Source organism: Enterobacter cloacae complex sp. SHL009, from assembly GCF_049237205.1.
Classification (GTDB): Bacteria; Pseudomonadota; Gammaproteobacteria; order Enterobacterales; family Enterobacteriaceae; genus Enterobacter; species Enterobacter cloacae_M.
Genome location: NZ_JBMKIW010000010.1, coordinates 1 through 56877, shown reverse-complemented (window position 1 = coordinate 56877; position 56877 = coordinate 1). Strand labels below are relative to the sequence as shown.

56 protein-coding genes (1 of these 56 only partly in view) are annotated in these 56877 nt (G+C 56.4%); 34 read left to right on the top strand and 22 right to left on the bottom strand.

Annotated elements, in window-relative coordinates:
• The 4 genes from feoB to greB all read right to left on the bottom strand — a co-directional run.
• Positions 1–1622, bottom strand: partial view of a Fe(2+) transporter permease subunit FeoB gene (gene feoB, locus ACOTZC_RS19630; protein WP_163354615.1) — the 5' portion only. It extends 697 nt beyond the left edge of the window; 1622 of the gene's 2319 nt are visible here — the first part of the coding sequence; the start codon lies at positions 1620–1622; its stop codon lies off the left edge, out of view.
• A 30-nt stretch (positions 1623–1652) separates the two neighbouring features.
• Complete coding sequence (gene feoA, locus ACOTZC_RS19625; RefSeq protein WP_008503050.1) at positions 1653–1880, bottom strand: ferrous iron transporter A; 228 nt, start codon at positions 1878–1880, stop codon at positions 1653–1655.
• A 337-nt stretch (positions 1881–2217) separates the two neighbouring features.
• The gene (locus tag ACOTZC_RS19620) at positions 2218–4548 is read right to left on the bottom strand and encodes a Tex family protein (protein WP_045403361.1); all 2331 of its coding nucleotides are present in this window, start codon (positions 4546–4548) and stop codon (positions 2218–2220) included.
• An 88-nt stretch (positions 4549–4636) separates the two neighbouring features.
• Positions 4637–5110, bottom strand: coding sequence for a transcription elongation factor GreB (greB, locus tag ACOTZC_RS19615; RefSeq protein ID WP_023309495.1), 474 nt, complete (start codon positions 5108–5110; stop codon positions 4637–4639).
• 232 nt (positions 5111–5342) lie between these two features.
• Here greB and ompR point away from each other — a divergent pair, with 232 nt between their 5' ends.
• Together ompR and envZ are read left to right on the top strand one after the other, a co-directional pair.
• On the top strand, positions 5343–6062 hold the full coding sequence (gene ompR / locus ACOTZC_RS19610; protein WP_001157751.1) for a two-component system response regulator OmpR: 720 nt from the start codon (positions 5343–5345) through the stop codon (positions 6060–6062).
• On the top strand, positions 6059–7405 hold the full coding sequence (gene envZ, locus ACOTZC_RS19605; protein ID WP_023309494.1) for a two-component system sensor histidine kinase EnvZ: 1347 nt from the start codon (positions 6059–6061) through the stop codon (positions 7403–7405). The genes ompR and envZ overlap by 4 nt, the downstream gene beginning before the upstream one ends.
• Before the next feature lie 163 nt (positions 7406–7568).
• On the opposite strand, the gene pckA is transcribed toward envZ, so the two are convergent.
• The 5 genes from pckA to ACOTZC_RS19580 all read right to left on the bottom strand — a co-directional run bounded on the left by pckA (position 7569) and on the right by ACOTZC_RS19580 (position 13732).
• Positions 7569–9188, bottom strand: coding sequence for a phosphoenolpyruvate carboxykinase (ATP) (gene pckA / locus ACOTZC_RS19600; protein ID WP_023309493.1), 1620 nt, complete (start codon positions 9186–9188; stop codon positions 7569–7571).
• Between the two features lie 357 nt (positions 9189–9545).
• Positions 9546–10430, bottom strand: coding sequence for an Hsp33 family molecular chaperone HslO (hslO, locus tag ACOTZC_RS19595; protein ID WP_161495995.1), 885 nt, complete (start codon positions 10428–10430; stop codon positions 9546–9548).
• A gap of 17 nt (positions 10431–10447) precedes the next feature.
• A complete protein-coding gene (gene hslR / locus ACOTZC_RS19590; RefSeq protein ID WP_023309491.1) occupies positions 10448–10849 on the bottom strand; it encodes a ribosome-associated heat shock protein Hsp15 in 402 nt (133 codons plus the stop codon).
• Complete coding sequence (gene yrfG / locus ACOTZC_RS19585) at positions 10846–11529, bottom strand: GMP/IMP nucleotidase (protein WP_421635960.1); 684 nt, start codon at positions 11527–11529, stop codon at positions 10846–10848. Before yrfG ends, hslR begins: the two co-directional genes overlap by 4 nt.
• Positions 11530–11596: 67 nt before the next feature.
• Positions 11597–13732: an intracellular growth attenuator family protein gene (locus tag ACOTZC_RS19580; protein WP_047173946.1), complete on the bottom strand. Its 2136-nt coding sequence runs from the start codon at positions 13730–13732 to the stop codon at positions 11597–11599.
• A 324-nt stretch (positions 13733–14056) separates the two neighbouring features.
• Here ACOTZC_RS19580 and nudE point away from each other — a divergent pair, with 324 nt between their 5' ends.
• A complete protein-coding gene (gene nudE / locus ACOTZC_RS19575) occupies positions 14057–14617 on the top strand; it encodes an ADP compounds hydrolase NudE (RefSeq protein ID WP_008503041.1) in 561 nt (186 codons plus the stop codon).
• 88 nt (positions 14618–14705) lie between these two features.
• On the opposite strand, the gene mrcA is transcribed toward nudE, so the two are convergent.
• The gene (mrcA, locus tag ACOTZC_RS19570; RefSeq protein WP_047173945.1) at positions 14706–17258 is read right to left on the bottom strand and encodes a peptidoglycan glycosyltransferase/peptidoglycan DD-transpeptidase MrcA; all 2553 of its coding nucleotides are present in this window, start codon (positions 17256–17258) and stop codon (positions 14706–14708) included.
• 120 nt (positions 17259–17378) lie between these two features.
• Here mrcA and ACOTZC_RS19565 point away from each other — a divergent pair, with 120 nt between their 5' ends.
• The 12 genes from ACOTZC_RS19565 (at position 17379) to trpS (ending at position 27344) form a co-directional block, all read left to right on the top strand.
• Entirely contained in the window at positions 17379–18155 is a 777-nt protein-coding gene (locus ACOTZC_RS19565) for a hypothetical protein (RefSeq protein WP_047173944.1), read from the top strand.
• On the top strand, positions 18152–18646 hold the full coding sequence (locus ACOTZC_RS19560; protein WP_047173943.1) for a PilN domain-containing protein: 495 nt from the start codon (positions 18152–18154) through the stop codon (positions 18644–18646). Before ACOTZC_RS19565 ends, ACOTZC_RS19560 begins: the two co-directional genes overlap by 4 nt.
• 3 nt (positions 18647–18649) lie before the next feature.
• Positions 18650–19105, top strand: a complete 456-nt coding sequence (locus ACOTZC_RS19555; protein WP_047173942.1) for a hypothetical protein — start codon at positions 18650–18652, stop codon at positions 19103–19105.
• A complete protein-coding gene (locus tag ACOTZC_RS19550; RefSeq protein WP_047173941.1) occupies positions 19095–19499 on the top strand; it encodes a HofP DNA utilization family protein in 405 nt (134 codons plus the stop codon). Before ACOTZC_RS19555 ends, ACOTZC_RS19550 begins: the two co-directional genes overlap by 11 nt.
• Positions 19426–20649 (top strand): DNA uptake porin HofQ, encoded by a 1224-nt coding sequence (hofQ, locus tag ACOTZC_RS19545; RefSeq protein ID WP_233426952.1) that lies wholly within the window; start codon positions 19426–19428, stop codon positions 20647–20649. The genes ACOTZC_RS19550 and hofQ overlap by 74 nt, the downstream gene beginning before the upstream one ends.
• Positions 20650–20935: 286 nt before the next feature.
• Positions 20936–21457, top strand: a complete 522-nt coding sequence (gene aroK, locus ACOTZC_RS19540) for a shikimate kinase AroK (RefSeq protein WP_003861630.1) — start codon at positions 20936–20938, stop codon at positions 21455–21457.
• A gap of 57 nt (positions 21458–21514) precedes the next feature.
• The gene (gene aroB / locus ACOTZC_RS19535) at positions 21515–22603 is read left to right on the top strand and encodes a 3-dehydroquinate synthase (RefSeq protein WP_023309482.1); all 1089 of its coding nucleotides are present in this window, start codon (positions 21515–21517) and stop codon (positions 22601–22603) included.
• Between the two features lie 92 nt (positions 22604–22695).
• Positions 22696–23994 (top strand): cell division protein DamX, encoded by a 1299-nt coding sequence (gene damX, locus ACOTZC_RS19530; RefSeq protein ID WP_421635959.1) that lies wholly within the window; start codon positions 22696–22698, stop codon positions 23992–23994.
• A gap of 67 nt (positions 23995–24061) precedes the next feature.
• Entirely contained in the window at positions 24062–24874 is an 813-nt protein-coding gene (gene dam / locus ACOTZC_RS19525) for an adenine-specific DNA-methyltransferase (RefSeq protein WP_023309480.1), read from the top strand.
• Positions 24875–24915: 41 nt separating this feature from the next.
• Complete coding sequence (rpe, locus tag ACOTZC_RS19520) at positions 24916–25593, top strand: ribulose-phosphate 3-epimerase (RefSeq protein WP_421635958.1); 678 nt, start codon at positions 24916–24918, stop codon at positions 25591–25593.
• The gene (gene gph / locus ACOTZC_RS19515; RefSeq protein WP_033146807.1) at positions 25586–26347 is read left to right on the top strand and encodes a phosphoglycolate phosphatase; all 762 of its coding nucleotides are present in this window, start codon (positions 25586–25588) and stop codon (positions 26345–26347) included. The genes rpe and gph overlap by 8 nt, the downstream gene beginning before the upstream one ends.
• Positions 26340–27344: a tryptophan--tRNA ligase gene (gene trpS / locus ACOTZC_RS19510; protein ID WP_023309477.1), complete on the top strand. Its 1005-nt coding sequence runs from the start codon at positions 26340–26342 to the stop codon at positions 27342–27344. The genes gph and trpS overlap by 8 nt, the downstream gene beginning before the upstream one ends.
• Positions 27345–27487: 143 nt before the next feature.
• On the opposite strand, the gene ACOTZC_RS19505 is transcribed toward trpS, so the two are convergent.
• From ACOTZC_RS19505 to nirB, 4 genes are all read right to left on the bottom strand, one after another.
• A complete protein-coding gene (locus ACOTZC_RS19505; protein WP_008503029.1) occupies positions 27488–27658 on the bottom strand; it encodes a YhfL family protein in 171 nt (56 codons plus the stop codon).
• 143 nt (positions 27659–27801) lie between these two features.
• The gene (gene cysG / locus ACOTZC_RS19500; protein WP_047173937.1) at positions 27802–29175 is read right to left on the bottom strand and encodes a siroheme synthase CysG; all 1374 of its coding nucleotides are present in this window, start codon (positions 29173–29175) and stop codon (positions 27802–27804) included.
• A gap of 135 nt (positions 29176–29310) precedes the next feature.
• On the bottom strand, positions 29311–29637 hold the full coding sequence (gene nirD / locus ACOTZC_RS19495; RefSeq protein WP_023309475.1) for a nitrite reductase small subunit NirD: 327 nt from the start codon (positions 29635–29637) through the stop codon (positions 29311–29313).
• Positions 29634–32177 carry a nitrite reductase large subunit NirB gene (gene nirB, locus ACOTZC_RS19490; RefSeq protein ID WP_248169764.1) on the bottom strand — a complete coding sequence of 848 codons (2544 nt, stop codon included), beginning with the start codon at positions 32175–32177 and terminating at the stop codon, positions 29634–29636. The genes nirD and nirB overlap by 4 nt, the downstream gene beginning before the upstream one ends.
• Positions 32178–32416: 239 nt before the next feature.
• On the opposite strand from nirB, the gene ACOTZC_RS19485 reads away from it, so the two are divergent.
• On the top strand, positions 32417–33733 hold the full coding sequence (locus tag ACOTZC_RS19485; RefSeq protein WP_163354626.1) for a cytosine deaminase: 1317 nt from the start codon (positions 32417–32419) through the stop codon (positions 33731–33733).
• 3 nt (positions 33734–33736) lie between these two features.
• On the opposite strand, the gene tsgA is transcribed toward ACOTZC_RS19485, so the two are convergent.
• Positions 33737–34921, bottom strand: a complete 1185-nt coding sequence (gene tsgA, locus ACOTZC_RS19480) for an MFS transporter TsgA (RefSeq protein WP_045357612.1) — start codon at positions 34919–34921, stop codon at positions 33737–33739.
• A gap of 279 nt (positions 34922–35200) precedes the next feature.
• Between tsgA and ppiA the strand changes: the two genes are divergently transcribed.
• The 4 genes from ppiA (at position 35201) to argD (ending at position 38366) form a co-directional block, all read left to right on the top strand.
• On the top strand, positions 35201–35773 hold the full coding sequence (ppiA, locus tag ACOTZC_RS19475; RefSeq protein ID WP_023309471.1) for a peptidylprolyl isomerase A: 573 nt from the start codon (positions 35201–35203) through the stop codon (positions 35771–35773).
• A gap of 106 nt (positions 35774–35879) precedes the next feature.
• The gene (locus ACOTZC_RS19470) at positions 35880–36464 is read left to right on the top strand and encodes a putative adenosine monophosphate-protein transferase Fic (RefSeq protein WP_023309470.1); all 585 of its coding nucleotides are present in this window, start codon (positions 35880–35882) and stop codon (positions 36462–36464) included.
• A 30-nt stretch (positions 36465–36494) separates the two neighbouring features.
• Positions 36495–37058, top strand: coding sequence for an aminodeoxychorismate synthase component 2 (pabA, locus tag ACOTZC_RS19465; RefSeq protein WP_045403387.1), 564 nt, complete (start codon positions 36495–36497; stop codon positions 37056–37058).
• 87 nt (positions 37059–37145) lie between these two features.
• The gene (gene argD / locus ACOTZC_RS19460) at positions 37146–38366 is read left to right on the top strand and encodes a bifunctional acetylornithine/succinyldiaminopimelate transaminase (RefSeq protein WP_171863420.1); all 1221 of its coding nucleotides are present in this window, start codon (positions 37146–37148) and stop codon (positions 38364–38366) included.
• Here argD and ACOTZC_RS19455 read toward each other — a convergent pair.
• Together ACOTZC_RS19455 and crp are read right to left on the bottom strand one after the other, a co-directional pair.
• A complete protein-coding gene (locus tag ACOTZC_RS19455; RefSeq protein WP_039263093.1) occupies positions 38363–40450 on the bottom strand; it encodes a YccS/YhfK family putative transporter in 2088 nt (695 codons plus the stop codon). The genes argD and ACOTZC_RS19455 overlap by 4 nt on opposite strands.
• 57 nt (positions 40451–40507) lie before the next feature.
• A complete protein-coding gene (gene crp / locus ACOTZC_RS19450) occupies positions 40508–41140 on the bottom strand; it encodes a cAMP-activated global transcriptional regulator CRP (protein WP_000242758.1) in 633 nt (210 codons plus the stop codon).
• Between the two features lie 311 nt (positions 41141–41451).
• Between crp and ACOTZC_RS19445 the strand changes: the two genes are divergently transcribed.
• Entirely contained in the window at positions 41452–41856 is a 405-nt protein-coding gene (locus ACOTZC_RS19445; protein WP_045403391.1) for an OsmC family protein, read from the top strand.
• A 66-nt stretch (positions 41857–41922) separates the two neighbouring features.
• On the opposite strand, the gene ACOTZC_RS19440 is transcribed toward ACOTZC_RS19445, so the two are convergent.
• From ACOTZC_RS19440 to ACOTZC_RS19425, 4 genes are all read right to left on the bottom strand, one after another.
• On the bottom strand, positions 41923–42792 hold the full coding sequence (locus ACOTZC_RS19440) for a phosphoribulokinase (protein ID WP_023309465.1): 870 nt from the start codon (positions 42790–42792) through the stop codon (positions 41923–41925).
• A 30-nt stretch (positions 42793–42822) separates the two neighbouring features.
• Positions 42823–43041 (bottom strand): YheU family protein, encoded by a 219-nt coding sequence (locus ACOTZC_RS19435; protein ID WP_008503016.1) that lies wholly within the window; start codon positions 43039–43041, stop codon positions 42823–42825.
• On the bottom strand, positions 43038–44060 hold the full coding sequence (locus ACOTZC_RS19430; protein ID WP_039263094.1) for a hydrolase: 1023 nt from the start codon (positions 44058–44060) through the stop codon (positions 43038–43040). The genes ACOTZC_RS19435 and ACOTZC_RS19430 overlap by 4 nt, the downstream gene beginning before the upstream one ends.
• A gap of 112 nt (positions 44061–44172) precedes the next feature.
• The gene (locus tag ACOTZC_RS19425; protein WP_248162935.1) at positions 44173–46077 is read right to left on the bottom strand and encodes an ABC transporter ATP-binding protein; all 1905 of its coding nucleotides are present in this window, start codon (positions 46075–46077) and stop codon (positions 44173–44175) included.
• A gap of 135 nt (positions 46078–46212) precedes the next feature.
• Between ACOTZC_RS19425 and kefG the strand changes: the two genes are divergently transcribed.
• The 4 genes from kefG (at position 46213) to slyD (ending at position 49471) form a co-directional block, all read left to right on the top strand.
• Positions 46213–46767 carry a glutathione-regulated potassium-efflux system ancillary protein KefG gene (kefG, locus tag ACOTZC_RS19420; RefSeq protein WP_021242220.1) on the top strand — a complete coding sequence of 185 codons (555 nt, stop codon included), beginning with the start codon at positions 46213–46215 and terminating at the stop codon, positions 46765–46767.
• Positions 46767–48572: a glutathione-regulated potassium-efflux system protein KefB gene (gene kefB, locus ACOTZC_RS19415; protein WP_023309462.1), complete on the top strand. Its 1806-nt coding sequence runs from the start codon at positions 46767–46769 to the stop codon at positions 48570–48572. The genes kefG and kefB overlap by 1 nt, the downstream gene beginning before the upstream one ends.
• 13 nt (positions 48573–48585) lie before the next feature.
• Positions 48586–48786, top strand: coding sequence for a YheV family putative zinc ribbon protein (locus tag ACOTZC_RS19410; protein ID WP_033146793.1), 201 nt, complete (start codon positions 48586–48588; stop codon positions 48784–48786).
• Between the two features lie 94 nt (positions 48787–48880).
• Positions 48881–49471, top strand: coding sequence for a peptidylprolyl isomerase (gene slyD / locus ACOTZC_RS19405; protein ID WP_014833521.1), 591 nt, complete (start codon positions 48881–48883; stop codon positions 49469–49471).
• Between the two features lie 197 nt (positions 49472–49668).
• Here the strand turns inward: slyD and ACOTZC_RS19400 are convergent, their stop codons facing one another.
• Positions 49669–49887, bottom strand: coding sequence for a protein SlyX (locus tag ACOTZC_RS19400; RefSeq protein ID WP_023309461.1), 219 nt, complete (start codon positions 49885–49887; stop codon positions 49669–49671).
• A gap of 238 nt (positions 49888–50125) precedes the next feature.
• Between ACOTZC_RS19400 and fkpA the strand changes: the two genes are divergently transcribed.
• The 9 genes from fkpA to ACOTZC_RS19355 all read left to right on the top strand — a co-directional run.
• The gene (gene fkpA, locus ACOTZC_RS19395; RefSeq protein ID WP_023309460.1) at positions 50126–50944 is read left to right on the top strand and encodes an FKBP-type peptidyl-prolyl cis-trans isomerase; all 819 of its coding nucleotides are present in this window, start codon (positions 50126–50128) and stop codon (positions 50942–50944) included.
• Between the two features lie 168 nt (positions 50945–51112).
• Positions 51113–51835, top strand: a complete 723-nt coding sequence (locus ACOTZC_RS19390; protein WP_003861697.1) for a helix-turn-helix transcriptional regulator — start codon at positions 51113–51115, stop codon at positions 51833–51835.
• Positions 51835–52221 (top strand): sulfurtransferase complex subunit TusD, encoded by a 387-nt coding sequence (gene tusD / locus ACOTZC_RS19385; protein WP_023309459.1) that lies wholly within the window; start codon positions 51835–51837, stop codon positions 52219–52221. Before ACOTZC_RS19390 ends, tusD begins: the two co-directional genes overlap by 1 nt.
• Positions 52221–52580 carry a sulfurtransferase complex subunit TusC gene (gene tusC, locus ACOTZC_RS19380; protein WP_163354630.1) on the top strand — a complete coding sequence of 120 codons (360 nt, stop codon included), beginning with the start codon at positions 52221–52223 and terminating at the stop codon, positions 52578–52580. The genes tusD and tusC overlap by 1 nt, the downstream gene beginning before the upstream one ends.
• Positions 52581–52587: 7 nt before the next feature.
• Complete coding sequence (gene tusB / locus ACOTZC_RS19375) at positions 52588–52875, top strand: sulfurtransferase complex subunit TusB (RefSeq protein WP_023309457.1); 288 nt, start codon at positions 52588–52590, stop codon at positions 52873–52875.
• A gap of 124 nt (positions 52876–52999) precedes the next feature.
• Positions 53000–53374: a 30S ribosomal protein S12 gene (gene rpsL / locus ACOTZC_RS19370; RefSeq protein WP_000246815.1), complete on the top strand. Its 375-nt coding sequence runs from the start codon at positions 53000–53002 to the stop codon at positions 53372–53374.
• Positions 53375–53470: 96 nt separating this feature from the next.
• On the top strand, positions 53471–53941 hold the full coding sequence (rpsG, locus tag ACOTZC_RS19365; protein WP_004106370.1) for a 30S ribosomal protein S7: 471 nt from the start codon (positions 53471–53473) through the stop codon (positions 53939–53941).
• Positions 53942–54037: 96 nt separating this feature from the next.
• A complete protein-coding gene (gene fusA, locus ACOTZC_RS19360; protein WP_008503004.1) occupies positions 54038–56152 on the top strand; it encodes an elongation factor G in 2115 nt (704 codons plus the stop codon).
• 69 nt (positions 56153–56221) lie between these two features.
• On the top strand, positions 56222–56877 hold a 656-nt coding region (locus tag ACOTZC_RS19355), incomplete at its 3' end, for a GTP-binding protein (protein ID WP_421635957.1).

Genomic DNA, 56877 nt, shown 5'->3' with positions numbered 1-56877 from the left:
TTATCCGCTGCCTGTCCGCTGAGGGTAAAGCTGTTCAGGGCGCTCAGGAAAATGCTGACGATGACAATCACCTTACCGGCGCGCAGCACGAAGCCTTTCAGGCGCTGCCAGGTCTGGATCGCCAGGCTTTTCAGATGGGGGACGTGGTACACCGGCAGCTCCATAACGAACGGTGACGCTTCACCGCGCATGATGGTGTGTTTCAGCATTAAACCGGTCAGGATCGCCATCACGATGCCCAGCACGTAGAGCGAGAAGACCGCCAGCGCGCCCTGCTGACCAAAGAAGGCTGCGGCAAAGACCGCAAAAATGGCCAGACGGGCACCGCAGGACATAAATGGCGCCATCATGATGGTCATCAGACGTTCACGCGGCGCATCCAGGGTGCGGGCTCCCATCACCGACGGCACGTTACAGCCGAAGCCGACAATCAGCGGGACGAAGGATTTACCCGGCAGACCCAGCGCCTGCATCAGACGATCCATCACGAACGCGGCGCGCGCCATGTAGCCGGAATCTTCCAGGAACGAGAGGAACAGGTACATCATGCCGATCTGCGGCACCAGCGGCAGAACGGTATTGATACCGCCGCCGATCCCCTGCGCGAGGAAGATGGTCAACCATTCCGGGAAGTGAAGGGTATACCCTACCCACTGAATTCCGTGGACGAAGACCGCGACGGAACCGGCGTCGAAAATGGGCTGGAGGGCGCCGCCGATGTTAATGGCGAGCAGGAACATCACGTACATGACCAGCAGGAAGATGGGCAAACCGAGGAAGCGGTTAAGCACAACCTTGTCCACCGCCGCCGTAAAGCGGCTGGGCTCTGCCGTCAGGGCGTTGCTGACAACGTCGCAAATCGAGGCGATGGCCTGGTAACGTGCATCGGCGATGTGCAGCGCCGGGTCGTCCAGCTCGTCGCTAAGACGGGCCACCGTGGCGTCCAGCTTATCGGCCGCATGCCCGGCGTAAGCGCGGCTGTAGATATCCCCTTCCAGCATCTGCAGGCCAAGCCACAGGCGCTGTTTTGCTGGCATACCGGTGTCCATTTCCTGCGCCAGCACGTTGGCTTCGCGCAGGAGAGGCTGCGCGTAATGCACCAGCTCAATGTCATGATTGCCCTGGTGACGGTCAATGGCCAGCTTCAGCGCATCAATACCGCGAGCGCGCGTCGAGACCAGCGGAACGACCGGGCAACCCAGGCGCGCGGAGAGGGCATCGACGTCGATACGCAGCTTTTGTTTCTCCGCAATGTCGAGCATGTTGAGCGCCACAATGCAGGGGATCCCCAGCTCCAGCAGCTGCAGCGTCAGATAAAGGTTACGCTCGAGATTGGAGGCGTCGACCACGTTGATCAGCAGGTCCGCGTCGCCGCCAAGAATATAGTGGCAGGCAATCTGCTCATCGAGCGAGGTTTGCGACGAAATGGTGGTTAAGGAGTATGTGCCGGGAAGGTCGACCAGCGTCACCTGGTTGTCTGTTGTCGTGAACTGGCCCTCTTTACGCTCAACCGTCACGCCCGCCCAGTTGCCCACGCGCTGGCGTGCGCCGGTCAGCTGGTTAAAAAGGGTGGTCTTGCCGGAATTAGGATTGCCAATTAAGCCAATAGTTAACTTTTTCATTTTTTTAGACTCACTGAAACCGCTGGCTTGTTATCGGGATAAGGCTTCGACTTCTATTAACGCGAGGTCTTTCTTACGCAGCACCAGATTCACGCGGCGGGTTTCGATGTGAACCGGATCGCCCAGCGGCGCCACGCGCACGACCTGGAATGACGAGCCGGGCAGCATGCCCAGCGACAGCAGCTTTTGCCGATAGGCCGGGCTAATTTCGCGGGTAAAACCGGTAATCTTCCATGCACTGTCTGGAGTGAATTGCATAACGCCTGATTCCACGAAAGGTTAAATTATCTACTATGGGATGATAATGAGAATAGTTTTTATCAGCAATATTAAAACTGTGACGGAATGTTGTTTACGGTATTAATTTACGGCCTGTTTGACCTTGCTCAATATTTGCTGAATTGCCTGGAAAACGAAAAGGGGAGTATTTGTTAACGGGATGATAATTCGTGGTTTAAATATGGCTATGCAATCGGTTTCATATATTTCGATATGAATTTATTCCCCCCACCCATGAGGACGAGGGGAAAAGACCGCACCGTGCGATCCCCTCTCCCCTTTGGGGAGAGGGTTAGGGTGAGGGGCATTGACAGCCTTAGCGTTTCTTACCCATAGCAGCCGCCAGCGCATCCATCATCGCGCTGTTGCCAGCAGGCTGAGCATCACGTCCGCGCGGTTTTGCCGCTTTCGCGGCCGGGCGCTGCTGCTCGCGGCCACCGCCATTGCCGCCGCGGCGCGCGCTGGTGTCGCCCGGCTGCTCGTCCAGACGCATGGTCAGCGCGATACGCTTGCGCTGCAGATCCACTTCCAGCACTTTGACCTTCACGATGTCACCCGCTTTAACCACGGTGTGCGGGTCTTCAACGAACTTGTCGGCGAGGGAAGAGATATGCACCAGACCGTCCTGATGCACGCCGATATCCACAAACGCGCCAAAGTTGGTGACGTTGGTCACCGCGCCCTCCAGCACCATGCCCGGCAGGAGGTCGTTCATGGTTTCCACGCCGTCAGCAAAGGTCGCCGTTTTGAACTCAGGACGCGGATCGCGGCCCGGCTTTTCCAGCTCTTTGATGATGTCGGTGACGGTTGGGACACCAAACTTGTCGTCGGTGAAATCAACGGCTTTCAGGTTGCGCAGGGCGCTGCTGTCACCCATGAGATCTTTCAGCGCCTGCTGGGTGGCGGCCAGAATGCGTTCCACCACAGGGTACGCTTCCGGGTGAACGGTGGAGGCATCCAGCGGGTTATCGCCGTGGTTGATTCGCAGGAAGCCTGCACACTGCTCAAAGGCTTTTGGCCCCAGACGGCTCACCTTCAGCAGCTGCTGACGGTTCTGGAACTGGCCGTTCTCATCACGCCAGGCGACGATGTTCTGCGCCATCATGCGGGTTAAGCCCGCCACGCGGGTCAGCAGGGGAACGGAGGCGGTGTTCAGGTCAACGCCGACGGCGTTTACGCAGTCTTCCACCACCGCATCCAGCTTGCGCGCCAGCTGAGTCTGGCTCACGTCGTGCTGATACTGGCCCACGCCGATGGATTTCGGGTCGATCTTCACCAGCTCCGCCAGCGGATCCTGCAGGCGGCGTGCGATAGAGACCGCACCGCGCAGGGAAACGTCCAGGTCCGGGAACTCCTGGGCCGCCAGCTCGGACGCGGAATAGACGGATGCCCCCGCTTCGCTGACGATCACTTTCTGCGCCGTCACTTTCGGGAACTGCTTCTGCACGTCGAGGTAGAAACGCTCGGTTTCGCGTGAGGCCGTACCGTTGCCGATGGCAACCAGCTCCACGTTGTATTTTTCGCACAGCGCCGCCACCACGACGGCCGCTTTCGCTGCCTGGCCGGTGTGCGGATAGATGGTATCGGTCGCCACCAGCTTGCCGGTACCGTCCACCACAGCGACCTTCACGCCGGTACGCAGGCCCGGATCGAGACCCATGGTCGCACGCAGGCCGGCAGGGGCGGCCATCAGCAGGTCGTGCAGGTTACGGGCGAAGACGTTGATTGCTTCATCTTCGGCGCGCTCGCGCACGGTGCCCATCAGCTCGGTTTCGAGGTGCATCAGCACCTTGATGCGCCAGGTCCAGCTCACCACGCCTTTGCGCCAGCTGTCCGCCGGGGCGTTGTTCAGGCGCAGGCCGAGATGGTCGATAATGATCTGCTCGCAGTGGCTCTCTTTCGGCGGCTCGTCAAACTGCGGGTCGGCGTTCAGGGAGAGCTGGAGCACGCCTTCGTTGCGGCCGCGGAACATCGCCAGCGCACGGTGTGAAGGGGCGGTAGAGATCGGTTCGTGGTGATCGAAGTAGTCGCGGAATTTCGCGCCTTCTTCCTCTTTACCCGCGACGACGGTAGAGACGATGTGGGCATTCTTCCACAGGTAATCACGCACTTTAGCGAGCAGGGCGGCGTCTTCGGCGAAGCGCTCCATCAGAATGTAGCGCGCGCCGTCGAGGGCGGCCTTGGTGTCCGCTACGCCTTTGTCGGCGTCGATGAATTTCGCCGCTTCGGTTTCCGGGTCGTGGGACGGCTCGTTCCACAGCAGGTCGGCCAGCGGCTCAAGACCCGCTTCAATCGCAATCTGCCCGCGCGTGCGGCGCTTCGGTTTGTACGGCAGATAGAGATCTTCGAGTTCGGTTTTGCTCAGGGTGCCGTTGATGGCGCTTTCCAGCTCGCTGGTCAGCTTGCCCTGTTCGCCGATGGATTTGAGGATCGCCTGACGACGTTCTTCCAGCTCGCGCAGATAGCCCAGACGGGTCTCCAGGTTACGCAGCTGCGTGTCATCCAGACCGCCGGTGACTTCCTTACGATAGCGTGCAATAAACGGCACGGTGTTCCCTTCATCAAGCAGGCGAACGGCAGCTTCTACCTGTTCGGCTCTGGCCTGAATATCACCCGCAATAATGCGGCAGAGCGAATCTTTCATCATGGCTTTATCATCTGTTGAGTCGAAAAAATCAGGGGATAGTTATACGGGCTGATACGGCAAAATGCCAGCCGGGGAGGGCGCTCTCGGACTATTTTACGTAGACGATCTCATTGACGTACCAGCTGGCTTCACCACCAGGGGTCTGAACGACGGCCAGATCGCCCACTTCCTTTTTCAGCAGCGCGCGGGCCATCGGGGAGTCGATGGAGATGTAATCCTTACGACCAAAAATTTCATCGTAGCCGACAATGCGAAAACGCAGGGTGTCGCCATCGTCGTTTTCAATCTCCACCCACGCGCCGAAGAACACTTTGCCCTCCTGCTGCGGGGAGTAATCGACAATTTTGAGATTCTCGAGGCACTTCGTCAGATAGCGAACCCGGCGGTCAATTTCGCGCAGCCGCTTTTTGTTGTACTGGTAGTCAGCGTTTTCGCTGCGATCGCCCAGGCTTGCCGCCCAGGTCACCTTTTTGGTTACTTCAGGACGCTCTTCGCGCCAGAGGTAATCCATCTCTTTTTTGAGCTTTTCGTACCCTTCGCGGGTGATCAGGGGCGTTTTCATGGTAAAGCCTTTGCTGCCTGCCGGTTAACTGTCTTGCGCACAATACGTACCACACAGTGTAACAGACAGGATTAATAATGATTTATGTGATGAAATGAGCAGATAAGCTGCTGTTAAATATGCTTTGTAACAATTTCGACTAGAATTTATACCAGAATTAACTGGTCGAATACGTGCACTTTTTTAGAATACGCTGTTACAAAGACTATCCGAACCTTTGGGAGTACACACAATGCAAGAGAACTACAAAATTCTGGTCGTGGATGACGACATGCGCCTGCGCGCGCTGCTGGAACGTTATCTGACCGAGCAGGGCTTCCAGGTTCGTAGCGTCGCGAACGCTGAGCAGATGGACCGTCTGCTGACCCGTGAATCTTTCCACCTGATGGTTCTCGACCTGATGCTGCCTGGCGAAGACGGGCTTTCTATTTGCCGCCGTCTGCGCAGCCAGAGCAACCCGATGCCGATCATCATGGTGACGGCGAAGGGCGAGGAAGTTGACCGTATCGTGGGCCTCGAAATCGGCGCGGACGACTATATTCCAAAACCGTTTAACCCGCGTGAACTGCTGGCGCGTATTCGCGCTGTTCTCCGCCGTCAGGCGAACGAACTGCCTGGTGCACCGTCGCAGGAAGAAGCCGTCATCGCCTTCGGCAAGTTCAAGCTGAACCTCGGCACGCGCGAGATGTTCCGTGAAGACGAGCCAATGCCGCTCACCAGCGGCGAGTTTGCGGTACTAAAAGCGCTGGTCAGCCACCCGCGTGAACCGCTTTCCCGTGACAAGCTGATGAACCTGGCGCGCGGTCGCGAATACTCCGCAATGGAACGCTCTATTGACGTGCAGATCTCTCGCCTGCGCCGCATGGTGGAAGAAGATCCTGCTCATCCTCGTTATATTCAGACCGTATGGGGTCTGGGCTACGTGTTCGTCCCGGACGGCTCTAAAGCATGAGGCGAATGCGCTTCTCGCCGCGTAGCTCGTTTGCCCGCACCCTGTTACTGATCGTCACCCTGCTGTTCGTCAGCCTGGTGACGACCTATCTGGTGGTGCTGAACTTTGCGATCCTGCCGAGCCTCCAGCAGTTTAATAAGGTCCTGGCCTACGAAGTCCGTATGCTGATGACCGATAAACTGCAGCTGGAGGACGGCACGCAGCTCGTCGTTCCCCCGGCGTTTCGCCGTGAAATCTACCGTGAGCTGGGCATTTCGCTCTACTCCAACGAAGCGGCGGAAGACGCTGGCCTGCGCTGGGCGCAGCACTACGAATTTCTCAGCCAGCAGATGGCGCAGCAGCTGGGCGGCCCGACGGAAGTGCGCGTTGAGGTCAACAAAAGCTCGCCCGTCGTCTGGCTGAAAACCTGGCTGTCACCCAATATCTGGGTGCGCGTTCCGCTGACCGAAATCCATCAGGGCGACTTCTCGCCGCTGTTCCGCTACACCCTGGCGATTATGCTGCTGGCGATAGGCGGTGCGTGGCTATTTATCCGTATACAGAACCGACCGCTGGTCGACCTGGAGCACGCCGCGCTGCAGGTCGGTAAAGGGATTATTCCACCTCCTCTGCGCGAGTATGGCGCCTCGGAGGTCCGTTCGGTGACGCGCGCGTTTAACCATATGGCGGCAGGCGTGAAGCAGCTGGCGGACGATCGTACGCTGCTGATGGCGGGCGTAAGCCATGACCTGCGCACGCCGCTGACGCGTATTCGTCTGGCGACGGAGATGATGGGGGAAGAGGACGGTTATCTCGCAGAGTCCATCAACAAAGACATCGAAGAGTGTAACGCCATCATCGAGCAGTTCATCGACTACCTGCGCACCGGGCAGGAGATGCCGATGGAGATGGCGGATCTGAACGCGGTGCTGGGCGAGGTGGTGGCTGCGGAAAGCGGCTACGAGCGTGAAATTGATACCGACCTGCAGGCGGGTGAGATTCAGGTACGCATGCACCCGCTCTCCATTAAGCGTGCAGTGGCGAACATGGTGGTCAACGCGGCGCGCTACGGCAATGGCTGGATTAAAGTCAGCAGCGGGTCTGAACTCAACCGCGCCTGGTTCCAGGTGGAAGACGACGGTCCGGGCATCAAGCCCGAGCAGCGTAAGCATCTGTTTCAGCCGTTTGTGCGCGGCGACAGCGCGCGCAGCACCAGCGGCACGGGCTTAGGTCTGGCAATTGTTCAGCGTATCATCGATAACCACAACGGACTGCTGGAGATTGGCACCAGCGAGCGGGGTGGGTTGAGCATTCGCGCCTGGCTGCCGGTACCGGTGACGCGGGGGCAGGTGAAAGAGAGTTAAAAAAAGGGTGGCAATTGCCACCCTTTTTTATAGGTCGGGTAAAGTGAAGCCGCCACCCGACAAAATGCGGTCTCTGCGGTCTGATGCCCTCACCCCGCCCCTCTCCCACGGGAGAGGGAGAAAACATTAAAAAAGGCAACTTTCGTTGCCTTTTTGTTTTTACCTACAGCTTCGGTCCTGCGCTCACCAGCGCAGCACCCGCCGGGGTATCGGTATACTTCTCGAAGTTCTCGATAAACAGCTTCGCCAGCGATTCCGCTTTCTCGCGCCACTGCTCCGGAGAACCGTACGTGTTGCGTGGGTCGAGGATATGCGTATCCACACCCGGCAGCGACGTTGGGATCGCCAGGTCAAACATCGGCAGCGTAAAGGTTTCGGCGTCGTCCAGAGAACCATCCAGAATGGCGTCGATAATCGCGCGGGTATCTTTGATAGAGATACGTTTGCCGGTACCGTTCCAGCCGGTGTTCACCAGGTAGGCCTGCGCGCCGGATGCCTGCATGCGTTTCACCAGCACTTCAGCGTACTGCGTCGGGTGCAGCGACAGGAAAGCCGCGCCGAAGCAGGCGGAGAAGGTTGGGGTTGGCTCCGTCACGCCGCGCTCGGTACCCGCCAGCTTGGCGGTGAAGCCGGAGAGGAAGTGGTACTGCGTCTGGCTGGCCGTCAGGCGAGACACCGGAGGCAGCACGCCGAACGCATCCGCCGTCAGGAAAATGACCTTCGTGGCATGACCCGCTTTTGACACCGGCTTCACGATATTGTCGATGTGGTAGATCGGGTAAGAGACGCGGGTGTTTTCCGTTTTCGACGCATCGTCGAAGTCGATGGAGCCGTCGGCACGCACGGTGACGTTTTCCAGCAGCGCATCGCGACGGATCGCGTGGAAGATATCCGGCTCGGCCTCTTCAGACAGGCGAATGGTCTTCGCGTAGCAGCCGCCTTCAAAGTTGAATACGCCGTCGTCATCCCAGCCGTGTTCGTCATCGCCAATCAGGCGACGTTTTGGATCGGTGGACAGGGTGGTTTTCCCGGTGCCGGACAGGCCGAAGAATACCGCCACGTCGCCTTTTTCACCGACGTTAGCCGAGCAGTGCATGGAGGCGATACCGCGCAGCGGCAGCAGGTAGTTCATGACCGAGAACATCCCTTTCTTCATTTCGCCACCGTACCAGGTACCGCCGATCAGCTGGATACGTTCGGTCAGGTTGAAGGCCACAAAGTTTTCGGAGTTCAGACCCTGCTCTTTCCACTGTGGGTTAGTGCATTTCGCACCGTTCATCACGATGAAATCCGGGGTGAAATCCTGCAGCTCTTCGTCGGTTGGACGAATAAACATGTTTTTCACGAAATGCGCCTGCCAGGCCACTTCAGTGATAAAACGCACGGAGAGACGGGTATCGGCGTTAGCGCCGCAGAAAGCGTCGACAATAAACAGACGCTTGCCGGAAAGTTGATGGGTGACGAGCCCTTTCAGGTGCTGCCAGGTTTCCGGGGAGAGCGGTTTGTTGTCGTTCTTCCCTTTGCCCTTGTCAGCCCACCACAGCGTATCGCGGGTGGTTTCGTCTCGGACGATATACTTATCTTTCGGCGAACGACCGGTAAAGATACCGGTATCGACGGCGATAGCACCAAGATTCGTCAACACACCACGCTCGTATCCTTCCAGTGCTGGATTGAGCTCTTCCTGATACAGCGTATCGTAGTCGGGGTTGTAGACGATTTCCTGGACGTCGTGAATACCATAAGCCTTGAGATCTTGCGGGGTTAAACCAGTAACACGCATATCACTGCTCCTTAGCCAATATGTACTGCCTGAAATTGTAGGGTTTTTCTGAGGTTGTTAACCGCGACGGGGCTCATAGATTTACGCATCTGGACAAAACCCTTACTAACGGAAAACGCTGCGACTCCAGTCACAGCGCAGGCGGATTATCGCAGGAATCGCTTTTTGGTTGGGGAAAATGTTCCGAAAAGGTTAAAGAGTGGTGATTTTATCGGAAAGAATGTGAATGTAATCGCATACACGTAAGAAAATTACGTAAGAGTTACATAAGGAAAACGATTCAGCTTAAGCGGGGGTTTTTGCCCCTCACACCAGCCTCTCCCAAAGGGGAGAGGGTTAGGGTGAGGGGAAAGGGGTTTAGTGAACCTGCGGATCCGCCGGGGAGGCGTTATTGCGGATCTCAGCGATATCCATCGAATTGAACACGTAGTGCGTACCGCAGTAGTCACAGTGCATATCAATTTCGCCGTCTTCCGCCATGATGCTGTCGATCTCTTCATCCGGCAGGGTTTTCAGCGCGCCAGCGCAGCGCTCGCGGGAGCAGGTGCACTTAAATTCCACGGACTGCGGATCGTAAACCGTCACTTCTTCTTCGTGGTACAGACGCCACAGCACGTCGGTCGCCGACAGGTTGAACAGCTCTTCCGCTTTGATGGTTTCGGTCAGCGTCGCCAGGTGCTCAAAGTCATTGGTCTGTGCGTCCTGCGCAGGCAGAACCTGCAGCAGCATACCGCCGGCAGCAGGCTGACCGTCCACTTCACCGGTGCGGATGAAGAGACGCGTCGGCAGCTGTTCAGAACGCATGAAGTAATCTTCCAGGCAAGCTGCCAGGGTATCGCCTTCCAGGCCCACCACGCCCTGATAGCGCTCGCCTTCCTCAGGGGAGATGGTGATCACCAGGTAGCCATTACCCACCAGCGTTTTGAGGTCTGCATTTTCAGGCACGTCGCCCTGAACGCGCGCCACGCCGCGCATCTGCTGCTGGTTATTGCCGTTGATTACCGCCAGCGTCATCGGGCCGTCACCCTGCAGCTGCACGGTGATATCACCGGCAAACTTCAGCGTCGCCGTCAGCAGGCTGGTGGCAACCAGCAGTTCGCCCAACAGGGTCTTCACCGGCAGCGGGTAGTTGTGGTTTTCCAGAATCTGTTTCCAGGTTTCGGATACGGTGACCAGCTCGCCGCGCACGGCGAATTGTTCAAACAGATAGCGGTGTAATTGGTCGTGTTGGGCCATTTTCATCTCTCGTGCGGGTGAGGTTAATCAGTCTCACCGTGTTTAAATTTCATCAGGTCGCGGCGCTCTTTTTTATCCGGTCGCCGGTCCGGGTGGGGCATCGTCAGCGCGTTCATTTTGCGCGCCAGCGCGGTCTTCTCGCGCTTTTCAATGCTCTCCGCCGTCTCTTCATAAAGCAGTACGGCTTCCGCTGCAGGTCGACGCTGTTCGGTAACGGCTTTAATCACCACAGTACGTTCATCGTTGCCCTGACGCAGCGTTAAGGTGGCATTCAGCTCAACCAGCTTGCTCGGTTTGCTGCGCTGGCCGTTGTAATGCACTTTTCCGCCGTCAACCATCTCGCGGGCAAGGGCGCGTGTTTTATAAAAACGCGCTGCCCACAGCCATTTATCCAGTCTTACCCCGTCAGAGGGTTTTTCTTTCATGGCGTCTCCTTCACGGTCAGTGAGGGGATCATCTGGCGATAGTCGTTTAGTCCAGGGTGGCGCAGATAGCTTTTTTCAGCCAGGCCAGAGTCAGGATTGGTCACGCCCAGACAGTAGCGAATGCCAAATCTTGCCGCGGAATCCAGAATGGGCTCGCTGTCATCAATGAACAGCGTACGTTCTGGCTGCAAACCCGTCTCTTCCCTCACCGCATGCCACAACCGCTGATCCTCTTTCGGATAACCAAATGTGTGGGTGGAAAGTAATAAATCAAGGTGCGATGCCAGGCCCGTATGCTCCAGCTTCACCGCCAGATTATGTGGATGCGCGTTGGTCAGCAAAATACGGCGCTTGCCGCTTGCTTTCAGCGCATCCAGAAAGGGCACGGTGTCCTCGCGCAGAACGGCGCGCGGGCCCTGGGCGGCGGTCATGGCACAAATATCCAAACCGAGGCGCTCGCTCCAGTAGTCAAGACAGTACCAGTTTAGCGTATGTTGCACCGCGCTATATTGCGAACGAATGAATGCCTGCGCTTCCGCCGGGGAGATCCCCTGCTGCTCGCCATAGGTTTCAGGCACCAGCGTTTGCCAGAAATAGTTATCAAAGGCGAGATCGAGCAGCGTGCCGTCCATATCCAGCAGAACGGTATCTACCTCCTGCCAGGCGATATCAAGATGCATAAGGGGGAACTCCAGCCAGAAGAAACGTGCGCGACAGGGTAGCACATCTTGCCGCGCAACGACGTTATCAGATCAGGCTCTCAGACGAGGGGATCAGCTTAGGATTGAGGCAGTTTTCATAATACTGCTGGATGTCGGCAAGCCGGGTGCGCGAGCGCTGGTAGCGGCGCAGGGCCATAAAGCCGTTCCAGAAAATGGCGATCAGCATCGCGGTCATTAGCAGAGAGGTGCCGATGTAACGCCACAAGCCTGCGCTATCCGGCATCCGGTGCAGGCCGATATGGCGAGTGCCGTTGGCGTCGGTATAAATACTCGTGACAATCCCTTCGGCGCTGAACGGCGTTTGCATCAGCATCTGCGCCAGGCGCTGGAACTGGCTCCACTGCTCCTGAGCCGGGTAGTCATAAAGCGCAACCTGCGGGTAGGGCTGATCGACCAGGTCGCTGCCTTCATCGCTTGCTATCACAAAGCCGCCCGGCGCCGGGCTGTTCAGCGCCTGAGCCGCGCGGGTGGTCTCGCGCATCATGAACGGCGACGTCGAGGTGGCAACCAGGTTATCCAGCGATTCAGCGCTCACCGGACGCAGCAGGACATTAACGCCATCCAGTCGTCCCGCTTCGGCGCGTTTCACCAGCGAGTCCCAGTCTTTGCTGTTCCCCAGGTTTACCAGGGCGTTTTTAAGGCGTATGCACTCATCCTGAGAGGAGCATAAATCCTGCGTTTTCAGGACGATGTCACCAAAATCATCCAGCAGAACCATGCCTGATTTCTGAATGGCCGAGCGCAGCGCGGGGCTGACGCGCGAATCATCGTCCGGTTTCGGGTGCAGCTGGCGGTTAACCGTCTGGGTGAGAGCCGTGGCCTTGTTCACCACTTCGGATTCCGGCAGCGGCAGCGGCGGCGCGTCGTTCCAGATAATTTGCGAACAGTCGAACGGCATGAACGGCGAGTTCTGACGCGTGTTCCACGCCCCCGGCGTGTGAATATTACACATCCCGGTCCCCTTCAGGCGCAGCGTGTCCCCCACGCGTACACCGGCTTCATCCAGTTTATTGACGCTGCTCGCTTCAATGGTTTGCGCCCCTTTGATCCACGACAGGGTGAATTTAATGGGCATATCCAGCGGCACGAAAAGCAGCAGCATGGCTAAGACCAGCGCGGCGCCGCCAGCAATGACCGTACTGCGTAGCCAGTGCTGAAGCGGGAAATTTTTCACTTCATCATGCAGGGATAAGAAGCGCCCCTGGCGCACAACGTGGCGGTCAAGGTAGATATCAATGTCGGTTTTCTGCCCTAAGTCCTGCGCGATCCACGGCTGCCAGTGGCGCGGGTAGATCAGGTCGATAATACCGAGCGAAATATTGTTGAGATGCTCCTGATCGTTTTCACCGAACAGGCCCCAGCGCTTTGGCGTCCCGCGCAGGCAGTGGATCTCGCGCAACGAGGTTTTGGCCGGGGGGGCAAAGAGACCCCAAAGCCCGCCGGCCAGCAGCAGCACCGCACCGCCAGCCAGCCAGGGGACAAACACATCCGGCGTGAGCAGGCAGATAAAAAAGAGCAGGAAGGCAGCAACGATCAGAATGGCTTCACGGATGCCGTCCGGGCGGCTCAGGGCGTACTCTTCATGCGTCTCCTGGCGAATGTTCAGCAGTTCGATCTGCTCTGTCTCTTCGCCACGAATGGACGCCTGTGTTGAACTCGCGCGTTCCAGCGCAAAACGCGGGGCTTCCTGAAGGTATTCATTCAGCGTATGGCCGTTAAGCGTGATAACCAGAGGCAATGAATCGGTGTGAATCAGCTCAACGCTGTTTTCGTCATTAATGTACTGCTCCCAGGACGGGGGCAGATGCACTTCGACGGAATCAAGGTAATAACGCCATTTGTTGGGGTCATCAGTGGTGATGCCATAGCGCGTGATGGAGCGCGTCACGCAGAGCACGGTATCACTTTGCGCATTAAGCTTTAGCGCGACGGGCGCAGCAGTGGCTCCCGTTGGGCCAGGCGTTAACTGGGTACGGTTCAGGATTTCGAGATAGTTTTCAACCGCATCGCGCTCGTCCTGCGTGAGTTTACGCGTGCTCGCACCCGCAAATGCATTTAAAAAGGGCAGACGATAACGGCGCTGTACGCGGCGCCTGTACAACCATCCTGCAACAAACGCGCCGGCCAGCATAGCAGCGAGAACAATCAAAATGGTGCTCATGCTTTCCCCATCTTACTTATCTTCTTACAGGTGTAGTCAGTAGCACCTTTACATTGAATGAGAGTCTGTGGCTGGCTATCGGCAAGTATGGAGTCGAACTTGAGCATTCTGAAGCGCATCCCAGTGACCGGTGATGATAGCAAAGCCTGTTATGGCGCGATATCAGCAAATTCCTGGAAACATTTCAACCTCTTGACATTTGTTTTGAATTGAGGATTGATCCCAGTTACGTTGCATAAATGTAAATAAAGAGCGATTGACATTGCCGAAACCGTGCGGCATATCGCACAATAACGCCAGTTCTCACTGCTAAGACCCATCAAGATGAGCAAACCACTACAAAAACCCACCATTCTGAATGTAGAAACTGTCGCCAAATCGCGCCTGTTTAATGTCGAAAGTGTGGACCTGGAGTTCAGCAACGGTGTGCGTCGCGTTTATGAACGTATGCGCCCCTCTTCGCGCGAAGCGGTGATGATTGTTCCCATTGTCGACGATCATCTGATTTTGATCCGCGAATACGCTGTGGGAACGGAATCTTACGAGCTTGGGTTCTCGAAAGGGCTTATCGACCCGGGTGAAACCGTCTTTGAAGCGGCAAACCGCGAGCTTAAAGAAGAGGTGGGCTTTGGTGCGAATGAGCTTTCATTCCTGAAAAAGCTGAGCATGGCGCCGTCCTATTTTTCCAGCAAAATGAATATCGTGGTGGCTGAAGACCTCTATCCTGAATCGCTGGAAGGGGATGAGCCGGAGCCGCTGCCGCAGGTTCGCTGGCCGCTAGCGCACCTGATGGATCTTCTGGAAGACCCTGACTTTAATGAGGCTCGCAACGTGAGCGCGCTGTTCCTGGTACGGGAATGGTTGAAGGGGCAGGGGCGACTGTAGTGGCCTGATGCCCTCACCCCAACCCTCTCCCACGGGAGAGGGAGCAAACACAAAAACGGCAACCAGAGGTTGCCGTTTTGCTTTGTTGTCAGAACAGCTCGTGCGTCTCGCCGTTATCAATAATCTCTGTCCCCACCTCGTGCACCGCCTGCGTGGTTGGCTGCGTGCCCTCGATGAAATACTCTTCGCGACTATTACCGCCGTTGGCGAGCTGACCCGTGCTGCGGTCGATATTAACCGTCACCACGCCTGGCGGTGGCGTTAACGGCTGCTCCGGCACGCCTTCAAGAACGGACTTCATGTAGGCGTCCCAGGCCGGCTGCGCGCTCTTCGCACCGCCTTCGTAGCCGGAGATCTGATCCTTAATCGCGCCGGAGGCCGTTGTACGACCTAAGTCACGGCGGTGATCGTCGAAACCGATCCAAACCGATGTCACCACGCCCGGGCCGTAGCCGGAGAACCACGCGTCTTTCGAGCTGTTGGTTGTCCCCGTTTTACCGCCGATATCATGGCGCTGCAAATCACGCCCTGCGCGCCAGCCTGTGCCCTGCCAGCCCGGTTCACCGAAGATGTTGGTGTTCAGCGCGCTTTTGATCAGGAAGGACAGCGGCGTGTTGATCACATGCGGGGCATACTCCGGCGCGCCGGTCTGTGCCACCAGAGACTGGTTAGCCTGCTCGAGCTGCGGCTGCGGCACGACGCCGTTCTGCTGCTCCTGAGACACGGCAGGGTCTTCCATGTCCTTGTTTTCAAGCACGTCGGATTTCGGCGTATTGCCATAAATGACCGGAATATCGCAGTCAGGGCAGGCAATCTTCGGCTTCGCTTCGAACAGCACGCCGCCCTGATCGTTTTCAATCTTGCTGATGAAGTACGGATCAATCAGGAAGCCGCCGTTGGCCATCACCGAGTACCCGCGTGCGACCTGAAGCGGCGTAAACGAGGCGGAGCCTAACGCCAGCGACTCGGTGCGAACGATGTTCTGCGCCGGGAAACCGAAGCGCTGCAGATACTCTGCGGCATAGTCGACGCCCATCGCGCGCATGGCGCGCACCATCACCACGTTTTTCGACTGTCCCAGGCCCTGACGGAGACGAATTGGGCCGGCATACTCCGCAGGGGAGTTCTTCGGCTGCCAGTCGGAACCGGCACCGGCATCCCAGCGGGAGATTGGCACGTCGTTAAGGATGCTGGCGAGGGTCAAGCCTTTATCCATCGCTGCCGTGTAGAGGAACGGTTTGATATTGGAACCGACCTGACGCAGCGCCTGGGTGGCGCGGTTAAATTTGCTCTGGTTGAAATCAAACCCGCCGACCAGGGCCAGGATGGCACCGTTCTGTGGATTGATAGAGACCAGGGCCGAGTTGACGTCCGGCACCTGTGCCAGCCACCAGGATTCGCCTACCTTCCGCACCCAGATTTGCTGTCCGGTCTGCACGGCATCGGTCACTTTACGCGGCGTTGCGCCCTGCAGGGTATCCGAGCGGTAAGGACGCGCCCAGCGGATACCGTCCATACGCAGCGAGACGGAAGTACCGTCCGCGAGCGTCGCAACGGCTTCCTGAGGATCGGCCTGCGTCACCACGGCAGGAAGGAGGGGACCATAGGTTGGCAGCGCCTTCAGCGTACTGGTGATTTTTTTACTGCCCCACGCGCTTTCGCCCACTTTCCAGAGCACGTTTGACGGGCCGCGATAGCCGTGACGCATATCGTAGTCCATCACGTTGTTCCGCACCGCTTCCTGAGCCGCCTGCTGGACCTTACGGGTGACGGTGGTGTACACGCGATAGCCATCTTCATAGGCCTTGTCACCATAGCGATTCACCATCTCCTGACGAACCATTTCGGTCAGGTAAGGGGATGCGAAGGCGATTTCAGGGGCGTGGTAGTTAGCGTCAATCACATCGTTACGCGCCTGGTCGTACTCGCTCTGGCTGATGTAGCCTTCGCTCAGCATGCGTGACAGAACGACGTTACGGCGCGCGGTGGCGCGATCGAGCGAGTAGAGCGGGTTAAACGTGGACGGCGCTTTCGGCAGACCAGCAATGGTTGCCATTTCGCTTAAGGTGAGTTGCTCAACGGGCTTACCGAAGTACACCTGTGCGGCAGCCCCCACGCCATAGGCTCGGTAACCCAGGTAGATTTTGTTGAGGTACAGCTCAAGGATTTCGTCTTTGCTCAGCAGCTGCTCAATACGGATCGCGAGGAACACCTCTTTGATCTTACGTATCAGCGTCTTTTCAGGGCTGAGGAAGAAGTTACGCGCCAGCTGCTGCGTGATGGTACTTGCCCCCTGAGAGGCGTGACCAGAGAACAACGCAATGCTCGCGGCACGGAAAATCCCCACCGGATCGACACCGTGGTGCTCGTAAAAACGGCTGTCCTCCGTGGCGATAAAGGCTTTTACCATCACGGGTGGAATTTGGTTTAAGGTCAGCGGAATACGACGCTTCTCGCCATACTGCGCCATCAGCTCGCCATCGGCGCTATAGACTTGCATCGGGATCTGGAGGCGCACATCGCGAAGCGTGGCGACATCAGGTAGCTGTGGCTCAATATATTTGTACAAACCGTAAATCGAGCCTGCTCCCAGCAGAATGCAACAGACTGCAAGGATGAATAAATACTTTACGAACTTCACCGGAGATTTCCCATTTGGTTTCACTTGGGCAGTTTCTAAACAATCGCGCGGTAGTATAAAGGCAAGCCTGATTCATTGATATAGCCGTCAACCCGACGGGCGATAAGGAGATCGTGAAGCATGGCTTTCAAAATATGGCAAACGGGCGTTCATATTCAACAGGATAGGGTGCTGATCGTCGCCCTGGCCCGGGAGAAGTTGGGCTGGTGCATGCGCCGCTGGTGGGCGATTCCTCTGGACGAGGGCATCATTCGTGACGGCAAAATTTGTCAGCCAGAACAGCTGGTTGATGCGTTACGCGACTGGCGCAAAACGCTGCCGCACTACCATCGGGCATTCCTTTCTTTCCCGGCAGCACGCACTCTGCAACGGGCGCTCCCCCGCCCGACCGTTGCGCTGCGCGACAGCGAGCAGCTCTCATGGCTTGGTGCGGCGCTCGCGCGCGAACTGGAGATGTCTGCTGATACGCTCTGTTTCGATTACGCGCAGGATACCTTCAGCAATACCTTTCACGTGACCGCCGCGCAAAACAACGAGATCGACACCCTACTGGCGCTGGCGAAAACGCTGCGTTTGCGGCTGGTGGCCGTTACGCCGGATGCCAGCGCGCTGGCGAATCTTCTTCCCGCGGTGGCGCCAGCGACGTGCGTCGCCTGGCGGGACGATCGGCAGTGGCTGTGGGCGATGCGCCACCAGTGGGGACGCCGCATTACCACAGAAGCCGAAAACGTGTCTGAGCTTTCAGCGCTGCTGGGGCTTGGTTCGGATGACATCGCGCTGTTTGATAGCCGACGTGATCCGTGGGAAATCCTGGAACGCTGCCATGCCCCGCTACCGGACTGCGGCGCTGATTATACCGTTGCGCTGGCGTTGGCCATGAGCGAGGTGCCCGGATGAGCATCATGAACTTTCTGCCCTGGCGACAGCAGAGACGCGCGCGATGCCTGCACTTCTGGGGCGGAATGTGTGTCGGCACCGTGCTGTTAATGTTCGCGATCATTTTCTGCCTGCGGATAAACCCTCTTATGAGGCTGCACGCGCTGCAAACGGAGCTGACGGGAACGCAGACCGTGCAGCACGCGCTTGCCTCCCGGCAGAAACTCGCCTCACAGGCGCAGAAGCCAGCGCAGACCCTTCAACGACGCGCATGGCAACCGGTGCTGGAGTCCCTTTCCCGCGCCACTCCTTCACAGGTCTGGCTGACAGAGCTTCGCTATCAGCCTCCTGCTCTGACGCTGAGCGGGTATGCCATAACCCTGCCAGCCCTGTCTGCTCTGCGCGATGCGCTGGGCCAAATAGCGGGTTTTACGCCCGGAACGGCGGGTGAGCTTCGGCAGGACAGCCAGGGGCGGTGGATGTTCACCCTCCATCTTAAAAGCGAGGGGTAATGCATGGATACCCTGTTAGAACGCTGGTGCGAAAGCCGTCCCTGGTCTCGGGTGCTTTTTTGGTGTCTGGGGAGTCTCCTGGCAGGACTGGCCGCGTGGGGCACCTTGCTCAGACCGCTAGACAGACAGTGTGCTGAACGACAGCGACAGATGATTCAGGACGCAAGGACGAACGCGGCGTTATGGCCTGCCGTCAGAAAGGTGCCGTTTCGTCCGGAAACAACGGACACACTGGCGCTGACGGCGTTTTCCCCGCTCGATTTTCAGGGCGATAACGCGACGCTGGTTCACTGGAAGCCGCTGCAGAACGGAGGGGAACTGATGCTGGAGGTGAAGTGGCAGGCTCTCCCGGCGCTTTTTTCCCGGCTGGCGCAGCGGGATGTGCAGATCGCCGCTTTCGCGATTGCACCACAAGGTACAGCGTTGCGCCTGCGGCTGGAGCTGGAACATGCGAAATAGCGCGCGATATTTGCTGGTTTGCTCAGCGCTGCTATTGACCGGCATGCGCGATCCGTTTCGCCCGCCGGACGATCCCTGCGCCATAGGCGAGCTGGCGCAGTGGCGCTACTGCGGCATGGTGGGAGGACAGCAGGCTATCGGCATTTTACAGGATGGGCAAAAGCGCTGGTACCGCCTGAAAATGCATGAGCGCTTCCCGGCAGGCTGGACGATAACAGCCATCAATGAAACGGAACTGGTTGTTGATGTGGGTGACACATGTGAACCAGGAACATGGACGTGGCAACGAGAAGGAACGAATAAGAATGAATTTACGGATAATGCTGTGGCTGCTGGCGTTCAGCCATCCGCTGTGGGCCGCCGCGCCAAAACCGGTCACGCTGGTGGTGGATGACGTGCCTGTAGTCCAGGTGCTGCAGAGCCTGGTTGCACAGGAGAACCGAAATCTGGTGATATCGCCTGACGTCGGCGGCACGCTTTCGCTCAACCTGACGCGCGTCCCCTGGCGTCAAGCGTTACAGACGGTTGCCACCAGCGCTGGCCTTGTTTTGCGAGAGGAGGACGGCATTTTTTATGTGCATACCGCGGCCTGGCAGCGTGAGCAGCAGGAACGTTCAGAACAGGAGCGAACGCGTCGACAGCTTGATGCGCCGCTGGTGTCTCACAGCATCGCTTTGTCCTATGCCGATGCCGGAGAGCTGCAAAAAGACGCGGAAAAGCTCCTGAGCCCAAAGGGAAGTTTGTCTCTCGACAAACGCACCAACCGGCTGCTGATTCGGGATAACCAGACGGTGGTGGAGACGCTGCAGCGCTGGGCCGCTCAGATGGATATTCCCGTCGAACAGGTCGAGCTGGCGGCGCATATTGTGACCATTAATGAAAAAAGCCTGCGTGAGCTGGGGGTGAAGTGGAATCTCGCCGACGCCGCCGACGCGGGCAAGGTTGGCCAGCTCACCACGCTTGGCAGCGATCTATCCGTCGCCAGCGCCACCAGCCACGTGGGTTTTAACATCGGACGGATCAATGGTCGGCTGCTGGATCTGGAGCTCTCTGCGCTGGAGCAAAAACAGCAGGTCGATATCATCGCCAGCCCGCGGCTGCTGGCCTCGCATATGCAGCCGGCCAGCATCAAGCAGGGGAGTGAAATCCCGTATCAGGTCTCAAGCGGTGAAAGCGGGGCAACCTCCGTTGAGTTTAAAGAGGCGGTATTAGGAATGGAGGTCACACCGGTGGTCTTACCGGGTGGGCGCGTGCGCCTGAAATTGCACATCAGCGAAAATATGCCGGGACAGGTTCTGCAGCAGGCTGACGGCGAAACGCTGGCGATCGACAAACAGGAGATAGAAACCCAGGTGGAGGTAAAAAGTGGAGAAACGCTGGCGTTGGGCGGAATTTTTTCGCAGAAGAACAAAACCGGCAGCGACAGCGTGCCTGGGCTGGGGAAAATCCCCTGGCTTGGACAGCTTTTTCGCCACGATGGTAAGGATAATGAACGGCGCGAGCTAGTGGTGTTTATTACACCACGTCTGGTCGGTATTCGCTGACGGGTAACGATCCCCGCAATGATTTTGCATTCAGTTTGTTGCAGATGTTTGACGTGGGGCATGAATTAGCATACAAGGAGTACCGATTTGAGTTGGACTTACGTCTTATTACCTTATGCGCCCGACGCGGTGATTTAATCAGTTGCCAAACAAGCCGGAGTATTGAGATAATTTTTAGTCTGACTCTCGCTCTATTGCATATGAGGTTTCAGTTCATGTCCTGCTACGCCGGGTGTCTGCGAAGCGGGGATTACCATTAACGAATAGTCTTAGTAGTACCGATAAAATGGCAGAGAAACGCAATATCTTTCTGGTTGGGCCTATGGGTGCCGGCAAAAGCACTATTGGGCGTCAGTTAGCTCAACAACTCAATATGGAATTTTACGATTCTGATCAAGAGATTGAGAAACGAACCGGAGCTGATGTGGGCTGGGTTTTCGATGTAGAAGGCGAAGAAGGTTTCCGTGACCGAGAAGAAAAAGTGATCAACGAACTCACGGAAAAACAGGGCATCGTTCTGGCAACAGGCGGCGGTTCTGTGAAATCTCGCGAAACCCGTAACCGTCTCTCCGCCCGTGGCGTAGTGGTCTATCTTGAGACGACCATCGAGAAACAGCTGGCACGTACGCAGCGCGATAAAAAGCGCCCGCTGCTGCAGGTTGAAACGCCACCACGCGAAGTTCTGGAAGCGTTGGCCGATGAACGCAATCCGCTGTATGAAGAGATTGCCGACGTGACCATTCGTACTGACGACCAGAGCGCTAAAGTGGTTGCAAACCAGATTATTCATATGCTGGAAAGCAACTGATTCTGGCTTTATATACACTCGCCTGCGGGTAAAAGCATTAAAGGTGGATGTCGCGTCATGGAGAGGATTACAGTTACTCTCGGGGAACGTAGTTACCCTATCACCATCGCGGCTGGTTTGTTTAACGACCCAGCTTCCTTTTTACCACTGAAAGCGGGTGATCAGGCGATGCTGGTCACCAATGAGACGCTGGCTCCGCTTTATCTCGACCGCGTACGCCATCTGCTTGAGCAGGCGGGCGTAAAAGTCGACAGTGTGATTCTCCCCGATGGCGAGCAGTATAAAAGCCTGACGGTACTGGATACCGTCTTTACCGCATTGCTGCAAAAACCGCACGGTCGCGATACAACACTGCTTGCCCTGGGCGGCGGTGTTGTGGGCGATCTGACCGGCTTTGCGGCCGCAAGCTATCAACGTGGCGTCCGTTTTATTCAAATCCCGACCACGTTGCTGTCCCAGGTCGACTCCTCTGTGGGTGGCAAAACGGCAGTCAACCATCCGCTCGGCAAAAACATGATTGGCGCGTTCTACCAGCCCGCATCGGTGGTGGTCGATCTCGACTGTCTGAAAACGCTGCCGAAGCGCGAGCTGGCTTCGGGTCTGGCTGAAGTGATCAAATACGGCATTATTCTTGATGGCGAGTTCTTTAGCTGGCTTGAAGAGAATATGGATGCGCTGCTGTGCCTGGATGAGGCTAAACTGGCATACTGCATTCGTCGTTGTTGTGAACTGAAAGCAGAAGTTGTTGCAGCAGACGAGCGTGAAACGGGCTTACGTGCTTTACTGAATCTTGGGCATACGTTTGGCCACGCCATTGAAGCCGAGATGGGTTACGGCAACTGGCTGCACGGTGAAGCCGTCGCGGCCGGTATGGTCATGGCAGCCCGCACCTCTGAACGTCTGGGGCAGTTTAAACCTGAAGAGACGGCGCGCATCATTGCGCTGCTTGAACGTGCAGGTTTGCCGGTAACCGGGCCGCAGGAGATGTCGGCGCAAGCGTATTTACCCCACATGATGCGCGATAAAAAAGTATTGGCAGGTGAGATGCGTCTTGTACTCCCGCTTGCAATAGGGAAGAGTGAAGTGCGCGGCGGAGTGCCGCACGATGTCGTTCTTGGCGCTATCGCTGATTGTCAGCAGGCGTAACAACTAGAAAGGTCAGGCCACTGTCGCAGGTGGTCGTTTAGCTTCAGGTGAAATGCAAAGTCGTTAGCATAAGCCTTTGAGTGGGGTGTTAAATGGATGAATTCAAACCAGAAGACGAGCTGAAACCCGATCCCAGCGATCGTCGTACTGGTCGTTCTCGTCAATCTTCAGAACGTGATAACGAGCCGCAGATCAACTTTGACGATGTTGATCTGGATGCAGACGATCGTCGCCCTTCGCGCAGCCGCAACGCGCACGAAGAGCGAGCAGAAGAGGATTATGAGTCCGAAGAAGATTCAATGGACGAACAGCCTGTAGAGCGTCGCCCGCGTAAACGTAAAAAAGCCGCTGCGCCGAAACCGGCTTCCCGCCAGTACATTATGATGGGTCTTGGCGTTCTGGTGCTAGTGCTGCTGATTGTCGGCATTGGCTCCGCGCTTAAAGCACCGTCAACGAACTCAACCGAGCAAACTGCTTCCGCTGAGAAGAGCATCAACCTGTCCGGTAACGATGCGACTAATCAGGCGAATGGCGCACAGCCTGCGCCGGGTGCGACTTCCGCAGAGCAGACCGCAGGTAACACCACAGCGCCGCAGGATGTTTCTCTACCGCCCGTTTCTTCAACCCCTGCTCAGGGTCAGGCACCTGCTACGCCTGAAGGCCAGCAGCGCGTAGAAGTTCAGGGAGATCTGAACAATGCGCTGACGCAGCCGCAGAACCAGCAGCAGGTTGATAACGTCGTGGTTAACTCTACGCTGCCAACTGAGCCGGCAACCGTTGCCCCGATTCGCGGTGGTAACGCTCAGCCACAAACGGCTGCGACGGAAACCAAACCGCGCCAGATGCAAGCTGCGACGCGTCCTGAACGTAAGCAGGCGGTGATTGAGCCTAAGCGTGAAACCAAACCTCAGGCAGTCGTGAAAGCGCCTGAAGTGAAAGCTGCACCGGCACAGCCGAAACACACCGAAACGGCTGCGGTGAGCGAGCCTGCTAAAGCGCCAGTCACGCAGACCGCGCCGAAAGCAACGGCGACCACAGCTGCACCTGCAGCAACAGCTCCGGCAGCCACGGCAGCAGCCTCCAGCGCCGCAGCAGGCAAAACGGCAGGTAACGTTGGCTCGCTGAAGTCTGCGCCATCCAGCAACTACACGCTGCAGCTGAGCAGTTCGTCTAACTATGACAACCTCAACGGTTGGGCGAAGAAATCAAATCTGAAAAACTACGTTGTTTATCAGACGACCCGCAACGGTCAGCCGTGGTATGTGCTGGTCAGCGGCGTTTATTCGTCCAAAGATGAAGCGAAACGTGCCGTAGCGGCACTGCCAGCTGATGTTCAGGCGAAAAACCCGTGGGCGAAGCCGATTCATCAGGTTCAGGCCGATCTGAAGTAATGTTTAAAGCGCAGGATGCTGTCGGAGCTTTCTCCACAGCCGGAGAAGGTGTAATCAGTTAGTCAGCATGAAAAAAAATCGCGCTTTTCTGAAATGGGCAGGGGGGAAATACCCCCTGCTCGATGATATTAAAAAGCACCTGCCAAAAGGCGAGTGTCTAATCGAGCCTTTCGTAGGTGCGGGATCGGTGTTCCTCAACACCGATTTTTCTCGTTATATCCTTGCGGATATCAACAACGACCTTATCAGCCTCTATAACATTGTTAAGCTGCGTACCGAAGAGTATGTCGCAGAGGCGCGCAAACTGTTTACGCCGGAGAATAATCACCCGGACGTTTACTACCAGTTCCGCACTGAGTTTAATCAGAGTCAGGATCCGTTCCGTCGGGCGCTGCTGTTCCTCTATCTCAACCGACATGGTTACAACGGCCTGTGCCGCTATAACCTGCGCGGGGAATTTAACGTGCCGTTTGGTCGCTATAAGCGTCCGTATTTCCCGCAGGACGAGCTGTACCACTTTGCCGAAAAAGCGCAGAACGCAGAGTTTCATTGCCTCTCATATGAAGAGTGTATGGAACTGGCAGGCGTAAACTCGGTGGTTTACTGTGACCCGCCTTACGCACCACTGTCTGCAACGGCGAATTTCACCGCTTATCACACCAACAGCTTCAGCCCGGCCGAGCAGGCTCGTCTGGCGGAGATGGCGGAAAAGCTGGTCAGCAAAAGAATTCCGGTGTTAATTTCGAATCACGACACGCCTGATACGCGCGAATGGTACAAAGCCGCAAAGCATTTTCAGGTCAAAGTGCGGCGTAGCATTAGCAGCAACGGCGGCACACGTAAAAAGGTGGACGAACTTCTGGCTCTTTATCGCCCCTGAGCCGTTTTGCCCGCCGGTAAACACATTTCAAGGAGAAGCGGATGAAACAGTTTTTGATTGCTCCCTCAATTCTGTCGGCCGATTTTGCCCGCCTGGGTGAAGACACCGCCAAAGCTCTCGCGGCTGGCGCAGATGTGGTCCATTTCGACGTGATGGACAACCACTACGTCCCTAACCTGACCATTGGCCCAATGGTGCTCAAGGCGCTGCGTAACTACGGCATTATCGCCCCGATCGACGTCCACCTGATGGTGAAGCCTGTCGATCGCATCGTGCCTGATTTCGCCGCAGCGGGTGCCAGCATCATCACTTTCCATCCGGAAGCCTCTGAACACGTGGACCGCACGCTGCAGCTGATCAAAGAGAACGGCTGCAAGGCGGGCCTGGTGTTTAATCCGGCCACGCCGCTGAGCTATCTCGACTATGTCATGGACAAGCTGGATGTGATTCTGCTGATGTCCGTTAACCCGGGCTTTGGCGGTCAGTCGTTTATCCCCCACACGCTGGATAAGCTGCGTGAGGTGCGCCGTCGTATTGACGAGTCAGGCTACGATATTCGTCTGGAAGTGGACGGCGGTGTGAAAGTGAATAACATTGGTGAAATTGCGGCAGCCGGTGCGGATATGTTTGTTGCCGGTTCAGCCATTTTCGACCAACCGGATTACAAAAAAGTCATTGATGAAATGCGCCGCGAGCTGGCGAAGGTAAGTCATGGATAAATTGCAGGCAATTCGGGGTATCGCATTTGACCTCGACGGCACGCTGGTCGACAGCGCGCCGGGCTTAACGAGCGCCGTAGACCAGGCGCTGTACGCCCTTGAACTCCCCGTTGCGGGGGAAGAGCGCGTGGTAACGTGGATTGGCAACGGTGCCGATGTTCTGATGGAGCGCGCGTTGACGTGGGCGCGTCAGGAGCGCGCGTCGCAGCGTTCCGCGCAGGGTAAACCGAGCGTTGACCACGCTGACATCCCTAAGGATGAGCAGCTGCGGATTCTGCGCAAACTGTTCGATCGTTTCTACGAAGAGACCGTCGAGGAGGGCAGCTTCCTGTTCCCGGACGTTCAGGAAACGCTGAGCGCGCTGCACGCGAAGGGCATTCCGCTGGGGCTGGTGACCAACAAACCGACGCCGTTTGTTGCGCCTCTGCTGGAAGCGCTGGATATCGCTAAGTATTTCTCCGTGATTGTGGGCGGTGACGACGTGCAGAACAAAAAGCCGCATCCGGAACCGCTGTTGCTGGTGGCAGGAAAATTATCCTTAACCCCTGCGGAGCTGCTCTTTGTTGGGGATTCGCGCAATGATATTCTGGCTGCCCGAGCGGCAGGGTGTCCTTCCGTCGGATTAACCTATGGCTACAACTACGGTGAAGCCATCACGCTAAGTGAGCCGGATGTGGTCTTCGACCACTTCAAAGATTTGTTGCCCGCCCTCGGGCTTTCGCACAGTGAACATCAGGAATTGAATAATGACTAAGCCCATCGTTTTTAGTGGCGCACAGCCTTCAGGTGAATTGACCATTGGTAACTACATGGGTGCGTTACGTCAGTGGGTCAGCATGCAGGATGAGTACCATTGCATTTACTGCATCGTCGATCTCCACGCGATTACCGCGCGTCAGGATCCTGAGAAGCTGCGTAAAGCCACCCTGGATACGCTGGCGCTGTACCTGGCCTGCGGCATCGATCCTGAGAAGAGCACCATTTTCGTTCAGTCTCACGTGCCGGAGCACGCGCAGCTGGGCTGGGCGCTGAACTGCTACACCTATTTCGGCGAGCTGAGCCGCATGACGCAGTTCAAGGATAAATCCGCACGCTACTCTGAAAACATCAATGCCGGTCTGTTCGACTATCCGGTGCTGATGGCGGCAGACATCCTGCTGTATCAAACCAACCAGGTGCCGGTGGGTGAAGACCAGAAGCAGCATCTGGAGCTGAGCCGCGATATCGCCCAGCGCTTTAACGCGATTTACGGCGATGTGTTCAAAGTGCCAGAGCCGTTTATTCCGAAGTCCGGCGCGCGCGTGATGTCGCTGCTGGAGCCGACCAAGAAGATGTCCAAGTCTGACGATAACCGCAACAACGTTATCGGCCTGCTGGAAGATCCGAAATCCGTCGTCAAAAAGCTCAAGCGCGCGGTCACCGACTCTGACGAGCCGCCTGTGGTGCGCTACGACGTGCAGAACAAAGCGGGCGTTTCCAACCTGCTGGATATCCTCTCCGGCGTGACTGGCCAGAGCATTCCTGAACTGGAAAAACACTTCGAAGGCAAGATGTACGGCCACCTGAAAGGTGAAGTGGCAGACGCCGTTTCCGGTATGCTGACCGAGCTGCAGGAGCGTTATCACCGCTACCGTAACGACGAAGCTTTCCTGCAGAAGGTGATGAAAGACGGCGCGGAAAAAGCCAGCGCGCGTGCGTCCGAAACCCTGAAAGCGGTGTACGAAGCGATTGGGTTTGTGGGTAAACCGTAGGTAAAAGCAAAACGGTAACCACGTTACCGTTTTTAGGGTTTGTTCCCTCTGCCTGTGGGAGAGGGTCAGGGTGAAGGCATCAGACCGCACTTCCCTAAACTAAAAAACCGGGAAATCCCGGTTTTTTTACGCCTGAAAATCGCTTACTGCTGCGCCGCCGGGCCGCAACCGCCGATGATCTTCGAAATGGAGATCGCCGGGTGCAGCAGGTAATCGTAGCTGCAATTATTTTTGGTGTTCTGTACATGACCGGTGCAGGCAGTCAGAGTCGATAACAGGCCAACCAGAACGGCGGCTTTTGCCAGTTTGAACATACGCATTCCTTGTCTTAAAAACGAAAGTTGGATGTAACTCAAGGGAATAAAGGGAGAAATTCCACTTCGGGGCGGTATGTTATCGACAGCGGTAAGAGGGGAGTAGTCCACATAAGGACTACTCCGCAAAGGAAGAATATGCGTTAGTGATTTGAGAACCAGTTCAGCTTATCGCGCAGCTCAACCACGCGACCCACCACAATCAGCGCCGGGCTTTCGACCTGCTGCGCCAGTTCACCGAGCTGCGTCAGTACGCCATCCACCACGCGTTGCTTGATGGACGTACCGTTTTCCACCAGCGCAACCGGCATATCAGCCTCCATGCCGTGCTCCAGCAGCTTCGCCTGAATCGTAGCGGCCTGGTTTAGCCCCATGTAGAAGACCAGCGTCTGCTTTTCCGCGGCCAGGTTATGCCAGTCCAGCTCGCAGCCGGTTTTCAGATGGCCCGTTACCAGACGCACGCTCTGGGCATAGTCACGGTGGGTCAGCGGAATGCCAGAGTAAGCTGAGCAGCCGGATGCCGCCGTAATGCCCGGCACCACGGAGAACGGAATGCCCGCGTCACACAGGGTTTCCAGCTCCTCGCCGCCGCGACCAAAGATAAAAGGATCGCCACCCTTAAGGCGCACCACGCGCTTACCTTTCTGCGCCTCGCGCAGCAGGATCTGGTTAATCTCCTCCTGCGGAACGCAGTGATAGCCCGCCCGTTTGCCTACGAAGACGCGGTCGGCATCGCGGCGTACCAGGTTCATGATGTCATCAGAGACCAGGCGATCGTAAACCACGGTATCGGCCTGCTGGATCTGCTGTAGCCCTTTCAGCGTCAGCAAGCCTGCATCGCCGGGGCCTGCGCCCACCAGCACCACTTCGCCGCGATGGTCCAGCGGCTCGCTCAGCAGCTGTTCGGTCGTCTCTTCAACGGCTTTGGTGTCCTGATTCGCCAGCGACTGCGCCAGCCTGTCGTTCACAAAGAATTTTTCCCAGAAGCGACGGCGCTCGCCAACGGTCGAGAAGGTTTGCTTCACGCGGGAGCGGAGCTGCCCGGCGTAATGGGCAATCTGACCAAGGTGCTGCGGCAGCACGGCCTCCAGCTTTTCCCGCAGCAGGCGGGCGAGAACCGGCGAGCGTCCGCCGGACGATACCGCAATCATCAGCGGCGAGCGGTCGATAATCGACGGCATGATAAAGCTGGCCTCTTTCGGCGCATCCACCACGTTACAGAAGATTCGGCGCACTTCGCAGGCGTCGCTGACGCGCTGGTTCACTTCATCATCATCCGTCGCGGCAATCGTCAGCCAGCAGGTATCGAGCAGAGATTCATTAAACTCACCCTGTTCCAGCGTGAGCATCCCTTCCTGGGCCCAGACCTCAAACTGTGGGGCGAAGGTGAGGGCGTTGACGGTGAGCCGGGCGCCAGCCTCTAACAGCAGGCGCGCTTTGCGTTCAGCCACGTCGCCGCCGCCCACGAGAAGGCAGTCGCGGTTGCGTAATTGACAGAAAATCGGCAGGTGATCCACGACGTTACCTCGCAGCTTTCATGGAGGGGGTAAGAATTGACGTCAGGATAACAGCAGGAATCGTACAAAACATACGGTTTTTCCTGCCGTTACCCATAAGGGGTCATAAGCTTTTCGTATTGAAAAGGCGGAGGATTAGCCTTTCAGCTGCACCTTGCCGTCCTTCACGCGGACATCATAGTGCTTCACTGAATGACTCTCATCTTCCATGCAGTATCCGTCGCTTAAGCGGAAACGCTGCTTTTTCAGCGGGCTGGCGACCCACAGTTCGCCCTGATGCTCGGCAATCAGTCCGCGGGAGAGCACGCTGGCCTCGAAGAACGGGTCGATATTGCTGATGGCAAAAACCTGTTCATCGTGGCGAGGGCGGAAAATCGCAACCTGCTCGCTTCCCAGCAGCGCGCATACGCCGGTGGCCGGGATGATGTCGTTAATATCGCAAATGTTTATCCACTGGCTCATGCGTTTTCCTCCACCAGCGTGACCGGAATTCGTTCATACGGTGTCGCCGGACGATGCTGTTCACGCTCCGGCACAACCTGTACGTTCGGGTCGCGCTGGGCGCTGTTGATGAAGTGTTTGAAGCGCGTCTGCGCCGCCGGGGTGTCGACGGTTTCAGTCCACTCGCAGATCACCGCCTCGCGCAGGCGCGCCATCTCCGCTTCCAGATGTTCGTTCAGACCCAGCTTGTCGTCGATGATCACCGATTTCAGGTAATCGATGCCGCCTTCCAGATTATCGAGCCAGGAGGCGGTACGGGTCAGCTTATCGGCGGTGCGGATATAGAACATCATGAAGCGGTCGAGATACTGAATCAGCGTATCGCGATCGAGATCCGCCGCCAGCAGGTCCGCGTGGCGTGGCTTCATCCCGCCGTTGCCGCAGACGTACAGGTTCCAGCCTTTCTCGGTGGCGATGATACCCACGTCTTTACCCTGCGCTTCCGCACATTCGCGGGTACAGCCGGAGACGCCAAACTTCATTTTGTGCGGGGTGCGGATGCCTTTGTAGCGGTTTTCCAGCTCCACGCCGAAGCCCACGCTGTCGCCCACGCCGTAGCGGCACCAGGTGCTGCCCACGCAGGTTTTCGCCATGCGCAGCGCTTTGGCATACGCGTGACCGGTTTCGAAGCCGGCTTCAATCAGCTGACGCCAGATTTCCGGCAGATCGTCTTTCTGCGCGCCAAACAGGCCGATACGCTGGGAGCCGGTGATTTTGGTGTACAGGTTAAATTCACGGGCGATACGGCCCACGGCGACCAGCCCTTCCGGCGTGATTTCGCCCCCAGCGGAACGCGGGATCACGGAGTAGGTACCGTCTTTCTGGATGTTCGCCAGGAAGTTATCGTTGGTGTCCTGCAGCGGCGTATGCTCGGGCTTGAGCACGTACTCGTTCCAGCAGGAGGCCAGCAGGGAGCCGACGGTCGGTTTACACACTTCGCAGCCGTAGCCCTGACCGTGCTTCGCCAGCAGCTCGTCAAAGGACTTAATGCCCTCCACGCGGATCAGGTGGTACAGCTCCTGGCGAGAATACGCGAAGTGCTCGCACAGGTTGTTGTTCACTTCGATGCCCTGTTTTGCCAGCTCGGCGTTCAGCACCTGAGTGACCAGCGGAATACAGCCGCCGCAGCCGGTACCGGCTTTGGTTTCCGCTTTCAGCGCCGCCACGGTGTGGCAGCCTTTGTTGATGGCGGAGATCAGCATGCCTTTGGTGACGTCGAAGCAGGAGCAAATTTGCGCGCTGTCCGGCAGTTTATCCACGCCGATAGACGGCTTGCCGCTGGACGCGTGCGCCGGGAGGATCAGCGCGTCCGGGTTTTCCGGCAGCTCGATGGCGTTCAGCACCATCTGCAGCAGGTTGCCGAAGTCGCTGGTGTCGCCCACCAGCACCGCACCGAGCAGAGTTTTGTTGTCCTGGCTAACGATGAGGCGTTTGTAGACTTCTTTGCTTTCGTCGAGATAGACATAGCTGCGAGCGCCGGGCGTGCGGCCATGCGCATCGCCAATGCCTCCCACGTCCACGCCCAGCAGCTTCAGCTTGGCGCTCATGTCTGCACCGGTAAACGCGTTTTCGCTGCCGAGGATATGGTCCACGGCGACCTGCGCCATTTTGTAGCCCGGCGCTACCAGACCGTAGACGCGGTTATTCCAGCTGGCGCATTCGCCAATCGCGTAGATATCCGGATCGGAGGTCTGGCAGGTGTCGTTGATCATGATCCCGCCGCGCTGCGCCACGGCCAGACCGCACTGGGTCGCCAGCTTGTCGCGCGGACGAATACCGGTGGAGAAGACGATGAAGTCCACTTCCAGCTCGCTGCCGTCGGCAAAGCGCATGGTTTTGCGCGCTTCAGTCCCTTCCTGAACGATCTCTTTGGTGTTCTTGCTGGTGTGAACCTTCACGCCCATGCTTTCGATTTTACGACGCAGCTGGTCACCGCCCATGTGGTCGAGCTGTTCGGCCATCAGCATCGGGGCAAATTCGATGACGTGGGTTTCAACGCCAAGGTTTTTCAGCGCGCCTGCCGCTTCCAGACCCAGCAGACCGCCGCCGACGACCGCGCCGCGACGGCTGCGACGGGCGCAGGATTCGATGGCGTTGAGGTCTTCAATGGTACGGTAGACGAAGCAATCCTGAGTTTCCGAGCCTTTGATCGGCGGGATCCACGGATAGGAGCCCGTCGCCATGATCAGCTTGTCGTAAAAAACCGTACGCCCGGCGCTGGAGTGGATCACTTTTTCCTGACGATTGATGGTGATAGCGCGTTCGCCCACCAGCACTTTTACGCCATGCTTCTCGTAGAAACCTTCGCGCACCAGAGAGAGCTCTTCGGCGGTATGATGGGAGAAGTAGGAAGACAGGTGTACACGGTCGTACGCCTTGCGGGGTTCTTCACAGAACACGGTAATATCGAACTGCTCAGCATCGGCCTTATCGAGAAGATCCTCAATAAAGCGGTGGCCGACCATGCCGTTACCGATGATAGCGAGTCTGACTTTGCTCATTATTGCCTCGATTTCTTTTCTATTATTGCCTACCTTAACGATTCAGCAGGGGCGCTTATTGATGCAAATCAAATACGTCTTCGCCTACTCCTTAGGTGGTATATGACTGATTTGTCAGGATTTTTATAAGTAGCGGAAATCGCAGGCTTTTCGCGCTCGTTGAATTTGTGTACAAATCAGGGGCAGTTTTGCCAAAATCGATACGCCTGAATATCAGCGGCGTTTTTTAGGGGAAGGGTATGTCTACAGCACCGTTATGGCTTGTTCAGAATGTGCGTTTACCGGGTCAGGAAGGGCTGTGGCAGCTCGCCATTGAGAACGGGCGATTTGGTGACATCACCCCGATGGACGACACCCACGCCGAAAGTTATGAAGTATTGAACGCGCGCGGCGGGCTTGCGATCCCGCCGTTCATTGAGCCGCATATCCATCTTGATACGACCCAGACGGCGGGTGAGCCGAACTGGAACCAGTCCGGCACGCTTTTCGAAGGCATTGAGCGCTGGGCGGAACGCAAGGCGTTGCTCAGCCATGAGGATGTTAAAGCGCGCGCCTGGAAAACGCTGAAGTGGCAAATTGCCAACGGCATCCAGTTTGTCCGCACCCATGTGGATGTCTCTGACCCGACGCTCACCGCCCTGAAGGCGATGCTGGAGGTGAAGCAGGAGGTTGCCCCGTGGGTAACGCTGCAAATCGTCGCGTTCCCGCAGGAAGGTATCCTCTCTTACCCGAATGGCGCGGCGCTGCTGGAAGAGGCGTTAAGGCTGGGCGCCGACGTGGTGGGGGCGATCCCGCACTTCGAGTTCACCCGCGAGTATGGCGTACAGTCGCTGCATATCGCTTTTGAACTGGCGAAGAAGTATGACCGTCCGCTGGATATCCACTGCGATGAAATCGACGACGAGCAGTCGCGGTTTGTCGAGACGGTGGCAGCGCTGGCCTATGAGGCCGGCATCGGCCCGCGCGTGACGGCCAGCCACACCACCGCCATGCACTCCTACAACGGCGCTTACACCTCGCGGCTGTTCCGTCTGCTGAAAATGTCGGGAATTAACTTCGTCGCTAACCCGCTGGTCAATATTCATCTGCAGGGGCGCTTTGATGACTATCCGAAGCGCCGCGGCATCACCCGGGTGAAAGAGTTACAGGAAGCGGGCATTAACGTCTGCTTCGGTCATGACGACGTCTTCGACCCGTGGTACCCGCTCGGCATCGGCAACATGCTGCAGGTGCTGCATATGGGGCTGCACGTCTGTCAGATGATGGGCTATCCGCAAATCGACAGCGGCCTGAATCTCATCACCCATAACAGCGCCCGTACCTTCGGCCTGAGCGATTACGGCATTAAGACAGGTAACCCGGCGAACCTGATTATTCTGCCTGCCGAGAGCGGGTTTGAAGCGGTGCGCTGCCAGGTGCCGGTGCGCTGGTCGATTCGTCAGGGACGGGTGATCGCCACGACGCAGCTGGCGCAGACGTGGATCCAGATGGATATCGGAGGAGAAGAGGTAAGCTTTGCCAGAAACAGCCCCTCTGCCGAGCGCAAAGGGGCGTAGGGGTTAGTGAGACGCTGCTGCCGCGTTGTGCTGGCGGTGGCGGGTCACGAAGCCCAGGATGAAGCACATGATGAACACCACGGCATACAGACCGTTGGCGGTGTGCAGCGCCGCCAGCGGACCGCTGTGGGCGACGATCGGGCCGGTGACCACGAAGGTCAGCATGGTGCCGATGGTGCCGCAGGTCAGGACGAAGTTAACCAGCTTCGGCGAGGCCACTTTGGTCTGCAGAGAGCCCAGGGTGATGATCGAGGTATAAATGGCGCTGGAGAAGAAGCCCAGGGTCAGAATGAACCACGGCATATGCTCCGGTGAACCGTTGATGAACAGGTACATCAGCACGGTCGCCAGCCCGGCCAGCACGGTCAGAATGCGCTGAAGGTCGAAGAAGCGCAGGATGAAGCTAAACGCCCACATGCCAAACATGTAAGACATCCAGAAATCGCTCACCAGTTTACCCGCGTCGTTCAGGCTCATGCCCAGACCTTTGGCGTACTCCGGTACCCAGGAGATAAAGCCCAGCTGGCCCAGAATGTAGCACAGGGCGGCAACGGAGAGGAACAGCACGCCGATGCCCCATTTTTCTTTCGCAACGGGCTCGGCGGTGGTTTGCGCTTTCTTGCCCAGCACCGGGAATTCACAGCCGAAGGTCAGAATAAAGATCGCCACGTAGACCAGGCCGATGCAGGCATAGACCCAGTACCACTCGATGCTGCGCGCCAGCAGAACGGCCGCGACCATCGGGAAAATCATTCCGGCCATGCTGAAGAAGGAGTCGGTAAACAGCAGACGCGCGCCGCGCTGGCGGCCTTCATACATGTGGGTAATGAGGAACGTACCGATCGACATGGTGATCCCGCTCACCAGACCGAGCACGAACATGGCGGCGGAGAACAGGGCGATGCTGTGGCTCAGCATCAGGCCCGCCACGGCGGCGACCATCAGCACAAAGCCAAAACGCAGCTGGGTTTTCAGCGGGACGATTTCCATCAGCCAGGCATTCAGGAAGATAGAGATCAGGATCCCCGCGTTGAGGAAGGTGAAGGTGTTACTCATGCTGGAAACGGGCAGCTGGAAGTAGTCTGCGATATTCCCCATCACCATCCCGGTGACGATCACCAACGCGCCGGTCAGAGCGTAGGAGAAGAAGCTGATCCATGTGAGCTTGATGCGATTGCTGTTAGTCATGTCTGGCCTGTTCAGAAAAAGAAAAGCGCCCAGGAGGGCGCTGAGAGCGGGCAGATTTTAGACATTAAAGTGATCTATTCATATCTTTTAAGAGAAATTAGAACTTCATTGCATGTTTTTGTGTGATCTCGATCACACAAAATGGCGCCAAAGCCAACCGTTTGCGCGGTTACAACTGTTTCAATTTCGTAAAATTAGGTAAAAGGCTGGTCTCCGTTCATACTGCTCTTTAGAATCAAGCCATTCGCTTTTTATACTGCGCTTTGTTAAGGAATTCTCATGCTCAAATCAACACTGGCGGCTGTCGCAGCTGTGTTTGCTCTTTCTGCTGTTTCCCCTGCTGCGCTGGCAGCCAAAGGGGACCCTCACGTTCTGCTGACCACCTCCGCCGGGAACATTGAGCTGGAACTGAATAGCCAGAAAGCTCCGGTTTCTGTGAAAAACTTCCTCGACTACGTGAACAGTGGTTTCTATAACAACACCACCTTCCACCGCGTGATCCCAGGCTTTATGGTGCAGGGCGGCGGCTTCAACGAGCAGATGCAGCAGAAACAGCCTAACCCGCCAATCAAAAACGAAGCGGACAACGGCCTGCTGAACAAACGCGGCACCATCTCCATGGCGCGTACCGCAGACAAAGACAGCGCGACCAGCCAGTTCTTCCTGAACGTGGCGGATAACGCCTTCCTCGACCACGGTCAGCGCGACTTTGGCTATGCCGTTTTCGGTAAAATCGTGAAAGGGATGGACGTGGCCGACAAGATTTCTCAGGTGCCTACTCACGACGTCGGTCCGTATCAGAATGTGCCGTCAAAACCGGTGGTTATCCTCTCCGCAAAAGTTCTGCCGTAATTCTTCTGAACGCGGGCTTCTCCTGCCCGCATTCTGTAACCCTCCCTGCGAAAGCGCGTTTTGCTGCTTATACTTGTGGCAAACGGACTATTCAGGGAGGCGTTAAGTGAAAAAGCTCACCGACAAGCAAAAATCCCGTCTCTGGGAACAGCAGCGTAACGTCAATTTACAGGCCAGTTGTCTCCTTGAAAAAGGTAATGGTCCCTCAGAGCCCCATATTGAGACGCTGGAGCTTGGGCCTTCCGCGCCCGGGTTGCCCCATCTGTGCCTTATTCATCGTCATTTGTACCGCAGCGAGATGAAGCGGGCAGGTGAGTTCCGCACTGACGATATTTTTAAGGGTGACATTCCTTTCTGCCATTTCGAATACATCGAGAAGATGGGTAACGAGCTGATGGCGGCGCTGGAAAGCGAAAAGTATCTCGTGGGTCTTGAGAAAGCGGCGTTTGTTGACCGGGTTAGCCACTATTACTGCGAAATCAACATGCTACATCCGTTTATGCGCGGCAACGGTATTGCCCAACGCGTTTTCTTCGAGCAGCTGGCGCTCCACGCGGGCTACTCGCTGGACTGGCGCGATATCGATCCCGACCAGTGGGTGGCGGCTAACCGAAGCGGCGCAACGGGAGATTTAACCGCGCTAAACGCTATCTTTGCCAAAGTAGTGAGCGAAGCGCGGGAATCTGAGTAGAATAGGGCGGCATTTTTTTCGGGAGCCGCCATGATTCTGCTGATTGATAACTACGATTCCTTCACCTGGAACCTTTACCAGTATTTTTGTGAACTGGGTGCAGAGGTGGTTGTCCGCCGTAACGACGAGATCGGACTGGCCGATATCGGGACGCTGGCTCCGCAGAAAATCGTGATTTCTCCTGGGCCGTGTACGCCGTCGGAATCGGGTATTTCTCTGGATGCTATCCAGTACTATGCCGGCAAGCTGCCGATCCTGGGCGTCTGTCTGGGCCATCAGGCGATTGCCCAGGCGTTTGGTGCCACCATCGTGCGCGCCGAGAAAGTGATGCACGGTAAAACCTCTCCGGTCACCCACGCCGGCACCGGGGTATTCACGGGGCTCAATAATCCGCTAACCGTGACGCGCTACCATTCCCTGGTGATTGACCCGTCGACCCTGCCCGACTGCTTTGAGGTGACCGCCTGGAGCGATACGCAGGAGATCATGGGGATTCGCCACCGCGAATGGGACCTCGAAGGCGTGCAGTTCCACCCGGAAAGCATCCTCAGCGAGCAGGGGCACGCGCTGCTGGCAAATTTCCTCAATCGCTGAATATCTGTTGCCTTGCTGTGATTTTTTATGCATATTTTGTGATTATATTTTCACAATAACTGTGACATAAAAATGGATGGTCATGACATGGCAACTGAACAACCAGCAATAACCCGCGCGACATTCGATGAAGTGATCCTGCCGATTTATGCACCGGCTGAGTTTATCCCGGTGAAGGGAAAGGGCAGCCGCGTCTGGGATCAGCAGGGGAAAGAGTATGTGGATTTCGCGGGCGGTATTGCGGTCACGGCGCTGGGTCATTGCCATCCCGCGCTGGTTGAGGCGCTGAAAACCCAGGGCGAAACCCTGTGGCACACCAGCAACGTGTTCACCAACGAACCGGCGCTGCGCCTGGGCCGCAAGATCATTGATGCGACCTTTGCCGAGCGCGTGCTGTTTATGAACTCCGGCACCGAAGCCAACGAAACCGCTTTTAAGCTGGCGCGCTACTACGCAACAACGCGCCACAGCCCGTACAAAACCAAAATCATCGCCTTCCACAATGCCTTCCACGGACGCTCCTTCTTTACCGTCTCCGTTGGCGGCCAGCCAAAGTATTCTGACGGGTTTGGCCCGAAGCCAGCCGATATCGTCCACGTGCCGTTTAACGATCTGCACGCGGTGAAAGCGGTCATGGACGATCACACCTGCGCGGTAGTCGTTGAGCCGATCCAGGGTGAAGGCGGCGTGACGGCGGCAACTCCGGAATTCCTGAAAGGGCTGCGCGAGCTGTGCGACGAACATCAGGCGCTGCTGGTCTTTGATGAAGTGCAGTGCGGGATGGGGCGTACCGGCGATCTGTTCGCGTATATGCACTACGGCGTTACGCCGGACATCCTGACCAGCGCCAAAGCGCTCGGCGGTGGTTTCCCGGTGAGTGCGGTACTGACGACGCAGGAGATCGCCTCCGCGTTCCACGTCGGCTCTCACGGCTCTACCTACGGCGGTAACCCGCTGGCGACCGCCGTGGCGGGCGCTGCATTCGACATTATCAACACGCCGGAGGTGTTGAACGCCGTGAGCGCGAAGCGCGAGCTGTTCGTAAAACACCTGCAAAAGATTGATGAGCAGTACGATGTGTTCAGCGAAATCCGCGGGATGGGGCTGTTGATTGGCGCCGAGCTGAAGCCGCAGTACAAAGGTCGCGCGCGCGACTTCCTGCACGCCGCCGCGCACGAAGGAGTGATGGTGCTCAATGCCGGGCCGGACGTAATGCGCTTTGCGCCGTCGCTGGTGGTAGAAGACAAAGACATCGAAGAGGGGTTAACCCGCTTTGCCTCGGCGGTCGCGAAGATCGTTAAAGGCTAATACTCGGTTCGCTTTAACCGGCGCGTTAACCAAATGCCGTGATGCGGACGCTGACGCCATGCCACCGACGAAATGGTGTGCATGGTGTTCAGATGCCCCAGAACGCGCTGCAAATGCTGCTCCAGCGTGCTCATTGGCCCGTGGGTTAACGTCTCCGGCGCTTCCAGAATGTTTGAGTCGCCCGACTCGCCCGGCGCGTCATACTCCAGACGCTGCTGACACCTCTGCAACGCAATTTCACACGACTGCAAATAGCGCTGCGCCAGATCCGGCGTCAGCATCGTGTGCTCGCGCGCCAGCGTGGTCATGGCGTTAATGTGCTCGACGATAAACTGGCTGTGCGTCACCCAGAGCTTCATGTCTGCCAGATAGTGCGAGTTAAAGCCCGGCTCCTGCATCGCCTGGTTGAGCGAGTTAAACAGGGCGTTGTGCGCCTGGTTGACCTTCATCCGCTGATAGGCCAGCGGGGAGGGCTGCGGGTCGTCGCTCAGGATCAGGCGAATAGCCTGCTGGTCGGCTTCCAGCGCGTCGTGGGCGTTCTGCCTCAGCAGCCCGCTCTGCCACTGCGGCCACAGCCAGACCATTCCGCCAAAGGCAATCAGGCAGCCGATCAGGGTATCAATCAGCCTGGCGACAATAAACTGTTCGCCATTGAGCGTGAGCAGCTGCAGGGTATATACCGCCGTCACCGTAAAGCCCACCATCGCCCAGCCGTAATTTTTGCGGATAATCAGGTAGCTCACCAGCGTGATCGCCAGCATGCCTGCCAGAGTATAGCCTTCCGGCACGTGGAAGTGCAGCGTCACGCCCGCAATGATCAGCCCGGCCATGGTGCCGCCTGCCCGATGCAAAATACGCACCCGCGTGGCGCCGTATCCGTTCTGGGTGACAAACAGCACGGTCATTAAGATCCAGTATGGTTTCGGCAGGTGCAGCGCCATGCCCATCAGGCTGGCGGTACTGAGCATAACGCTAATCCTGGCGGCGTTGCGCAGGGCGGACGATTTAAGGGAAAGATAGCTTTTGAGCGCGGGCAATAACGGAAGCCGTTTTTGCTTATCCGCCATCAGGTCGCGGGGATAAAGCGGGCGCTGCGTGCGCAACACGCGGGCGATGCGGCTGAAGTGCCAGGCGGCAAACTGGCCGACCGGGTTATCGGGATGCTGGCGGGCGATTTTCTCCAGCGCGCCCAGCTGTTTTTCCATGTTAAAGCGCGTGGGGTAGCGGTGATAAAGAATATCGTCAGCCAGCACGCGCAGACGTGCGGACACGGTTTGTGCGTTCCAGCGGATCACCGCTTCGGCGTGGCTGCGCTCGACCAGCTTTTGCACCTCCTGCGGGTGATGAAGGCTTACGGAGATGTGCTCCTGCAGATCCAGCCCGACCTGGAAGGTGCGCAGCAGCCGTTTGTATTCGTGGTTCTTGTTGGCGGCGAGCATATGCAGCTGCTGATAGCACTGGCTTATGAGATCCACCACCTTCTGCTGGCGCGTCAGCAGCGGCGGTAAGGATTTTTCCGGGTCGGTATGCTGGGTGAGCAGGGTATATTTGGCCTCGCAGTAATCCGCAAGCTGCACATAGAGCAGGCTCAGGGATTCACGCAGCGGCTGTTCGCGCCACAGCCAGAACCAAAACCAGTTAAACAGCCCGTACCATAATGTTCCCAGGGCGTAGATCAGCAGCGGCTCCCACACCGGCATGTTCCCGGCGAGGCTCAGCGTGAAAATAGCCGCAATCAGCGAGGCGGGAAGCAGGCGGGCGTGCAGCGAACTGATTTCCGCCGTGACGCCGAGCGTCATCGCCAGCACGGTCAGGATCAGCGGCAGCGGGATATCCCGGGCAAGCAGAAGCTGCACGGCGAGGCTACAGCCGGCAAACAGGCAGCCACCGATAATCAGGCGTTTGAAAAAGCGCTTATGCGGCGTGTCCAGACCGGCGATGTTGCAGCAGGCGGGTACGAGGGAAAACAGCAGGCCTTGCTGAAGATGTCCGAGGATCAGGCCTATGGCCACAGGAAGACACAACACCAGCGTTTGCCGCAGTGCGTAGTTAACTTCCGGGTGATAGATCAGCCTGCGCCACATGGGGAGTAGAGACAAAAACGGCGTGACACCTTGCGATGGCACGCCGTTTAAGCGGAATTAACGCGTTCCGTAGACCACGATGGTTTTACCGTGGGCGGAGATCAGGTTTTGATCTTCCAGCATTTTCAGGATACGGCCCACTGTTTCACGGGAGCAACCGACGATCTGACCAATTTCCTGACGGGTAATTTTAATTTGCATGCCGTCCGGGTGGGTCATAGCGTCTGGCTGTTTCGCCAGGTTCAACAGGGTTTGTGCGATACGTCCGGTAACGTCCAGGAAGGCGAGGTTACCCACTTTCTCTGACGTGACCTGCAGACGGCGCGCCATCTGGGAAGAAAGACGCATCAGGATGTCAGGGTTAACCTGAATCAGCTGACGGAACTTCTTGTAAGAAATTTCAGCCACTTCACATGCTGTCTTTGCACGAACCCAGGCGCTACGTTCCTGGCCCTCTTCAAACAGGCCCAGTTCACCGATGAAATCGCCCTGGTTCAGATAAGAAAGGATCATCTCTTTCCCTTCTTCATCTTTGATCAGCACTGCCACCGAGCCTTTAACGATGTAATACAACGTTTCCGCTTTTTCACCCTGGTGAATCAGCGTGCTCTTCGATGGGTACTTATGAATGTGGCAATGAGACAAGAACCATTCGAGAGTCGGGTCTGTTTGCGGTTTGCCAAGCACCATGCGCTGTTATCCTCTGTTATAAGCTGTCACCAGAGTCATCAGATGCATCCGGACTCTGGGGTTGCAATCGAATTCTTACCCATACCCTGGGAAGTCGGCTACCGTAACGTTTCGCAGCCAGTAAAGTTTGATGTCCTCTGCATACATGTGTAACGTCAATGTATTACTGTAGCATCCAGAGTGTTTTAGCATAGCTTTCGCCGCGTGTCTCCTGGTGTCTCGCTTCAGCATGATGCAGGTCGCCTTCCATTGCGAGAAATGTAACGCACGCGTAATCTGTCACCAAAAATGCAACGTTGGAGTTTAAGAATATGCAAGCGCGCGTGAAATGGGTTGAAGGTTTGACGTTCCTGGGCGAGTCCGCGTCAGGGCACCAGATTTTGATGGACGGTAACTCCGGCGATAAAGCACCCAGCCCAATGGAAATGGTGCTGATGGCGGCAGGCGGATGCAGCGCAATTGACGTGGTGTCGATTCTGCAGAAAGGACGTCATAACGTGACGGATTGTGAGGTTAAACTCACGTCAGAGCGTCGCGAAGAGGCGCCACGCCTGTTCACCCATATTAACCTGCACTTTGTGGTCACCGGTAAAGAGCTGAAAGACGCGGCGGTCTCACGTGCGGTGGACCTGTCTGCGGAGAAGTACTGCTCAGTGGCGTTAATGCTGGAGAAAGCGGTAAAAATCACGCATTCGTATGAAGTGATCGAGGCGTGATTGTTGGGGCATCGTGCGTGTTGATGCTCTCACCCTAACCCTCTCCCACAGGGAGAGGGAACATGCTCACGCGATCTGCTTCCCTTCCATCAGTCGCTCCACCAGCGGCGTCATGATGAGCTCCATCGCCAGCCCCATTTTTCCGCCCGGCACGACTAACGTATTCATGTGCGAAATAAACGAGCCCTGCAGCATTGCCAGCAGCCACGGGTAATCAATGCCTTCGAGATTGCGGAAATGGATCACCACAAAGCTCTCATCCAGCGACGGGATGCTTTTGGCCGCGAACGGGTTGGAGGTGTCCACCGTCGGCACGCGCTGAAAGTTGATATGGGTGCGGGAGAACTGCGGCGTCAGGAAGTTAATGTAATCCTCCATGGAGCGCACCACGGAGTCCATCACCGCCTCTCGCGAATGGCCGCGCTCGCTCATGTCGCGCGTCAGCTTCTGGATCCACTCCAGGTTAACGATAGGGACCACGCCGACCAGCAGATCCACGTGGCGCGCCACGTCGTGTTGAGGGGTGACCACGCCGCCGTGCAATCCTTCGTAAAACAGGACGTCGGTGGGTTCCGGCAGCGGCTGCCACGGGGTAAAGGTTCCCGGCACCTGATTCCAGGGTACGGCTTCATCATAGGTATGCAGATACTTACGGGACTGCCCTTTGCCGCTCTTACCGTACTCTATAAAGGTTTGTTCCAGCAGGCCGAAGTCATTGGCTTCCGGGCCGAAGTAGCTGATGTGTTTACCCGAATCGCGCGCCTTACGAATGGCCATGTCCATCTCCGGACGCGTGTAGCGGTGAAAGCTGTCGCCTTCGACCTCCGCCGCACGGAGATTCAGCTGGGCGAAAATCTTGCGAAATGCGAGGCTGGTGGTGGTGGTTCCCGCACCACTCGACCCCGTAACGGCAATAACCGGATGTCTGGCAGACATAGCAACTCCCTGACTGAAAAGGGTGGAAGATCAGCCGTGAAACGCGTTGCGGGGCATGATATTGACCGTCTCATGCAGTTCTGACCACACCAGCACCACGTCGCCGCTTTTCAGCTGGCGCTTAACATCGTTGACCTTTTGCTCAAGCGAGCGTTCCTGTTCACCATAATCGGTGCCTTCGCGTAATACAAAGCTTTCAATCAGATTATCGAGCGTTTCGGGAGCCAGATCCTGCCAGGGAATAATCATTTTGCACCGTCCAGATAAGGGGTCAGCCAGTCAGGAATACGCGCCTCAAGCCACATTTTCGGGCGGCGCAGCGTGCCGCCGATAAACCCGACGTGGCCGCCATGCTCGGTCAACTGATAGTGAACGTTGTCGGGCAGGAATTCCTGAGCGGGGATCGAGTGATGATCCATAAACGGGTCATCTTTGGCATGAATAATCAACGTTGGCTGCGTGATCTTGCTGAGCAGCGGCATGGCGCTGCACTGACGATAATAGTCAATCGCATCGGCGAAGCCGTGGATTTTCGCGGTGATCAGGTCGTCGAACTCACGGATACGACGCACCTTTTTCAGCTGGCGCAGGCTGACCGGCAGGGTATCCGGGTAGGCCTTCAGCTTACGCGCCGCGTTGGCCTTCAAAAGGTTGAGCAGGTAGCGCTGATAGACGCGGGAAAAGCCCTTATCCATGTGGTAGCTGCACTGCTCGAGCATAAACGGCGCGGAGACAATGACGGCGGCATCCAGCGGGACGCTTTCGCCCTCTTTGGCCAGCAGGCAGGCCAGCATATTACCGCCCAGCGAGTAGCCCACGGCGGCCGTTGGCACGGTGCCATAATTTTCCCGCAGCCAGTGTAAAAACCACGTCCCGTCTTCGGTTTCACCCGAGTGATAAATGCGTTTCTGACGATTCGGTTCGCCGCTGCAGCCGCGAAAATGCATCACCACGCCGAGCCAGCCGCGCGCTTTTGCCGCCTCAATTAGCCCATGCGCATACGGGCTGTGCAGGCTGCCTTCCAGACCGTGGAAAACCACCAGACGCGGCTTATGGCGAGCCTGTTCAGGCGCTTCGCTCCAGGCGAGATCCAGAAAATCACCGTCTGGCAGGTCAAGCCGTTGCCAGTGCGGGGTGAACTGAACCTTGCGGCGGATCAGTCGCGGCAGCATGGTCTGCAAATGGGGATTGGCCACGCCGCGCATAGGCACGAACTCAGTGCTGTCTTCGGCCGCAATGTCGAAGTCTGATGGAATGATTTGGGTCATAAGCGCGATGCTGATTCTTGTCGGAAATTTACGAGACTTTCCGAATTGTACCCCGTTTAAGCTGGATTTCCGAACCCGGTACGGATTCTGTTCTTCAAACGGGGTAAACAGGTCAGTCAGCCTGCAGCATCGCTTCCAGCTGTTCCTGCGCGTCGAGCCACGCCATCTCGCACTCTTCGAGACTGGATTTGGTCTTCGCCTGGGTTTGCAGGCAGTCGGTCAGCTCCGCTTTGCGGCTCTGGTCATACAGGCCGCTATCGCCAAGCTTCTCTTCAACGACAGCCAGCGTGGCGTTGAGTTTTTCCATCTCTTTTTCGAGACGGGTAATCTCTTTACGCAGCGGCTGCGTCTGGGTGCGAAGCTCCGCTTCACGACGCTTCTGGTCTTTACGCGCCTGCGCGCTGTTGGCGTTGTCTTTCGCTGACTCTTCCGGCTGGTTTTCCTGCTTCTGCACGTCCGTCAGCCACTGCTGGTAGTCTTGCAGATCGCCGTCGAACGGTTCAACTTTGCCGCCGTGCACTAAATAGAGATCGTCCGTGGTGGAGCGGATCAGGTGACGATCGTGCGAAACCACCACCAGCGCGCCTTCGAACTCAATCAGCGCTTCGGTCAGCGCCTGGCGCATGTCGAGATCCAGGTGGTTGGTCGGTTCATCGAGCAGCAGCAGGTTCGGGCGCTGCCAGACGATCAGCGCCAGCACCAGGCGGGCCTTTTCGCCGCCGGAGAAGCGCTCGGTGTTTTCAGTCACCTTATCGCCCTGGAAGCCAAAGCCGCCGAGATAGTCGCGCAGCTTCTGCTCCATCTCCTGCGGCGCCAGACGCGCGAGGTGCTGAATCGGCGATTCATCCGCGCGTAAAAATTCCAGCTGATGCTGGGCGAAGTAACCCAGCTTGATGCCCTTCGCGAGGCCGATTTCGCCGCTGACCGGGTTAAGCTCGCCCGCCAGCAGTTTGATCAGCGTCGATTTACCGGCGCCGTTACGCCCCAGCAGGCCGATGCGTGAACCCGGCACCAGGTTGAGCTTGATGGAATCGAGAATAATGCGGTCGGCATAGCCCGCGCTGACTTTCTCCATCTTCAGCAGCGGGTTAGGCAGGCTTTCCGGCTCGCGGAAGCTGAAGTGGAATGGGTTATCCACGTGCGCCGGGGCGATCATCTCCATACGTTCCAGCATCTTGATGCGGCTCTGGGCCTGCTTGGCTTTTGAGGCTTTGGCCTTAAAGCGATCCACAAAGCTCTGCAGGTGCGCCACGCGCTGCTGCTGGCTTTCGTACATGGACTGCTGCTGGGCGAGACGCGTCGCGCGCTGGCGCTCGAAGGAGCTGTAGTTGCCGGTGTACTCGAACATCGTTTGCTGTTCGATATGAATGATTTTATCCACTACCGGGTCAAGGAAGTCGCGGTCGTGGGAGATCAGAATCAGAGTGCCCTGATAGCTCTTGAGCCACTTCTCCAGCCAAATAACCGCATCGAGATCGAGGTGGTTGGTCGGTTCGTCAAGCAACAGCAGGTCAGAGCGGCAGATCAGCGCCTGCGCCAGGTTGAGGCGCATACGCCAGCCGCCGGAGAAGTCGCTGACCGGGCGTTCCAGCTGTTCGTTGCTGAAGCCGAGACCGTGCAGCAGGCTGGAGGCGCGGGAGCGAATGGTCCACGCGTCGATGGCGTCCAGCTTGCCGTGAACGGTGGCGATGGCGTGACCGTCGTTGCGCTCGTTAGCAGAATGAAGTTCCGCTTCGAGCTTGCGGTATTCACGGTCGCCGTCGATAACATAGTCGAGTGCCGGTTCGCTCAGCGCCGGCGTCTCCTGGTTTACCCAGGCGAGCTGCCAGTTTCCCGGGAAGGTGAAGTTACCGCCATCCGCGCTAATCTCGTTTTTCAGCAGCGCCAGCAGGGTGGATTTACCGCAGCCGTTTTTACCGACCAGACCCACTTTTTGGCCCGGGTTGATGGTAGCAGTGGCGTTATCCAGCAGGACGCGCACGCCGCGACGAATTTGTAACGAGGAGAAAACAATCATAGAAGCGCCGTATGTTCCGACTATGTTAATTTGTCATTATGATAATGTAAGGTGTGGGCCATTTTCCGCACCGGGCCGCCATGGTAGCCCAAAACAGCGACGATACACAAAAACAGAAACAAGACCGGGAGGGGAATGATGTCTCAGACAGCAAAAGTGCTGCTGCTGTATGCCCATCCGGAATCTCAGGACTCGGTGGCAAACCGGGTGCTGCTTAAGCCGGCCACACAGCTTAGTAACGTAACGGTGCACGATCTCTACGCGCACTATCCTGATTTCTTTATTGATATCCCTTACGAGCAGGAACTGCTGCGTCAGCATGACGTGATTGTGTTCCAGCATCCGCTTTATACCTATAGCTGTCCGGCGCTGCTGAAAGAGTGGCTGGACCGAGTGCTGAGCCGGGGCTTCTCCAGCGGGGTGGGGGGCAACCAGCTGGCGGGAAAGTACTGGCGTAGCGTGATTACGACCGGTGAACCCGAAAGCGCTTACCGCCACGACGGGCTGAACCGTTATCCGATGAGCGACATCCTGCGGCCATTCGAGCTGACGGCGGCCATGTGCCGTATGCACTGGATGAGCCCGATTATTGTCTACTGGGCGCGGCGTCAGGATCCGAAAGAGCTGGCAAGCCACGCCAGAGCCTATGGTGAATGGCTGGCGTCACCCATTCCGGCAGGAGGTCGTTAATGGAAGGATCGAATTTGCTCCTCGCCGGGGTGCTGTTTTTATTTGCGGCCGTCGTCGCGGTGCCGCTTGCTGCACGGATTGGTATCGGCGCGGTGCTGGGGTATCTGCTGGCGGGGATCGCGATTGGCCCCTGGGGGCTGGGATTCATCAGCGATGTCGATGAGATTCTCCATTTCTCCGAGCTGGGCGTGGTGTTCCTGATGTTCATCATCGGCCTGGAGCTGAATCCTTCGAAATTGTGGCAGCTCCGACGCTCTATCTTTGGCGTGGGCGCCGCGCAGGTGTTGTTCAGCGCCGCGATCCTGGGTGGCCTGTTAATGCTGACCAACTTTTCATGGCAGGCGGCGGTGATTGGCGGGATAGGCCTTGCGATGTCGTCAACGGCGATGGCGCTGCAGCTGATGCGCGATAAGGGGATGAATCGCAACGAAGCCGGTCAGCTGGGCTTTTCGGTGCTGCTGTTCCAGGATTTGGCGGTGATCCCGGCGCTGGCGCTTGTGCCGCTGCTGGCGGGGTCCGGGGACGATCACTTCGACTGGGCTAAAATCGCCATGAAGGTGCTGGCCTTCGCGGGCATGCTGATTGGCGGTCGTTTCCTGTTACGTCCCGTGTTCCGCTTTATTGCCGCGTCGGGCGTTCGCGAGGTGTTTACCGCCGCGACGCTGCTGCTGGTGCTGGGATCGGCGTTGTTTATGGACGCGCTGGGGCTGTCGATGGCGCTCGGGACCTTTATCGCCGGGGTGCTGCTGGCGGAGAGCGAGTATCGGCACGAGCTGGAAATTGCCATCGATCCCTTCAAAGGGCTGCTGTTAGGCCTGTTCTTTATTTCGGTGGGGATGGCGCTTAACCTCGGTGTGCTCTATACCCATCTGCTGTGGGTGGTCGTGAGCGTCGCCATCCTGGTGGCGGTGAAGATGCTGGTGCTGTACGTGATGTCACGTATCTACGGGCTGCGCAGTTCGGAACGCATGCAGTTTGCCAGCGTGTTGAGCCAGGGAGGCGAGTTCGCGTTTGTGCTGTTCTCCACCGCATCCTCCCAGAAGCTGTTTAAAGACGATCAGATGGCGCTTTTGCTGGTGACGGTCACGCTGTCTATGATGACCACGCCGCTGCTGATGAAGCTGGTGGATAAACTGCTGTCGCGTCGCCTGAATCCAACTGACGATGAAGACGAAGCGCCGTGGGTGGAAGACGACAAGCCGCAGGTGATTGTGGTGGGCTTTGGCCGTTTCGGACAGGTTATCGGGCGTTTGCTGATGGCGAACAAAATGCGCATTACGGTACTGGAACGGGATATCAGCGCGGTCAACCTGATGCGTAAATATGGCTACAAGGTTTACTACGGCGACGCGACCCAGCTCGAGCTGCTGCGCTCGGCGGGGGCCGAAGCGGCAGAGTCCATCGTAATTACCTGTAACGATCCGGAAGACACGATGAAGCTGGTGGAGCTGTGCCAGCAGCATTTCCCGCATCTGCATATTCTGGCGCGTGCGCGGGGACGTGTTGAAGCTCACGAATTGTTGCAGGCGGGTGTGAAACACTTCTCCCGTGAGACGTTCTCCAGTGCGCTGGAGCTGGGTCGTAAGGCGCTGATCTCGCTCGGCATGCATCCGCATCAGGCGCAGCGCGCCCAGATGCACTTCCGCCGGCTGGATATGCGGATGTTGCGCGAGCTGATGCCGGTACATACCGATACGGCGCAGATCTCCCGCGTGCGGGAAGCGCGTCGCGAGCTGGAGGAGATCTTCCAGCGAGAGATGCAACAGGAACGACGCCAGCTTGATGGCTGGGATGAATTTGAATAAAGGGTAACGAAAGATGGCTGTACGTAAACGCTTTATCGCGGGTGCAAAATGCCCGACCTGCCAGGCGCAAGATACCCTGGCGATGTGGCGGGAAAATAATGTTGATGTTGTTGAGTGTGTTAAGTGCGGTCACCAGATGCGTGAGGCCGATAAAGAGGCCCGCGATCACGTTCGCAAAGAAGAGCAAGTTATCGGGATTTTTCATCCGGACTAGCGATATGCCCTGAGTTTTTTTAAGCTAAAGGGTACACGGGTGCAGATTTCCGCTACAATCTGCGCCAGCAATTTTCCCACGCTCAGGAGATATCATGAAAGTAGCAAAAGACCTGGTGGTCAGCCTGGCCTATCAGGTACGTACAGAAGACGGTGTGTTGGTTGATGAGTCTCCGGTGAGTGCGCCGCTTGACTACCTGCATGGTCACGGTTCCCTGATTTCTGGCCTGGAAAACGCGCTGGAAGGTCATGAAGTTGGCGACAAATTTGACGTTGCTGTAGGCGCGAACGACGCTTACGGTCAGTATGACGACAATCTGGTTCAGCGCGTTCCTAAAGACGTGTTCATGGGCGTTGACGAACTGCAGGTTGGCATGCGCTTCCTGGCTGAAACTGACCAGGGTCCGGTTCCTGTTGAAATCACCGAAGTGGAAGATGACCACGTCGTGGTTGACGGTAACCACATGCTGGCTGGCCAGAACCTGAAGTTCAACGTAGAAGTTGTTGCGATCCGTGAAGCGACCGAAGAAGAGCTGGCTCATGGCCACGTTCACGGTGCACACGGTCACGACCATGACCACGATCACGGCCACGACGGCTGCTGCGGTGGTCACGGCCACGATCACGACCATGGTCACGACCACGGTAAAGGTGGTTGCGGTAACGGCGGCTGCGGCTGCCACTAATACCCGTCGTCTTTCAAGTCGCAGGTGCGTTGGCTGCGCTTTCAAACCCCTGTCACATAGTTATCTATGCTCCCGGGGATTTTCAAGCTTGCCGCCTTCCTGCGACTCGAAATCCATAGGGTATTTGGTATGTAGGCCCGGTAAGCTTCGCGCCACCGGGCACAAAAAAAGCGGGATTATCCCGCTTTTTTTACGCCTCAATAATGAGGAGGTGGCGTCTCTTCTGACTGAGAGGCAATGTTTGACGGCTGTGTAGCCTTCAGCTTTTCCGTCAGCAGGCGCATATGATCCCGCAGTTTTGCCATTTCGAGCTCATGTGCGGTCACGGTCTGGTTTAGCTCTTCGATGGTGATGTCCTGAAAAGCCAGGCGGCTTTCCAGCTCAGCCATTCTCGCTTCTATTGCTGTATCCTTCATCATTCACCTCGTTTGTTTCAGATTCGCCATAATGGCCCTGCGGCGGCGCAGTTTAACTGAGTTTATCCTTAAGTACAGTCTGCATCCCTTTGGCAGGAAACTTATTTAAACAAAAATAGTCTGAAAAGTGGCGAGAATTGGAAGTGTCTGTCTGTAGATTTCTTCCGCAACGTTTTATAGTACGTAACTCATTTACGTTTAACGCTGGGGTGAGAGTCCCCAGGCCCTGGAGATATGGATGAAATCACTGTTTAAAGTAACGCTGCTGGCGACGACGATGGCTGTTGCGCTGAACGCGCCGCTGTCATTCGCTGCTGATACTGCTGCGAAGCCTGCTGCCACTGCAGACAGCAAAGCGGCGTTCAAAAATGACGACCAGAAATCCGCCTATGCACTGGGCGCATCTCTGGGTCGCTACATGGAAAACTCTCTGAAAGAACAAGAAAAACTGGGCATCAAACTGGATAAAGCTCAGCTGATCGCGGGCGTTCAGGACGCATTTGCAGATAAGAGCAAGCTGTCTGACCAGGAAATTGAACAGACTCTGCAGGCGTTCGAAGCGCGCGTGAAGGGTGCCGCGCAGACCAAGATGGACGCGGACGCTAAAGACAACGAAGCGAAAGGTAAAGCCTACCGCGACACCTTTGCCAAAGAGAAAGGTGTGAAAACCTCTTCTACTGGCCTGGTGTACAAAGTTGAGAAAGAAGGCACCGGCGATGCGCCTAAAGACAGCGACACCGTTGTTGTGAACTACAAAGGTACGCTGATCGACGGTAAAGAGTTCGATAACTCTTACACCCGCGGTGAGCCGCTCTCCTTCCGTCTGGATGGTGTGATCCCGGGCTGGACTGAAGGCCTGAAAAACATCAAGAAAGGCGGCAAGATCAAGATGGTTATCCCACCGGATCTGGCCTATGGCAAAACCGGCGTTCCGGGTATCCCTGCTAACTCTACGCTGGTCTTTGACGTAGAGCTGCTGGATATCAAACCGGCACCGAAAGCGGATGCGAAAGCAGACGCACCGGCTGACGATAAAGCCGCTGCTGCTAAGAAGTAATGTTGAAAAAAAAACCGCCGCCTTTAAGGCGGCGGTTTTTTTATTGTGGGGCAGATATAATTAACACTGGAAAGCGCTACGCACGCTGTATTAATTTAGTTGTCCGTGTAGATAATGAGCCTGCCCTGAAAACCTAACGACAGGCTCCTGAAAAGGAGTGTTTTTTTCATGTCCAGGTCGCTTTTAACCAACGAAACCAGTGAACTTGATTTGCTGGATCAACGTCCTTTCGATCAGACCGACTTCGATATTCTGAAATCCTACGAAGCGGTAGTGGACGGGTTAGCGATGCTCATTGGCTCCCACTGCGAAATCGTATTGCACTCCCTGCAAGATCTGAAGTGTTCCGCCATCCGCATTGCGAATGGTGAGCATACTGGCCGTAAAATTGGTTCGCCAATTACCGACCTTGCATTGCGTATGCTGCATGACATGACCGGCGCGGACAGCAGCGTCTCCAAATGCTATTTCACCCGCGCCAAAAGCGGCGTGCTGATGAAATCAGAAACCATCGCGATTCGAAACCGCGAGCATCGTGTTATTGGGCTGCTGTGCATCAACATGAACCTTGATGTGCCATTCTCGCAAATCATGAGCACCTTTATTCCACCAGAAACGCCGGATGTTGGCTCTTCTGTTAACTTTGCCTCCTCTGTTGAAGATCTGGTGACGCAGACGCTTGAGTTTACGATTGAAGAGGTGAATGCCGATCGCAACGTCTCGAACAACGCCAAGAATCGTCAGATCGTGCTCAATCTTTATGAAAAAGGGATTTTTGATATTAAAGACGCCATCAACCAGGTGGCCGATCGTCTGAACATCTCCAAGCACACGGTCTACCTCTACATTCGCCAGTTCAAAAGCGGCGATTTCCTGGGACAAGACAAGTAATGCGTTTTGCGTTAATGGTGACAGGCCCGGCGTACGGTACTCAGCAGGCCAGCAGCGCGCTGCAGTTTGCGCATGCGCTACTGGCGGCCGGACACGAGCTGGCGAGCGTCTTCTTCTATCGGGAAGGGGTGTATAACGCGAATCAGTTTACGTCACCGGCGAGCGACGAGTTCGATCTGGTGCGTTCCTGGCAGGCATTAAACGAAAAGCAGGGCGTAGAACTGCACATCTGCGTGGCGGCGGCACTGCGCCGCGGCGTGACTGATGCAACCGAAGCCGCGCGTCTTGGTTTATCGGGTTCTAACCTGCAGCCCGGCTTTTCGTTGAGTGGCCTGGGTGCACTGGCACAGGCGGCATTGACCTGCGACAGAGTGGTGCAATTCTGATGAAGCGTGTCGCGTTTGTTTTTTCCTCCGCACCGCACGGCAATGCGTCAGGCAGAGAAGGGCTGGATGCGCTGCTCGCGACCTCAGCATTGACCGAAGATATCGGTGTCTTCTTTTTGGGCGACGGCGTATTTCAGCTTCTGGCGGGGCAACAGCCTCAGGCCATTCTGGCGCGTGATTACATCGCAACGTTCAAAGTGTTACCGCTTTACGATATCGAAACCTTCTATGTCTGTGCCGACTCCCTGGCCGCGCGCGGTTTAAACGAGACAACGCCTTTCGTGCTGGATGTGACAGTCATGTCTTCTGCTGCATTGCGCGAACACCTTTCCCACTACGACACCGTTCTGACTTTCTGAGGCTGACATGCTCCATACTCTGAGCCATTCACCGTGGCAATGTGATATCGACGCGTTACTGAGTATGCTGCGCGAAGGTGATGATCTGCTGCTGATTCAGGATGGCGTGCTTGCCGCACTGGAAGGCAGTCGTTTCGTTGAAATTCTCACGAATGCCCCCATAACAGTCTCTGCGCTGAAGGACGATCTGGATGCGCGGGGTCTTTCTGGTCAAATTTCAACCAAAATTGACGTGGTTGGCTATACTGATTTCGTCAATCTTACTGTGACGCACGCCAGTCAAATGAACTGGTGATTTGAGATCGCTGTATATTTCTTGACACCTTTTCGACGTAGCCCTAAAATTTCGCGTCCTCATATTGTATGAGGTCGTTTTATTACGTGTTTACGAAGCAAAAGCTAAAACCAGGAGCTATTTAATGGCAACAGTTAACCAGCTGGTACGCAAACCACGCGCACGCAAAGTTGCAAAGAGCAACGTGCCTGCGCTGGAAGCCTGCCCGCAGAAACGTGGTGTATGTACTCGTGTATATACCACCACTCCTAAAAAACCAAACTCCGCACTGCGTAAAGTATGCCGTGTGCGTTTGACTAACGGTTTCGAAGTGACTTCCTACATCGGTGGTGAAGGTCACAACCTGCAGGAACACTCCGTGATCCTGATCCGTGGCGGTCGTGTTAAAGACCTTCCGGGTGTTCGTTACCACACCGTTCGTGGTGCGCTCGACTGCTCAGGTGTTAAAGACCGTAAGCAGGCTCGCTCCAAGTACGGCGTGAAGCGTCCTAAGGCTTAATGGTTCTCCGTTAAGTAAGGCCAAACTGATTTATCTTAATGTCAAACTAAACTCTTTGAGTTTTGGACAATCCTGAATTAACAACGGAGTATTCCCATGCCACGTCGTCGCGTCATTGGTCAGCGTAAAATTCTTCCAGATCCGAAATTCGGATCAGAACTGCTGGCAAAATTTGTAAATATCCTGATGGTAGATGGTAAAAAATCTACTGCAGAAGCAATCGTATACAGCGCGCTTGAGACCCTGGCTCAGCGTTCTGGTAAAAATGAACTGGAAGCTTTCGAAGTCGCTCTCGACAACGTTCGCCCAACCGTAGAAGTTAAGTCCCGCCGCGTTGGTGGTTCTACTTATCAGGTTCCAGTTGAAGTTCGTCCGGTTCGTCGTAATGCTCTGGCAATGCGTTGGATCGTTGAAGCTGCTCGTAAACGCGGTGATAAATCCATGGCTCTGCGTCTGGCGAACGAACTTTCTGATGCTGCAGACAACAAAGGTACTGCAGTTAAGAAACGTGAAGACGTTCACCGTATGGCAGAAGCCAACAAGGCGTTCGCACACTACCGTTGGTAATCCCTTCGGAGTATTAGTCACCAGGCGGGCGCTTCAGAGAAACCGCCCGCTCTGGGTAACTTAACTGAACGCCTAAAGATATAAACGAGGAATCAAATGGCTCGTACAACACCCATCGCACGCTACCGTAACATCGGTATCAGTGCGCACATCGACGCCGGTAAAACCACTACTACCGAACGTATTCTGTTCTACACCGGTGTAAACCACAAAATCGGTGAAGTTCATGACGGCGCAGCCACCATGGACTGGATGGAACAGGAGCAGGAGCGTGGTATCACTATCACCTCCGCAGCGACTACTGCATTCTGGTCAGGTATGGCTAAGCAGTACGAACCGCATCGCGTAAACATCATCGACACCCCAGGGCACGTTGACTTCACCATCGAAGTAGAACGTTCCATGCGTGTTCTTGACGGCGCGGTAATGGTTTATTGCGCAGTTGGTGGTGTTCAGCCACAGTCTGAAACCGTATGGCGTCAGGCGAACAAATATAAAGTTCCACGCATCGCGTTCGTTAACAAAATGGACCGTATGGGTGCTAACTTCCTGAAAGTTGTTGGCCAGATCAAAACCCGTCTGGGCGCGAACCCTGTTCCGCTGCAGCTGGCAATTGGTGCTGAAGAAGGCTTCACCGGCGTTATCGACCTGGTGAAAATGAAAGCCATCAACTGGAACGATGCAGACCAGGGCGTTACCTTCGAATACGAAGATATCCCAGCTGCAATGCAGGACCTGGCTGACGAATGGCACCAGAACCTGATCGAATCCGCTGCTGAAGCTTCTGAAGAGCTGATGGAGAAATACCTGGGTGGTGAAGAACTGACTGAAGAAGAGATCAAAAAAGCTCTGCGTCAGCGCGTTCTGAACAACGAAATCATCCTGGTAACCTGTGGTTCTGCGTTCAAGAACAAAGGTGTTCAGGCGATGCTGGATGCGGTAGTTGACTACCTGCCATCCCCGGTTGACGTTCCTGCGATCAACGGCATCCTGGACGACGGTAAAGATACTCCGGCTGAGCGTCACGCAAGCGACGAAGAGCCATTCTCTGCACTGGCGTTCAAAATTGCTACCGACCCATTCGTGGGTAACCTGACCTTCTTCCGCGTTTACTCTGGTGTGGTTAACTCCGGTGACACCATCCTGAACTCCGTGAAAGCGGCGCGTGAACGTTTTGGCCGTATCGTACAGATGCACGCTAACAAACGTGAAGAGATCAAAGAAGTTCGTGCGGGCGACATCGCTGCAGCTATCGGTCTGAAAGACGTGACCACTGGTGACACCCTGTGTGACCCGGATCACCCGATCATTCTGGAGCGTATGGAATTCCCTGAGCCGGTAATCTCCATCGCAGTTGAACCAAAAACCAAAGCTGACCAGGAAAAAATGGGTCTGGCTCTGGGCCGTCTGGCGAAAGAAGACCCATCATTCCGCGTATGGACTGATGAAGAATCTAACCAGACCATCATCGCTGGTATGGGTGAACTGCACCTGGACATCATCGTTGACCGTATGAAGCGTGAATTCAACGTTGAAGCGAACGTGGGTAAACCTCAGGTTGCTTACCGCGAAGCGATTCGCGCGAAAGTTACCGACATTGAAGGTAAGCACGCTAAGCAGTCTGGTGGTCGCGGTCAGTACGGTCACGTTGTGATCGACATGTACCCACTGGAGCCGGGCTCTAACCCGAAAGGTTACGAGTTCATCAACGACATCAAAGGTGGTGTAATTCCTGGCGAATACATCCCAGCCGTTGATAAAGGCATCCAGGAACAGCTGAAAGCGGGCCCTCTGGCTGGCTATCCGGTTGTTGATATGGGTGTTCGTCTGCACTTCGGTTCTTACCACGACGTTGACTCCTCTGAACTGGCGTTTAAACTGGCTGCGTCTATTGCCTTTAAAGAAGGCTTTAAGAAAGCAAAACCAGTTCTGCTTGAGCCAATCATGAAGGTTGAAGTAGAAACTCCTGAAGAGAACACCGGTGACGTTATCGGTGACTTGAGCCGTCGTCGCGGTATGCTGCGTGGTCAGGAATCCGAAGTAACTGGCGTTAAGATCCACGCTGAAGTTCCGCTGTCTGAAATGTTCGGATATGCAACTCAGCTGCGTTCTCTGACCAAAGGTCGTGCATCATACACCATGGAATTCCTGAAGTATGATGATGCGCCTAACAACGTTGCTCAGGCCGTTATTGAAGCCCGTGGTAAGTAATCCACAGGATTAAAACCTAAGTCCCGTGCTCTCTCCACAGGGGAGAGCACTATAGTAAGGAATATAGCCGTGTCTAAAGAAAAATTTGAACGTACAAAACCGCACGTCAACGTTGGTACTATCGGCCACGTTGACCATGGTAAAACTACCCTGACTGCTGCAATCACTACCGTTCTGGCTAAAACCTACGGTGGTTCTGCTCGTGCATTCGACCAGATCGATAACGCACCAGAAGAAAAAGCTCGTGGTATCACCATCAACACTTCCCACGTTGAATATGACACCCCGACTCGCCACTACGCACACGTAGACTGCCCAGGCCACGCCGACTATGTTAAAAACATGATCACCGGTGCTGCGCAGATGGACGGCGCGATCCTGGTTGTTGCTGCGACTGACGGCCCAATGCCTCAGACTCGTGAGCACATCCTGCTGGGTCGTCAGGTAGGCGTTCCTTTCATCATCGTGTTCCTGAACAAATGCGACATGGTTGATGATGAAGAGCTGCTGGAACTGGTAGAGATGGAAGTTCGTGAACTGCTGTCTCAGTACGATTTCCCGGGCGACGATACCCCAATCGTTCGTGGTTCTGCTCTGAAAGCGCTGGAAGGCGAAGCTGAGTGGGAAGCGAAAATCATCGAACTGGCTGGCTTCCTGGATTCTTACATCCCAGAACCAGAGCGTGCGATTGACAAGCCATTCCTGCTGCCAATCGAAGACGTATT

Coding starts and splice junctions, on each gene's coding strand:
- ACOTZC_RS19505 (WP_008503029.1), bottom strand. CDS start 27,658: ATGTTCAAACTGGCAAAAGCCGCCGTTCTGGTTGGCCTGTTATCGACT.
- feoA (WP_008503050.1), bottom strand. CDS start 1,880: ATGCAATTCACTCCAGACAGTGCATGGAAGATTACCGGTTTTACCCGC.
- ACOTZC_RS19560 (WP_047173943.1), top strand. CDS start 18,152: ATGAGCATCATGAACTTTCTGCCCTGGCGACAGCAGAGACGCGCGCGA.
- hslR (WP_023309491.1), bottom strand. CDS start 10,849: ATGAAAGAAAAACCCTCTGACGGGGTAAGACTGGATAAATGGCTGTGG.
- tusC (WP_163354630.1), top strand. CDS start 52,221: ATGAAGCGTGTCGCGTTTGTTTTTTCCTCCGCACCGCACGGCAATGCG.
- hslO (WP_161495995.1), bottom strand. CDS start 10,430: ATGAAAATGGCCCAACACGACCAATTACACCGCTATCTGTTTGAACAA.
- ACOTZC_RS19435 (WP_008503016.1), bottom strand. CDS start 43,041: ATGATTATTCCCTGGCAGGATCTGGCTCCCGAAACGCTCGATAATCTG.
- tsgA (WP_045357612.1), bottom strand. CDS start 34,921: ATGACTAACAGCAATCGCATCAAGCTCACATGGATCAGCTTCTTCTCC.
- argD (WP_171863420.1), top strand. CDS start 37,146: ATGGCAACTGAACAACCAGCAATAACCCGCGCGACATTCGATGAAGTG.
- nirD (WP_023309475.1), bottom strand. CDS start 29,637: ATGAGCCAGTGGATAAACATTTGCGATATTAACGACATCATCCCGGCC.
- ACOTZC_RS19400 (WP_023309461.1), bottom strand. CDS start 49,887: ATGAAGGATACAGCAATAGAAGCGAGAATGGCTGAGCTGGAAAGCCGC.
- ACOTZC_RS19620 (WP_045403361.1), bottom strand. CDS start 4,548: ATGATGAAAGATTCGCTCTGCCGCATTATTGCGGGTGATATTCAGGCC.
- pabA (WP_045403387.1), top strand. CDS start 36,495: ATGATTCTGCTGATTGATAACTACGATTCCTTCACCTGGAACCTTTAC.
- greB (WP_023309495.1), bottom strand. CDS start 5,110: ATGAAAACGCCCCTGATCACCCGCGAAGGGTACGAAAAGCTCAAAAAA.
- rpe (WP_421635958.1), top strand. CDS start 24,916: ATGAAACAGTTTTTGATTGCTCCCTCAATTCTGTCGGCCGATTTTGCC.
- gph (WP_033146807.1), top strand. CDS start 25,586: ATGGATAAATTGCAGGCAATTCGGGGTATCGCATTTGACCTCGACGGC.
- ACOTZC_RS19580 (WP_047173946.1), bottom strand. CDS start 13,732: ATGAGCACCATTTTGATTGTTCTCGCTGCTATGCTGGCCGGCGCGTTT.
- ACOTZC_RS19555 (WP_047173942.1), top strand. CDS start 18,650: ATGGATACCCTGTTAGAACGCTGGTGCGAAAGCCGTCCCTGGTCTCGG.
- nudE (WP_008503041.1), top strand. CDS start 14,057: ATGAGCAAACCACTACAAAAACCCACCATTCTGAATGTAGAAACTGTC.
- ACOTZC_RS19390 (WP_003861697.1), top strand. CDS start 51,113: ATGTCCAGGTCGCTTTTAACCAACGAAACCAGTGAACTTGATTTGCTG.
- ompR (WP_001157751.1), top strand. CDS start 5,343: ATGCAAGAGAACTACAAAATTCTGGTCGTGGATGACGACATGCGCCTG.
- ppiA (WP_023309471.1), top strand. CDS start 35,201: ATGCTCAAATCAACACTGGCGGCTGTCGCAGCTGTGTTTGCTCTTTCT.
- fusA (WP_008503004.1), top strand. CDS start 54,038: ATGGCTCGTACAACACCCATCGCACGCTACCGTAACATCGGTATCAGT.
- trpS (WP_023309477.1), top strand. CDS start 26,340: ATGACTAAGCCCATCGTTTTTAGTGGCGCACAGCCTTCAGGTGAATTG.
- fkpA (WP_023309460.1), top strand. CDS start 50,126: ATGAAATCACTGTTTAAAGTAACGCTGCTGGCGACGACGATGGCTGTT.
- ACOTZC_RS19430 (WP_039263094.1), bottom strand. CDS start 44,060: ATGACCCAAATCATTCCATCAGACTTCGACATTGCGGCCGAAGACAGC.
- rpsG (WP_004106370.1), top strand. CDS start 53,471: ATGCCACGTCGTCGCGTCATTGGTCAGCGTAAAATTCTTCCAGATCCG.
- tusB (WP_023309457.1), top strand. CDS start 52,588: ATGCTCCATACTCTGAGCCATTCACCGTGGCAATGTGATATCGACGCG.
- ACOTZC_RS19425 (WP_248162935.1), bottom strand. CDS start 46,077: ATGATTGTTTTCTCCTCGTTACAAATTCGTCGCGGCGTGCGCGTCCTG.
- envZ (WP_023309494.1), top strand. CDS start 6,059: ATGAGGCGAATGCGCTTCTCGCCGCGTAGCTCGTTTGCCCGCACCCTG.
- ACOTZC_RS19455 (WP_039263093.1), bottom strand. CDS start 40,450: ATGTGGCGCAGGCTGATCTATCACCCGGAAGTTAACTACGCACTGCGG.
- crp (WP_000242758.1), bottom strand. CDS start 41,140: ATGGTGCTTGGCAAACCGCAAACAGACCCGACTCTCGAATGGTTCTTG.
- ACOTZC_RS19410 (WP_033146793.1), top strand. CDS start 48,586: ATGGCTGTACGTAAACGCTTTATCGCGGGTGCAAAATGCCCGACCTGC.
- ACOTZC_RS19485 (WP_163354626.1), top strand. CDS start 32,417: ATGTCTACAGCACCGTTATGGCTTGTTCAGAATGTGCGTTTACCGGGT.
- hofQ (WP_233426952.1), top strand. CDS start 19,426: ATGCTGTGGCTGCTGGCGTTCAGCCATCCGCTGTGGGCCGCCGCGCCA.
- damX (WP_421635959.1), top strand. CDS start 22,696: ATGGATGAATTCAAACCAGAAGACGAGCTGAAACCCGATCCCAGCGAT.
- slyD (WP_014833521.1), top strand. CDS start 48,881: ATGAAAGTAGCAAAAGACCTGGTGGTCAGCCTGGCCTATCAGGTACGT.
- kefB (WP_023309462.1), top strand. CDS start 46,767: ATGGAAGGATCGAATTTGCTCCTCGCCGGGGTGCTGTTTTTATTTGCG.
- rpsL (WP_000246815.1), top strand. CDS start 53,000: ATGGCAACAGTTAACCAGCTGGTACGCAAACCACGCGCACGCAAAGTT.
- nirB (WP_248169764.1), bottom strand. CDS start 32,177: ATGAGCAAAGTCAGACTCGCTATCATCGGTAACGGCATGGTCGGCCAC.
- aroK (WP_003861630.1), top strand. CDS start 20,936: ATGGCAGAGAAACGCAATATCTTTCTGGTTGGGCCTATGGGTGCCGGC.
- ACOTZC_RS19445 (WP_045403391.1), top strand. CDS start 41,452: ATGCAAGCGCGCGTGAAATGGGTTGAAGGTTTGACGTTCCTGGGCGAG.
- yrfG (WP_421635960.1), bottom strand. CDS start 11,529: ATGCATCTTGATATCGCCTGGCAGGAGGTAGATACCGTTCTGCTGGAT.
- dam (WP_023309480.1), top strand. CDS start 24,062: ATGAAAAAAAATCGCGCTTTTCTGAAATGGGCAGGGGGGAAATACCCC.
- ACOTZC_RS19565 (WP_047173944.1), top strand. CDS start 17,379: ATGGCTTTCAAAATATGGCAAACGGGCGTTCATATTCAACAGGATAGG.
- ACOTZC_RS19550 (WP_047173941.1), top strand. CDS start 19,095: ATGCGAAATAGCGCGCGATATTTGCTGGTTTGCTCAGCGCTGCTATTG.
- tusD (WP_023309459.1), top strand. CDS start 51,835: ATGCGTTTTGCGTTAATGGTGACAGGCCCGGCGTACGGTACTCAGCAG.
- kefG (WP_021242220.1), top strand. CDS start 46,213: ATGATGTCTCAGACAGCAAAAGTGCTGCTGCTGTATGCCCATCCGGAA.
- ACOTZC_RS19440 (WP_023309465.1), bottom strand. CDS start 42,792: ATGTCTGCCAGACATCCGGTTATTGCCGTTACGGGGTCGAGTGGTGCG.
- pckA (WP_023309493.1), bottom strand. CDS start 9,188: ATGCGTGTTACTGGTTTAACCCCGCAAGATCTCAAGGCTTATGGTATT.
- aroB (WP_023309482.1), top strand. CDS start 21,515: ATGGAGAGGATTACAGTTACTCTCGGGGAACGTAGTTACCCTATCACC.